The following is a 55,905-nucleotide window of genomic DNA, read 5'->3' on the forward strand; positions in this document are numbered from 1 at the left end:
ACTAACGCGGAGCAGCACTAGTCCGGGGTGCGAGACCTGGGGCTGCTCCCCGGTTGCCAAACCTGGGGCCGTGCCCGCGTGTGAAACCTGGGGCCGTGACCGGGTGTGAAACCTGGGGCCGTGCCCGGGTGTGAGACGTGGGGCCTCCCGGGGGAGTGAATCCTGGGGCCCGCGCCCGGGTGTGAAACCTGGGGCTGCAGCCCAGGGCGCGAGGGCTGGCTCCGCATTCTCGGGGTGCGGTACCTCGGGCAGCTACCCCGGGGTGCGATGCCTGCGCCGAATCTGAGCCCGGGGCCCCGGAGGGTCAGCGGCGGCGGGCCGTGACCGTCTTTTCCACCGCGAAGAGCTCTTCCTCCACATGGTCCAGCGCCAGCCGCAGCGCACCCGTGGCCACCGCGGCCTCGCCCAGCAGGGACAGCGCCACCCGCGGCGGGCGCAGGCAGTACCGCTCCAGCTCCCGGCGCAACGGGTCCAGGACGCCGTCGAGCCCGGCCGCCCAGCCGCCGACCACCACCAGCTCCGGATCCATGGCCAGGACCAGCGCCGCCACGTCGTGCACCAGCCGCTGAATGAATCGCTCCACCGCGGCCACCGCCTGCGCGTCGCCCCGCTTGGCCTTGGCGAAGACCTCGGCGACGGCCGGTTCGTCCAGCGGATGCAGCGGTTCTCCGGTCGTCGACAGCAGCCGCTCGGGCGTGACCTCCCGCCCCAGCAGATGCAGGGCTCCGATCTCGCCGGCCGCCCCGCCGAACCCCCGGTGCAGCCGCCCCCCGATCAGCGAGCCGGCCCCGGGGCTCAGCCCCGCCATCACGAACACCATGTCGTCGGTGTCCTGCGCGGCGCCCTTCCAGTGCTCGGCGACCGCCGCCGCGTTGGCGTCGTTCTCCACCTGCACCGGGCAGCGGAACGAGCGCCGCAGCCGCTCCCCGAGCGGGAGCCCGGTCCAGCCAGGCAGGGCCGTACCGAGGCGGACGGTGCCGTCCGCCTCCACGATCCCGGGGCTGCCGACCCCGACCGCCCGCAGGGAGTCCCGCGGGACTCCGGCCCGGCGCAGCAGATCAGCCACCGCCGCCCGGACCTTCTCCAGCCGCTCGTCGGCGGACGCCGTCTCGGCGACCTCTTTGGTGCCGGCGCCGATCACCCGCCCGTTGAGCCCGGACAGCAGCACCGCGATCCGGTGCGAGCCGATCTCGATGCCGAGCAGATGGCCCGCCTCGGTCCGGAACCGGAACCTCCTGGCCGGCCGCCCTTGACGCCGTGTGCCTTCCTCGACGCCGGCCTCGACGACGAGCCCGGTGGCGATCAGCCCCTCCACGACCCCCTCGACGGTGGGTCGGGAGAGCCCGGTCACCCGGGTCAGGTCGGTGAGTGTCGGCGATTCGGCCGCGCGCAGCGCACGCAGTACCACGGCGGAATTGATCCGCCGGAGCAGAGAGGGGTCCCCGCCGGTCAGCTGCCCCAACGTGTGTCCTCCCAGCTAGCGAGCATGTCAGCCGGATCGTACTGCCCAGTCGGTGCGGCGGCGAGAAGCGGCCCCCCATCGGCCAGAATCAGCCGATCCCCTCACGCGGGAGCGACGAATCCGGACTCGTACGCCGTGATGACGGCCTGGGTCCGGTCCCGCGCCCCCAGCTTCGCCAGGATCGCGCTCACGTGAGACTTCACCGTCTCCGTACCGACGATCAGCTCGCGGGCGATCTCCACATTGGTCAGCCCCTTCGCCATCAGCCGCAGCACCGACTCCTCACGGTCGGTCAGCGCGGCCCGTTCCAGTGCCGCCCGCGCCTTCCGGTTGCCGTACTCCGCGGCCAGGGCCCGCACCGCCGCGGGGAACAGAAGGGTTTCCCCCTCCGCCACCAGCCGCACCGCGTGCACGATCTCCGCGGGCCGGGCCCGCTTCAGCAGGAACCCGTCCGCCCCGGCCCGCAGCGCCTGGTAGACGTACTCGTCGTTCTCGAACGTGGTCACCACGAGGATCTTCGGCGGCGAGTCCACCGTCTTCAGGACCGCCCGGGTGGCCTCGATCCCGTCGAGCAGGGGCATCCGCACGTCCATCGCCACCACGTCCGGCCGCAACTGCCGGACGAGCGGGACCACGGAGGCCCCGTCGGCGGCCTCACCCACCACTTCGATGTCGGGCTGGGCATCCAGGACGGCACGCAGACCTGCGCGCACCAGGGGTTCGTCATCGACGAGCAGTACGGTAACCGGCATCCGGTCAGCGTATTCGGTCCAGCGGAAGCCGGGCGCGCACCCTCCAACTGCCCTCGTGCGGTCCGGTCTCGGCCTCCCCGCCGAGCAGTGCGGCCCGCTCCCGCATCCCGCGCAGCCCGCTACCGCTGCCCGACATGACGGTGGGCCGCTCCGGCAGGGGGTTGGCCACCTCCAGGTCCAGCCGGTCCGCGGTCATCTCGATCCGTACTCGTACGGGCACGGATCCGCAGTGCCGCAGCACATTGGTCAGCGCCTCCTGGAGGATCCGGTACCCCTCCCGGGTGACCGGCCCGGGCAACTTCTCCAGCGGCCCCGTCAGTTGTGCGTCGACGGCCGCGCCGGAGGCCCGGGCCGACTCCAGCAGCCGGTCCGCCTCGGCCAGCGTCGGCCGCTGCGACGGCGGCTGAGCCGACTCCCGCAGTACCAGCAGTACCCGTTCCAGATCCTCCAGCGCGGCCCGGCCGGTCTCCTCGATCGTGCTCAAAGCCCGGTCGGTGAACTCCGGATCCCCGGCGGCCCGCGCGGCTCCCGCCTGCACCACTGCCACGGTCAGCGCGTGTCCGATCGAATCGTGCAGCTCCCGCGCTATGCGGGTCCGTTCCAACAGCTGCTCGGTACGCGCCTCCAGCGCGGTGAGCCGCTCGGCGGCCGACGGCCCCAACAGCCGGCGGGCGAAAACGGTGATCACCTCACCGAGCAGGATCACGATGACGATGAGCAGGATCAACGGCACGGGCGCGAGCAGCGCGGCGGCCCAGCGCGGGGGAACGAAGGGCAGCAGCGGATCCGCGTTCAACGGCTGTCCGAGCGCGAGCGCCGTCAGTTCGACGGTCATGACCGGGAGCAACACCGTGGGCATCATCGCGGCGATGGAGACGACAAGCCGTATCTCCAGCCACAGCAGGGTCCGCCACCGGTCGCTCCACCGCGCCGACGCGGCGGTGCTGATGCTGCTGTCGGCGGCGTCCTGGTCGTTCGGGGTGAGCAGGAACCGTGCCTGCAGCCCCTCGGCCAACCGCACCCAGGGAACCAGTCCCAGCGGTATGACGATGAGCAACGGCACCCACGGAGTCCGGGGCTCTATGAACATCCAGACGGCCAGCATCAGGGTGGGCACGCACAGGTGCAGCCATCGTGAGTAGGTCACTGGCCGAAGTGGGGCACGGAGCAGTCGGTACATGCACACATCGTGACAGGGGGCAGCTCAGCGGCGTCTCCCCCACGTGGGGGAGACAGGACCCTCGCGTGGGGGAGGAGGAGGGATGGGGCGGGCGGCGAATCTTGAGCCATGAACAGCATCGAGATCCGAGAACTGACCAAGGAATACGGCCGCACCCGGGCCGTGGACCACCTCACCTTCGACGTTCTGCCCGGGCGGGTCACCGGCTTCCTGGGCCCCAACGGCGCCGGGAAGTCCACCACGATGCGCCTGCTGCTTGGGCTCGACCGGATCACCTCCGGGACGGCGACCATCGGCGGGCATCGGTTCACCGACTTCACCGAGCCGCTCCGCCGGGTTGGCGCACTCCTGGACGCTCAGTCCGCCCACGGCGGGCGCACCGCCCGGGACCATCTCCGCTTCCTTGCCGCCGGCAACGGCATCCCGATGCGGCGGGTGGACGAGGTCCTGGAGCAGGCGGGGATCGCGTCGGCGGCCAAGCGCCGGATCAAGTCCTTCTCGCTCGGGATGCGCCAGCGCCTCGGCATAGCGGCCGCGCTGCTGGGCGATCCAGGTGTCCTGCTGCTCGACGAGCCGACCAACGGCCTCGATCCCGAGGGCATCATCTGGATACGTGAGCTGCTGCGCGCCCTCGCCGCGGAGGGACGCACCGTCCTGGTCTCCAGCCACCTGATGTCCGAGACCGCCTCGTTCGCCGACCACCTCGTCGTACTCGGCCAGGGAAAGCTGCTCGCCAACACCTCGATGGAGGAGTTTATCGATGCCCGCAGCACCCCGCGGGTCCGGCTGCGCACCTCCGACCCCATACGCCTGCGGGCGGCCCTAGCCCGGGACGGCTTCGAGCTGGTGACCGCCGACGACGGGCGCTGGACCGTCGACGGCATTCAGGCCGGCGAGATCGGCAGCATGGCGGCTCGCGAGGGAATCCCCGTGCTGGAACTGGCCGACGAGCGCGCCTCGCTGGAGCAGGCCTATCTCGATCTGACGGCCGACCACGCCCAGTTCACCGCCAACCACTGACCCCTTTCACTTCCAAGGAGGCTTCGCCATGAGCGCCGCCCTGCCCACCATCCCCGTCCTGCACTCAGAATGGATCAAGATGCGGTCCCTTCGAGGCACCCTCGGGGCGCTGATAGCCATCTTCGCCGCCACCGCCGGGATCCAGGCGCTGACGGCCGCGGCGATAGGCCAGTCCGAGGCCGGCGCCATGGGGGACGACCCTCTCCTCGCGGCCTTCTACGGCATCAACTTCGGCCAGGTGGCCGCCTTCGCCTTCGGCGCGAGCGCCCTGTCCGCCGAGTTCCACAACGGAGCCCTGCGCACCTCGCTGTCCGCGGTGCCCAACCGCACCCGGTTCTACCTGTCGAAGATCGCCATGGTGGGCGGACTCGCCTTCGTGGTGGGCCAGATCACCGGATGGGTCACTTTCGTGGCCGGTCAGGCGTTCATGGGGCCCTACCGCCTCGATCTGGGTGCCCCGGGCACCGTCCGCGCGATCTTCGGTAGCGGTCTGTACCTCGCGCTCATGGCTCTGTTCGCGGCCGGGCTCACGGCGGTACTGCGCAACGCAACGGCCGTACTGAGCCTGCTCATACCCTTCGTCCTGATGGTGTCCTTCGTCATCGGCGCGACTGCCGGGGGCGTGGCCCAGTTCCTGCCGGACCGCGCCGGGCAGATCATGATGCGCGCGGAGCCTGTGGGCGACCTCGGTCCCTGGACCGGACTCGGCGTGGCGGCCGTGTGGGTGGTGGCAGCCCTGATCGGAGGCTGGCTGGCCGTGCGACGGCGTGACGCGTGACGCCGCACCAGTTGTCAGTGGGGCCCGGAATACTGACGGTATGACCACGGCAGAGCATCTCGACACGATCGACCGGCTCCGGGAACAGGGATTCCCCGAGGTCCGGGGCAGGTCCGAAGCGGGTATCAGCGGCCCTGGCTACCACCTCGCCGAGTTGGGCGCGAGCCGCTGGTACGGGGACGAGGACGCAGCCGACCGGATAGCGCAGGAGGACCAGATCTCCGCCGAGTTCGGGGCTCTGACCCTGCGGCTGGAGGAGCGCTGGGGGGCGGCCGACACATTCAGCCTCGACGGACTGAGGCTGAGAGCGGGCAGCGGGGAGGTGGCTTCGCCGTGGCGGGAGATCGGCGACACCTGCGACCACCTCAACCTCTGGCGGGCCGGTGACCGCTGGGTCGCGGTCTACGCGGCCCGGTGGGGAGCCGACCACTCCCCGCAGCTGATGGCGGCGGTCACCGTGATCGACCCGCCCTAGAAGGTGCCCGGGGAGGGTTCGGCGGCTGCGCGGAGGCGGGCGTACTCCTGGGCCATGGACTCCGCGGTCCAGTGGGCGTTGAGGCCGCTGGGGTTGGGGAGGGCCCAGATCCGGGTGGAGCCGATGGTCCGGTCCTGGGGGCCGATTTGGGCCAGTCGTTCGCCGAAGGCGGTGCGGTACGCGGTCACCCCGACCACCGCCAGCCACTGGGGGCGCAGCAGTTCCACCTTGGCCGTCAGGATGCGGCCGCCCTCGCGGAACTCCTCGGCGCTCAGCTCATCGGCCCGGGCCGTGGCGCGGGCCACGACGTTGGTGATGCCGAGGCGGTAGGCCAGCAGCTCCTCCTGCTCGGCGGGAGCCAGGCGGCGCGGGGTGAAGCCCGACAGGTGCAGGACAGGCCAGAAACGGTTGCCGGGGCGGGCGAAGTGGTGGCCCGTCGCGGCGGAGAGGAGACCTGGATTGATTCCGCAGAAGAGGACACGCAGACCGCCCGCGACCACGTCCGGGAGGACGCGGTCACGGGCGGCGTTGAGCTCGTCGGGGGTCAGAGGATCGACCCCGGCGTGTACCCGGCGGCCTCCGGGTGCTGCTTGGCGATCGCCTCGATACGGGAGACCACTGCCGCGACCTGGTCGCCCGCGGCGCCCGTGAAGGACAGCTTGTCGGCCATCAGCGCGTCGAGCTGGGCACGGTCCAGCGGCATCCGCTCGTCGGCGGCCAGCTTGTCCAGCAGCTCGTTGCGCTCGGCGCCCTGCTCGCGCATGGCGAGCGCGGAGGCGACCGCGTGCTCCTTGATGACCTCGTGGGCGGCCTCGCGACCGACACCCGCCCGCACCGCGCCCATCAGGACCTTGGTGGTCGCGAGGAACGGCAGGTAGCGGTCCAGCTCGCGGGCCACGACGGCCGGGAAGGCGCCGAACTCGTCGAGGACCGTCAGGAAGGTCTCCAGCAGGCCGTCGAAGGCGAAGAACGCGTCGGGCAGGGCCACCCGGCGGACCACGGAACAGGAGACGTCGCCCTCGTTCCACTGGTCGCCGGCCAGCTCGCCGGTCATCGAGGCGTAGCCGCGCAGGATGACCATCAGGCCGTTCACGCGCTCGCAGGAGCGGGTGTTCATCTTGTGCGGCATCGCTGAGGAGCCGACCTGGCCGGGCTTGAAGCCCTCGGTGACCAGCTCGTGGCCGGCCATCAGGCGGATCGTCTTGGAGATCGAGGACGGGGCGGCGGCCAGCTGCACCAGGGCGGTGACCACGTCGTAGTCGAGCGAGCGCGGGTAGACCTGGCCGACGGAGGTGAAGGCCTGGGCGAAGCCGAGGTGGGCGGCGATCCGCTGTTCCAGGTCGGCCAGCTTGGCGGCGTCGCCGCCCAGCAGGTCGAGCATGTCCTGGGCGGTGCCGACCGGGCCCTTGATGCCGCGCAGCGGGTAGCGGCCCAGCAGGTCCTCAAGGCGGTCGTAGGCGACCAGCAGTTCGTCGGCCGCGGTGGCGAAACGCTTGCCCAGAGTGGTCGCCTGCGCGGCGACGTTGTGGGAGCGGCCGGCCATGACCAGCTCGGCGTGCTCGCCGGCCAGCTTGCCGAGGCGGGTGAGGACGGCGACCGTGCGGTCCCGGGCCAGTTCCAGCGAGAGCCGGATCTGGAGCTGCTCGACGTTCTCGGTGAGGTCGCGGGAGGTCATTCCCTTGTGGACGTGCTCGTGGCCGGCGAGGGCGTTGAACTCCTCGATCCGGGCCTTCACATCGTGCCGGGTGACCTTCTCGCGCTCGGCGATGGAGGCGAGGTCGACCGTCTCCAGGACGCGCTCGTAGTCGGCGAGGGCGGCGTCCGGAACCTCGATACCGAGGTCCTTCTGGGCGCGCAGGACGGCGAGCCACAGCCGCCGCTCCAGCGTCACCTTGTACTCGGGGGACCACAGGACGGCGAGCTCCGCGGAGGCGTAGCGGCCGGCCAGGACATTGGGGATGCGGGGCTTGGCTGTCACGTGGAGGAATTCTACTTGGGCCGCGGCTGTGTATTTACGCAGGTAGGGACCCGGCCCCCGATTGTGCCTTGCTACGAGAGCGGGTCGGCCGCCGGAGTCTCGAACGGCAGCAGCTCCGGGCGCTTGGCCGGGCGGCCGTCACCGCTGGAGCGGCCCGTCAGGCGGCGGCCGACCCAGGGGATGAGGTGTTGCCGGGCGAAGCTCAGGTCCTGGGAACGGCGCACGGCCCAGCCCGGCGGCACCGCGGCCGGCAGTTCGGCGCGCCAGTCCTCCTCGGGCGGCAGACCCAGGGTCTGCCACACGGCCTCGGCGACCCTGCGGTGGCCCTCGGCCGTCAGGTGCAGCCGGTCGACGTCCCACATGCGCTGATCGGCGAGCGCGGGGGCCCCGTACAGGTCCACCACCAGCGCCCCGTGCTGCTCCGCGAGCTCCTCGATGATGGCGAAGAGCTCTTCCATGCGGGGCCGGAACCGCTCCATCACCGGCCCGTTGCGCCCGGGGGAGCGCATCAGGACGAGGTGCTTGCAGGAGGGGGCGAGGAGGGCCACGGCTTCTTCCAGCTGCCCGCGCACCCGGCCCATGTCGACCTTGGGGCGCAGCGCGTCGTTCAGCCCGCCCACCAGGGTCACCACGTCGGCGCCCATCGCCGCTGCCAGGGGGGCCTGCTCCTCGGTGATCTGTCCGATCAGCTTGCCGCGGACCGCGAGGTTCGCGTAGCGGAAGCCGGGCGCGCGGTTGGCGAGCCGGGCGGCGAGCAGATCGGCCCAGCCCCGGTAGGAGCCGTCCGGGAGCGCGTCGGACATGCCCTCGGTGAAGGAGTCGCCGACAGCGACAAAACTGGTGTAAGACGCATTCATCTCCATGGCGGGAGCGATGCTACCGCGCAGTACCCCTGTCCCGTAGGCGGGGCAGGGGTACGCGACGTCGTCACCGTCAGGCGGAGGCCGGCCTGCCGAACAGCTCGCGCAGCACGTCCTCCATGGTCACCAGGCCCGTCATGGCGCCGTCGGGCCCGAGTACCGCCGCCAGATGCGTACGGCTGCGCCGCATGGCGGTCAGCACGTCGTCCAGCGGGGTCTCGGCGCGCACCTGCGCGATTGGCCGCAGCGCGGACACCGGGAACGGCTGGTCGCGTTCCGTCGAGACCGCGTCCAGGGTGTCCTTGACGTGCAGGTAGCCGAGGATCCTGTGGTCCGCGTCGACCACGGGGAAGCGCGAGTACCCCGACTTCGCGGACAGCCGCTCCAGCCCGGCCGGCGTGATGCCCTCCCCGGCCGAGACCACCCGGTGCGCCGGCAGCACCACATCGGTGACCGGCCGGCGCCCCAGCTCAAGGGCGTCGTGCAGCCGCTCGCTGGCCCGCTCGTCGATGAGCCCGGCGGCACTGGAGTCCTTGACGATCAGGGCCAGCTCGTCGTCCGAGAAGGTCGCCAAGACCTCGCCCTTCACATCCACCCGCAGCAGCCGCAGCAGGGCGTTGGCGAAGGCGTTGATCGCGAAGATCACCGGCCTCAGCGCCCGGGTCAGCGTCACCAGCGGCGGCCCCAGCAGCAGCGCGGTGCGCACCGGCTCGGCCAGCGCCACGTTCTTCGGCACCATCTCGCCGAAGAGCATGTGCAGGTACGTCGCCAGCGACAGCGCCACCACGAAGGAGATCGCGTGCGACACGCCGCCCGGTACCCCGAAGAAGTCGAACACCGGGGTCAGCAGGTGCGCGATGGCCGGCTCGGCCACCACACCCAGCACCAGGGTGCACAGCGTGATGCCCAGCTGGGCCGCCGCCATCAGCGCCGACACGTGCTCCAGGCCCCACACCACGGCGCGGGCCCGCCGGTCGCCCTGTTCGGCGTACGGCTCGATCTGGCTGCGCCGGACCGAGATCAGAGCGAACTCCGCGCCGACGAAGAAGGCGTTGACGACCAGGGTCGCCAGGCCGATCAGCAGCTGGATCGCGGTCATCGGGTCCCCCTCCCACCCTCGTCAGCCGGCTCCACCGGCGCGTGCAGCAGCACCCGCGCGGCCCGCCGCCCGCTCGCGTCCACCACGTCGAGGCGCCAGCCGTCCAGCTCCAGGCTGTCGCCGACGGCCGGGATCCGGCCCAGCTCGGTCGCTATCAGTCCGGCGAGCGTCTCGTACGGGCCGTCCGGCACCCGCAGCCCTATCCGCCGCAGCTGGTCTGTGCGCGCGGCGCCGTCCGCGGAGTACAGGAGGCGCCCGGAGGCGTCCGTACCGGCCGGGGCCAGGTCCGGGGTCTCGTGCGGGTCGTGCTCGTCGCGGACCTCGCCGACGACCTCCTCGACGATGTCCTCCAGCGTGGCCACACCGGCCGTGCCGCCGTACTCGTCGATCACCACGGCCATCGTCTGCTTGCCGGACAGCCAGTCCAGCAGCCGGTCCACCGTCAGCGACTCCGGTACGAGGAGAGGCTCGCGCAGCAGCTGGGAGACCGGGTGGCGGTGCCGCTCCTCGGCCGGAAGCGCCAGGACGTCCTTGATGTGGACGGTGCCCACCACCGAGTCGAGGCTGCCCCGGTAGACGGGGAAGCGCGAGAGGCCGGTGGCCAGGGTCGCGTTCGCCACGTCCTCGGCGGTGGTCTGCACGTCGAGGGCGGTCACCTGGACGCGCGGGGTCATCACGTTCTCCGCGGTCAGGTCGGCCAGGTTCAGGGTCCGCACGAAAAGCTCGGCGGTGTCCTTCTCCAGCGCGCCCGCCCTGGCCGAGTGCCGCGCCAGTGCCACCAGCTCCTGGGGGGTGCGCGCGGAGGCCAGTTCCTCGGCCGGTTCGAGGCCGAACCGGCGCACCGTGTGGTTCGCGGTGCTGTTCAGATGGCCGATGAGCGGCTTGAAGACCCGGCTGAAGACCCGTTGCGCGGTGGCCACCCGTTTGGCGATGGCCAGCGGCGATGAGATCGCCCAGTTCTTGGGCACCAGCTCGCCGACGACCATCAGTACCACGGTCGACAGCACGGTGCTGAGGATGAGGGCGGTGGAGGAGGCGGTGCTCTCCGACAGTCCCATGGCCTTGAACGGGCCCTCCAGCAGGGCGGCGATCGAGGGCTTGGAGATCATGCCGATGACCAGGCCGGTCACGGTGATGCCGAGCTGGGCGCCGGAGAGCTGGAACGTCAGGCTGCGGACCGCTGCCAGGGCGCTGTCGGCGCCGCGCTCGCCGCGCTCGACGGCTCGTTCGAGCTCGCTGCGCTCGATGGTGGTCAGCGAGAACTCGGCCGCGACGAAGACTCCGCAGGCAAGGCAGAGCAGCAGCGCCACGACGAGCAGGAGCACTTCGGTCATCGGTCGTTCACCTCCGTCCCATGATCAGCCAGGAGGAGGGGTGCCGCGCGATGTCGGGTACTTGGAGGCTCGCCCATGGGCGGACGCTCACACCTTTCACTCAAGAGGAACTGTTGCCTACATGGTAAAGGACAGGCAAAGGCGATGGATCATTCTTTTGGCGGAGCGCACCCGGATGATGGGATCCTCATATGAGCGATCTCCGCGTCGGGCCCGCGTCCACGGCCGATCTCACCGCCGTGCTGGACTTCTGGAAAACGGCCGCCGAGGGAACGAGTATCAGCGACGACCTGGCCGGCGTCGAGCGGCTCCACGACCGCGACCCGCACGCGCTGCTGCTCGCATGGCGCGACGGCGAACTGGTCGGCACCGTGATCGCCGGGTTCGACGGCTGGCGCTGCCACATGTACCGGCTCGCCGTGCACCCGGAGCACCGCCGCCGGGGAATCGGCTCGGCACTGCTGGCCGCCGCCGAGGAGCGCTTCGCGGCGCTGGGCGGGCGGCGCGTGGACGCGATGGTGCTCGACCGCAACGAGCAGGCCCACCGGGCGTGGGAGGCGGGCGGCTACCACCCCGAGGAGCACTGGACGCGCTGGGTCAAGCCGATGAGGTAGACGAGGTAGGTGTTACTCGGGGGACCGGCGGGCCGTGCCGATGACGCAGTACGAGGTGGGCAGGGCCGGGCCGCGGTCGGGCAGCCGGAAGCTGCGCCGCGAGACGATCCGGAAGCCGGCGGCCTCGATGGCGGCGAGGGGGTCGCGGGCGGTGTGGCACCCGCCGAAGAGGTGGGGCCAGATGGTCCGGTCCAGCGTGCGCTGGAGGGTGGCCATGCCGGGGCGGTCGGGGGCCAGGCCGTGCTCGAAGAAGCGCAGCTCGGCGTCGGGGCGGAGCACGCGGTGGAGCTCCGCGAGGGAGCGGGCCAGGTCTCGTACGGTGCACAGCACGAGGGAGGCGACGGCGCCGTCGAAGGCCTCGCTCTTGACGGGGAGGGCCTCGGCGGCGCCGGGTACGACGTCCACGGGAACCTCGGAGCGGAGGGCGGCCTCGACCGCGAGGCGGCGGAGGGTGCGTTCGGGTTCGACGGCGACCACTTCGGACACGGCGCGGGGGTAGTGGGCGAAGTTGAGGCCGTTGCCGGCGCCGATCTCGATGACGCGGCCGGAGAGGCCGTGCAGGAGTTCGCGGCGGAGGGGGGCGATTCCGCCGCGGGTGTCGGCCTGGACGCTTATGCGGGCGTAGAAGCGGGCGAAGAGGGGGTGGTGGACGGCGTCATGGGGCGGGGGCGGGTTGTTGCGCGGTTGCATGACGGGCCTCCGGGGGTGGGAACGCCGGTGCGCTGGCCGCCTCTGCGCTGGCCGCTGTGTGGAGGGGCGCGTACCACCAGGTTGCCCGGTATTGGGCGGGTCATCCCTCCGGGGCCGTGCCTTGCCTGGCCGGGGCCTGGCCGGGCCTTGGCCGGGGTTTGCCGGGAGCGGTGTGGGGGCTGGTGACGGGGGCGGGGTGGGGTGTTGTCCGGGACTGCATGATTTTTGGCGCCCTGGCCGGGTGGACATGCGGGGCGGGACTGCGCGCCACAAATCACGTTTTACGTCCCGGACAACACCCCACCCCGCCCCCGGCACCGGGAGTGTCCCGCGCGGCCCTGGCCGGGAAGGGGTTCGGCGCCGCCCCGGCACCGGGAGAGTCAGTCCGGCCCTGGCCCGGGAAGGGTTCGGCGCCGCCGCCTGGTCCGGCAGGGTTCGGAGCGTTGGCGGTCGTGGACGGCGGGGGGTGGTTAAGACGGCCAGGTGGACAGGAAGGTGGGCTGGGACCAGGTGCCGTGGAGGGGTGGGGCCAGCCAGGTGGGGGCCGATGTGCGGAAGGTGGTGGGGGACAGGGTGCCCGCGCCCTGCGGGACGGCGCCCAGGAGGGGGGTGGCCGCGACCTTCGGGAGGTCGGCCAGGTTGCAGCGGGAGGCCAGGTCCGGGGAGGCGGGCCAGCTGCCGATCACCACGCCCAGTGCCTCCAACTGCCGGGCGCGCAGGGCTTCCGCCGTGAGCGCTGTGGAGTTGAGGGTGCCGAGCGCCGCCGGGGTGACGATCAGGACCGGGGCCGAGAGGAGCCGGGCGGCGTCGGCCAGGGTGTGGCCCGCCTCGTCGAAGCGGACCAGGAGGCCGCCCGCGCCTTCGACCAGGACCAGGTCATGGTCCAGGGCGAGTCGCTCCGCCGCCTCCGCGATGTCGCCGGGCGACAGCGTGGGCAGGCCCGAGCGGCTGGCTGCCCTGTCCGGGGCCAACGGCTCCGGGTAGCGGGCCAGTTCCACGCCCGTCACCCCCGCCCCCGCCAGGCGTATCACTTCGGCGGTGTCGCCCGGTTCGGTGGGGCCGACGCCCGTCTGGGCGGGCTTGAGGACCGCCACCGAGCGGCCAGCGGCCACCGCGGAGGCCGCGATCGCCGAGGTGACCACCGTCTTGCCGATTTCCGTGCCGGTGCCCGACACGACGATCACCGTCATGGCTCAGCCCTCCCGTGCCGCCGCGAGCACCGCGCGGCAGATGCGGGACACGTCGGCGTCGCCCGTGACGTACGGGGGCATCGTGTAGATCAGGTCCCGGAACGGGCGCAGCCAGACGCCCTCCCGGACCGCCGCCCGCGTGGCGAGGGACACGTCGGCCTCGTGGTCGAGTTGGACGACGCCGATCGCGCCCAGCACTCGGACATCCCGGACACCGGGGAGGTTCGCTGCCGGAGCCAGCCCTTCCAGGAGGCCCGCCTCGATGCGCTTGATCTCGCGCTGCCAGTCCTGGCTGAGGAGGAGGCCGATCGAGGCCAGCGCCACGGCCGTGGCCAGGGGGTTGCCCATGAACGTCGGCCCGTGGGCCAGGACCGGGACCTCGCCCTGGGAGATGCCGGCCGCCACCCGCTCCGTGCAGATGGTGGCCGCCAGGGTGAGGTAGCCGCCGGTCAGGGACTTGCCCACGCACATCACGTCCGGGGTGATCCCCGCGTGGTCCGCCGCGAACAGGGCCCCGGTGCGGCCGAAGCCGGTCGCGATCTCGTCCAGGATCAGGAGGACGTCGAACTCGTCGCACAGCTCGCGCAGTACGCGGAGGTAGCCCGGATTGTGGAAGCGCATGCCGCCCGCGCCCTGGACCACCGGCTCCACGATCATCGCCGCCAGCTCGTCGGCGTGTGCGGTGAACAGGGAGCGCAGGTGGGCCACGTAGGACGGGTCCACCTCGGTGTCGAAGCCGCTCGGCGGGGCGTCGGCAAAGAGCTGGCGCGGGAGGACGCCCGACCACAGCTCGTGCATCCCGCCCTCGGGGTCGCAGACGGCCATCGGCTGCCAGGTGTCCCCGTGGTAGCCGCCCCGCCAGGTGAGGAGGCGGGTCTTCCCCGTCCGGCCGAGTGAACGCCAGTACTGGAGGCACATCTTCACCGCGACTTCGACCGAGACCGAGCCCGAGTCGGCGAGGAAGACGTGTTCCAGCCCCGGCGGGGTGATCTCGACCAGCTTGGCGGCCAGCCGGACGGCGGGCTCGTGGGTGAGCCCGCCGAACATCACGTGTGACATGCGGCCGAGTTGGTCGGTCGCGGCCTCGTTCAGCGCCGGGTGGTTGTAGCCGTGGATCGCCGACCACCAGGAGGACATGCCGTCGACCAGTTCGTCCTGGCCCTCCGAGGCCTCGGCGAGCCGCAGCCGGACACCCGAGGCGGAGGAGACGACCAGCGGCGCCTGCCGCCCGGGCATCGGGCCGTACGGGTGCCAGACGTGCTGCCGGTCCAGGGCGAGTAGTTCCGAGGCCGGCAGCGGGTCGTGGCGGTGGTGCTCAGGCATTGGGGGCGAGATCCGTTCCCGCGCCGCGGCGGCGCACGGCCACCAGCTCCGGACGCACCTCGCCCGCATCCGCCTGAGCCGGAACGGGGACCTCGTGCTCGGAGTGCTCGGAGTGCTCGGAGCGACCAGAGCTACCGGAGCAGCCTCCGCACGCCGAACCGCAGCCCGCCTCATCGGCGGAGCCCGCCGAGCCCGCGGAACCGCCGCACACCGAGCCGCCGCCGCCGCCGTGCGAGCCGCAGCCCCCCGCCCCGGCCGCCGCGTCGGAGCGGTGCGCGGGAAGGGTCGACGTACCGGCGCCCTCCACCTCGAAACCGGCGTCGGCGATCATGTCGAGGTCGGCCTGACCGGCCTGGCCCTCGCTGGTGAGGTAGTCGCCGAGGAAGATCGAGTTGACCAGGTGCAGAGCGAGGGGCTGCATCGTGCGCAGGTGCACCTCGCGGCCGCCCGCCAGCCGGACCTCCGCGTCGGGGCAGACGAAGCGCACCATCGCCAGGATCCGCAGCGCGCGCTGCGGGGTGAGGTTCCACTCCTTGGCGAGCGGAGTGCCCTCGAAGGGGATCAGGAAGTTGACCGGCACCGAGTCCGGGTCGAGCTCGCGCAGCGAGTAGACGACGTCGACCAGGTCCTCGTCGCTCTCGCCCATGCCCGCGATCAGGCCCGAGCAGGCCGACAGCCCCGCCGCGTGTGCCTTCTGCACGGTGTCGACGCGGTCCGCGTACGTGTGGGTCTTGGTGATCTGACCGTACGTGGCCTCGGAGGTGTTGAGGTTGTGGTTGTACGCGTCGGCGCCGGCGTCCTTCAGCCGCTCCGCCTGGCCGTCCGAGAGCAGACCCAGGCAGGCGCAGACCTCGATGCCCTCGTTCTGCTCCTTGATCGCCTCGATGGTCTTGCCGACCCGGTCCACGTCCCGGTCCGTCGGACCGCGGCCGCTCGCCACCAGGCAGACCCGCTTCGCGCCACCCGCGACCCCGGCCGCGGCGGCCTGCGAGGCCTCCTCCGGTTTCAGCCACGTGTACTTGAGGATCTCCGCCTTCGAGCCCAGGCGCTGGGAACAGTAGGAGCAGTCCTCCGGGCAGAGCCCAGACTTCAGGTTGACCAGGTAGTTCAGCTTGACCCGACGCCCGAACCACTGGCGGCGCACCTTGCCGGCCGCGGCCACAACGTCGAGCAGTTCGTCGTCAGAGGTCGCCAGCACGGCGAGTGCCTCTTCGCGGGTCGGCAGCTCGCGCCGCAGCCCCTTGTCCACCAGGGTGTTCAGCAGGTCCATGGTCCCGATCCTGGACCACACGACCACTCCCGGCCAAGGAGAGATCGGACAACATGGCCGGAACGGAGTGTGTGTATCACCACACCTGACGCACGAGTCACGGCGATTAGGGTCGGTCGAAGCTCTGTGGACAGCCGACAAAACGCGAGGACCCGCCGATGCCCCAGCACACCCCCGACGCCGTGGATGTCTTCGCCTGGATCGACGACGCCGAGAAGGCCCGTGAGCAGGCAGGACTTGTCCGGACGCTGCGCCCCCGCCCGGCCGCCTCACCACTGCTGGACCTGGCGAGCAACGACTACCTCGGTTTGTCCCGGCACCCCGAGACCGTCCGGGGCGCGCGGGAGGCGGCCGAACGCTGGGGCGCCGGAGCCACTGGATCGCGTTTGGTCACCGGCACGACCGAGCTTCATGCGGAGCTCGAGCGGGAGCTCGCCGCTTACTGCGGCTTCGAGGCCGCGCTCGTGCTCTCCTCCGGGTACGCCGCCAACCTCGCCGCCGTCACCGCGCTCAGCGACCGGGGCACCCTGGTCGTCTCGGACGCCGGGAACCACGCCTCGATCGTCGACGGCTGCCGCCTCTCGCGCGCCGAGACCGCGGTGATCCCGCACTCCGACCCGGACACCGCGCGCAAGACGCTCGCCTCGCACGAGGGCAGGGCGCTGCTGGTCAGCGACTCGGTGTTCTCCGTGGACGGCGACGCCGCCCCGCTCGCCGCGTATGCCGCGGCCTGCCGTGACGAAGGCGCGGCGCTGCTCGTGGACGACGCGCACGGGCTGGGCGTGCTGGGCGAGGGCGGCCGGGGAGCGCTGTACGCAGCCGGTCTCGCGGGCGCGCCCGGGGTGGTCGCCACGCTGACCCTGTCGAAGTCGCTGGGCAGCCAGGGCGGCGCCGTGCTCGGGCCGGCCAAGGTGATCCGGCACCTGATCAACACGGCCCGGACCTTCATCTTCGACACCGGGCTGGCCCCGGCCGCCGCGGGCGCGGCGCTGGCGAGCCTGCGCCTGCTCCAGCGGGAACCGGAGCGCGCGGGCCTGGCCCGCGAGGTGGCCGACCGGTTGTACGGACGGCTCACCGCGTCCGGCCTGACCGCGGCCCGGCCGGACGCGGCCGTGGTGTCGGTGCGGGCCCCGTCGGCTTCGGCGGCACTGCGCTGGGCCGCCGACTGCCGCGAGGCAGGTCTGTCCGTGGGGTGCTTCCGTCCGCCGTCGGTGCCGGACGGTATCTCCCGGCTGCGGCTGACGGCTCGGGCCGATCTCACGGGGGACGAGATCAACCGGGCCGTTGAGACGATCCTGCGGACCGCTCCGGCCGGAGCCACGGACCGGTAGGCGGAGTTACGCGAGCCCGTCCGCCCGTACACAGGCGAGGAAGCCGTCCCAGGCCGGCCCGGTGAAGAGCACGGCCGGGCCGTCCGTCCGCTTGGAGTCGCGAACGGCGAGCAGGCCGCCGCTGAGGGCGGCCGCTTCCACGCAGTTGTTCATTCCGGTGCTGCGGCTGCTCCGCCGCCACCGCGCGCTGATCAGAAGTCCGCTGGTGGATAAGGGGGTTGCGGACACGGGGGTGCCTCCTTACGCGTCGTCAGCGAGTGAGCTGATGAGATCCGACGAGTCACGGGGCGGGAGGGCGTGCGCCTGGATGGTGCGGAACGCGGCGCTGTACGCCTCAAGGTCTTCCTTCCGCTCCAGATAGAGGCTACTCGTCAAATGGTCGAGTACCACCACATCCAGATCGGCGATGTTCGGAAATGAGAAAATGACAAACGGTCCAGTCAGGCCGAGATGTCCCCCCACGCTGAACGGCAGCACCTGCAAATCCACTTGAGGCAGCCGGGCCACCTCCACCAGATGCCGCAGCTGCTCCGCCATCACCCGGGGCCCGCCGATCTGGCGGCGCAGCACCGCCTCGTCCAGCACCGCACTCAGCTTCAGCGGCGGATCCGCCCGCAGTACGGACTGACGTGCCAGCCGTACGTCGACCAGCGCGTCCACCTTCGGCTCCGGGAGCCCGCCCAGCGCGGCCCGGGTCACGGCCCGCGCGTACCCGGGGGTCTGCAAGAGGCCGGGCACGACCGAGAGCTCCACGGTACGGGCCGACCGGGCCCCGGCCTCCAGGCTGATGAAATCCCGGTACTCCTGCGGCAGCAGCCCCCTGTAGTCGTGCCACCACTGGCGGCCGCGCCCGGTGTCGGAGTCGGGCGCGGGGCCGGCCGCCGAGGCCGACAGGGCCTCCAGCAGGGCCCGCTGCTGGGCGCTCACCACGTCTCCGTAGGCATCGAGGAGCAGCCGGATGTCCTCCGGTTTCACGCCACTGCGCCCCGTCTCGATCCGGCTGACTTTCGACTGGTGCCACCCCACGATCCGGGCCACCTCACCGCTGGTGAGCCCGGACCGGTCGCGCAGGGCGCGCAGTTCCTCGCCGAGCTTGCGTCGGCGTACCGCGGGACCGTGCTGCATACCCGCTCTCCTTCCACCGGCACAGCTCGCACCAGTCTGCCGTCCAAATACGCTCTTCCGTAGCAGAGTTCACCGCATTGAGCGACAGATATATGCATATCTTGGGAGAACGGCAGAAACGGCGGCACGATGGGTGGCACTCTGGCGCTCAGTACAGATCCGGGGCGGCTGCGCTCCGGTGGGAAAGGGACGTCGCCATGGCAGATCAGCAGGAAGTATCCGTCACTCTGCCGAGCGATCCCGCTTCGGTCGCTGCCGCCCGCCGCCTCGTCGCGGAGGTGCTGAGCGAATGGGGACTGCCCGAGGACGCCGAGACCGCCGACACCGTCCGGCTGATCGTCTCGGAGCTCGCGACCAACTCCGTCCAGCACACCTTCGGCCAGTCGCCCACCTTCACCGTCGATGTCCGGCTGGAGCGCGGGGAGTGGCTCCGCGTCGGAGTGACGGACAGTCACCCGCGCTGGCCCAGGCGCCTTCCCGCGGCCGTCCAGCAGGACAACGGCCGTGGGATGGTCATCATCCGGTGGCTCACGGCCGAGGCGGGCGGCCGGCTCTCCGTCAGCCCCACCGAGGACGGCGGCAAAACGGTGTGGATCGCGCTGCCCTGGCCGGTCGGCGCCCCGGTGAAGAGCCCAACGGGCTGCTGATCCGGCTTTCGGTCAGAGGAGGCCGCGCTCCGCGGCGCCGCGCTCTATGCACAGCTCATTGCCCTCCGGGTCCGCGAGGACCACCCAGCCCATGACGCCGTCCTCGGCGCGCCGGTCGTCGACGATCCTCGCACCGAGCCCGATCAGCCGCAGAACGGTCTCGTCCCGGGTGCCCGAGGGCGGCTGGATGTCCAGGTGGACCCGGTTCTTCACGGACTTGGCGTCCGGCACCCGGATGAACAGCAGTCCCGGCGCCCCGGGCTGCCCCGGCTCCAGCAGGATCTCGTCGTCGCCCTCCACATCGTCCGGGTGAATCGCATAGCCCGTCACGGCCGACCAGAACTCGGCCGTCTTGTACGGGTCGAGGGCGTCGAAGGTGATGTGGCGGACGGGATTGAGAAACATGCGTCTCCTTGATGGCGGGTCTGTATACGGGAACCCGGTCCGGGCGCCCGGGGGCTGAGCCGGGTACCTTCCCGAAACGTGGGTTAACTCAGCGGAAAAGTGCGGCCCCTAGCGTGGCGGCCACGGTTCTCCGCCAATGATCACCCATGTGCAGGCAAAGCGACGGTGGTCGGGACGGAAAGCCTCTCTCTGCGTTGGGCAAGACATGCTTGGCTCGGATATGCGCAGGTCAACAAAGCGTTGACGGCCGCTAGGGTCGGCTCGGCACGGAGTTGATCTTGTCCCGGAAGCTTGGTGATACGTGTGCAATTGACACCGCATGAGCAGGAGAGACTGCTCATCCACGTGGCCGCCGACGTGGCCGCGAAGCGAAGGGCGCGCGGGGTCCTGCTCAACCATCCTGAGGCGATCGCCCTGATCACATCGCACATCCTCGAAGGCGCCCGCGACGGGCGGACCGTGGCCGAGCTGATGGCCTCCGGCCGTACCGTGCTCAGCCGCGAGGAGGTCATGGAGGGGATCCCCGAGATGATCCACGACGTCCAGGTCGAGGCGACCTTCCCGGACGGCACCAAACTCGTCACCGTCCACGACCCGATCGTCTGAAGGGCGTACCCCCATGATCCCCGGCGAAATCGCCTACGGGGACGGTCCGGTGCGCCTGAACGAGGGCCGCCCCGTCACCCGCCTCACCGTCCTCAACGCGGCCGACCGGCCCGTCCAGGTCGGCTCCCACTACCACTTCGCCGAGGCCAACCCCGGCCTGGACTTCGACCGCGCGGCCGCCCGCGGGCTGCGCCTCAACATCGCCGCCGGCACCGCCGTCCGCTTCGAGCCGGGCATCCCGGTCGCGGTGGAACTCGTACCCCTCGGAGGGCTGCGCGCCGTACCGGGGCTGCGCGGGGAGACCGGAGGGCCGCTCGATGACTGACATCTCCCGCCAGGTGTACGCCGACCTCTTCGGGCCGACCGTCGGGGACCGGATCCGGCTCGCCGACACCGACCTGTTCGTCGAGATCGAACAGGACCTCGGCGGCGGCCCCGGCCGGGCCGGTGACGAGGCCGTCTTCGGCGGCGGCAAGGTGATCCGCGAGTCCATGGGCCAAGCCCGCACCACCCGTGCCGAGGGCGCCCCCGACACCGTGATCACCGGGGTGGTGATCCTCGACCACTGGGGCATCGTCAAGGCCGACCTCGGCATCCGGGACGGCCGGATCTGCGGCATCGGCAAGGCCGGCAACCCCGACACCATGGACGGGGTGGACCGCGCACTCGTCATCGGCCCCGAGACCGAGATCATCGCGGGCAACGGGAAGATCGTCACCGCCGGCGCCATCGACGCCCACGTGCACTTCATCTCCCCGACCATCATCGACGAGGCCCTCGCCTCCGGAATCACCACCCTCGTCGGCGGCGGCACCGGACCCGCCGACGGCACCAAGGCCACCACCGTCACCCCCGGACCGTGGCACGCGGCCCGGATGTTCGCGGCGCTGGAGGCCTACCCCGTGAACATCGGCCTGCTCGGCAAGGGCAACACCATGTCCCGCGAGGGCATGTACTCCCAGCTGCGCGGCGGCGCCCTCGGCTTCAAGCTCCACGAGGACTGGGGGTCCACCCCCGCCGTCATCGACGCCTGCCTGAGCGTCTGCGAGGAGACCGGTGCCCAGGCCGCCATTCACACGGACACCCTCAACGAGGCCGGATTCGTCGCCGACACCCTCGCCGCCATCGCGGGTCGGACCATCCACTCGTACCACACCGAGGGCGCCGGCGGGGGGCACGCCCCGGACATCATCACCGTGGTCTCCGAGCCGAACATCCTGCCCAGCTCCACCAACCCGACGCGGCCGCACACCGTCAACACGGTCGAGGAACACCTCGACATGCTGATGGTCTGCCACCACCTCAACCCGGCCGTCCCCGAGGACCTCGCCTTCGCCGAGTCGCGGATCCGGCCCTCGACGATCGCCGCCGAGGACATCCTGCACGACCTCGGCGCCATCTCCATCATCTCCTCCGACTCCCAGGCCATGGGCCGGGTCGGTGAGGTCGTGCTGCGCACCTGGCAGACCGCCCATGTGATGAAGAAGCGGCGCGGATTCCTGCCCGGTGACGGGCCCGCCGACAACCACCGGGCCCGGCGCTACGTCGCCAAGTACACGATCAACCCCGCCGTGGCCCAGGGCCTCGCGCGCGAGATCGGCTCGGTCGAGACCGGAAAGCTCGCCGACCTGGCGCTGTGGAACCCCGCCTTCTTCGGGGTCAAACCCGAGCTGGTCATCAAGGGCGGCCAGATCGCCTACGCGCAGATGGGCGACGCCAACGCCTCCATCCCCACCCCGCAGCCGGTCCTGCCCCGCCCGATGTTCGGCAGCCACGGCCGCGCGCCCGGCCTGAACTCGGTCAACTTCACCGCGCAGGCCGCGCTCGACGACGGGCTGCCCGAACGGCTGGGACTGGCGAAGGAGTTCGTCGCCATCGAGAGCACCCGCAAGGTGACCAAGGCGGACATGCGCAACAACGACGCCATGCCCAGGGTCGAGGTGGACGCCGACACCTTCACCGTCACCATCGACGGGGAGGCCGTGGAGCCGGCGCCCGCGGTGGAACTGCCCATGGCACAGAGATACTTCCTCTTCTGATGAGTCTCGCCGCGCTGCTCGTCCTCGCCGACGGCCGCTTCCCCGCCGGAGGGCACGCCCACTCCGGCGGGGCCGAGGCCGCCTGCAAGGCGGGCCGGATCCACGACGCCGCCACCCTCGCGGAGTTCTGCCGTGGCAGGCTCCACACGGCGGGGCTCACCGCTGCCGGGCTCGCCGCGGCCGCCGCCCTCGGGCTCGACCCGGCGGAGCTCGACGCCGCGGCGGACGCCCGCACCCCCTCGCCCGCCCTGCGCACCGCCGGGCGGCGGCTGGGCCGGCAGCTGCTGCGGGCCGCCCGGGCCACCTGGCCCGCCGCCGAACTCGACGCGCTGGCCGCCGCCTTCCCGCGCGGGGCACACCAGCCCGTGGTGCTCGGCCTGACCGCCCGGGCGGCCGGGCTCGGGCCGCGTGACGCCGCGCACGTGGCCGCGTACGAGAGCGTGGGCGGGCCGGCGACCGCGACCGTACGGCTGCTGGGCCTCGACCCGTTCGAGGCGAGCGGGGTACTGGCCCGCCTGGCCCCCGAACTCGACGCCGTCGCCGCCCAGGCGGAGGCGGCCGCCCTGCGCGCCCGCTCGGAAGGCCCGGACGCCCTGCCCGCGGCCTCCTCGCCCCTGCTGGAGATCGCGGCCGAGGTCCATGCCGACTGGCCGGTACGCCTCTTCGCCTCCTGAGCGCCCCGACCGGCCCGAACCCCCACCACCTCAAGGAGAACCCGTGCACCTCGACCACGGTGTGACCTACCCCCACCGCCACACCCACAGCGCCGCCCCGCTGCGGCCGGACGGTTCGCGCCGTGCCCTGCGCATCGGACTCGGCGGCCCCGTCGGATCCGGGAAGACCGCGACCGTCGCCGCCCTCTGCCACGCGCTGCGCACCGAACTGTCCATGGCCGTCGTCACCAACGACATCTACACCCGTGAAGACGCCGAGTTCCTGCTCCGCGAGGCCGTCCTGCCGCCCGAACGGATCACCGCCGTCGAGACCGGGGCCTGCCCGCACACCGCCATCCGCGACGACATCTCCGCCAATCTGGAGGCGGTCGAGGAACTGGAGGAGAACGTCGGCCCGCTCGACCTGATCCTCGTCGAGTCCGGCGGTGACAACCTCACCGCCACCTTCTCCCGCGGGCTGGTGGACGCCCAGATCTTCGTCATCGACGTGGCCGGCGGGGACGACATCCCGCGCAAGGGCGGCCCCGGCGTCACCACCGCCGACCTGCTCATCGTCAACAAGACCGACCTCGCCCCCCACGTCGGCTCCGACCTGGACCGGATGGCCCGCGACGCCGCCGAGCAGCGCGGTGAACTGCCCGTCGCCTTCCAGTCGCTGCGCGGCCCCGACGGCATCGCCCCGGTGGCCGACTGGGTGCGCGAGCGGATCGCCGCCTGGGTCCGCCGGTGACCGCGCCGGTAATCAGCACGCCGGCCCTCGCCACCGCGGGCCTGCGGGCCACCGCCCGGATCGGCGCCGTCGCCGACGGGCGGGGCGGCACCGCCCTGCCCCTGCTAGCCGGGGAGGGGCCGCTCGCGCTGCGCCGCACCCGGGGCGCGGTCGGCGAGGCCGGGGTCATGCTGGTCGGCGCGATGAGCGCCCCGCTGGGCGGTGACCACCTCACCGTCGAGGCCACCACCGGCCCGGGGGCGCGGCTGTCCCTCGCCTCGGCGGCGGCCACCCTGGCGCTGCCCGGCCGGGGCGGTGAGCCCGCGCGGTACGACGTACGGCTGACCCTGGCGGAGGACTCGGCCGTGCGGTGGCTGCCGGAGCCGCTGGTCTCCGTACGCGGCAGCGACCTGCGCGTCCGCACCCGCGCCGAACTCGCCCCCACCGCCCGGCTGCTGCTGCGCGAGGAGCAGGTGCTGGGACGCACCGGCGAGGCCGGGGGGCTGCTGAGCAGCCGGCTCACCGTCGCCCGCGACGGCCGCCCGCTGCTGGACCAGGAGCTGGCCTGCGGCCCCGGCGCGCCCGCCGGCTGGGACGGCCCGGCGGGGCTGGCGGGCCACCGCGCACTCGGTCAACTCCTCGTCGTGGACCCGGCCTTCGCGCAGTCACCGCCGACCGCCGCAGTGCTGGGGGAGTTCGCGGCGGTCACCCCGCTGGCCGGTCCTGCCGTCCTCGTCACCGCACTGGCCCAGGACGCCCTCCGGTTGCGCGAGCTGCTCGACGCGGCCTGTCGTACATACGGCTGGTGAGAGCCCCGGGACCGGGGACGAACCAGACACCGCTCAGCGGTACACACGTTTCCGGTTATCGGGTTGGCAAAGAACGCGCCCAGGCCCTGTCGCACGGCATCGGTCAGGAGCGAGGATCCCCCTGCACGTCGACGACCGAAACCGACGGCACTCGACCAACGCAGCCGCCCACGGCGGCACATGAGCAGGGGGAACAACCACGTGATACGCAACGCGGCGCTGGGCAGCGCCGCCACTTTGATCACCGGCGCGCTGGCGGCCGGCCTGCTGCTGGCCCCGTCCGCCTCGGCGGCCTCGGCCGGCCGCGACAACGGGAACGCGGAGGCGGTCGGCGCTCAGATCGCCGCCGCCCGCGCCGCCCGCGCGGGGATCGACTGGAAGGACTGCCCCGAGGACTGGGGCTTCGCGAAGCCCATCCAGTGCGGCTGGGTGAAGGTCCCGCTGGACTACCGCAAGCCGTTCGGCAAGACCATCGAGCTCGCGGTCGACCGGGCCGTCAGCACCGGTACCAAGGAGGAGCGCCAGGGCGCGCTCGTCTACAACCCGGGCGGCCCCGGCGGTTCCGGCATGCGCTTCCCGCGCCGGATCACCACCAAGAGCCCGCTGTGGGTCAACACCTCCAAGGCGTACGACTTCGTGGGCTTCGACCCCCGCGGCGTCGGCCACTCGGCTCCCATCTCCTGCATCGACCCGCAGGAGTTCGTGAAGGCCCCCAAGGCCGACCCGGTCCCGTCCAACGAGGCCGACAAGCTCGCCCAGCGCAAGCTCGCCGCGGAGTACGCGGACGGCTGCAAGGAGCGCAGCGGCGAGATGCTGCCGCACATGACGACGCCGAACACCGCGCGTGACCTCGACGTCATCCGCGCCGCCCTCGGCGAGAAGAAGCTGAACTACCTCGGCGTCTCGTACGGCACCTACCTCGGCGGGGTCTACGCGACCCTGTTCCCGACGCACGTGCGCCGCATGATCGTCGACAGCGTGGTCAACCCGGACCAGGACAACATCTGGTACGAGGCCAACCTCGGCCAGGACGTCGCCTTCCAGATGCGCTGGAACGACTGGCAGGACTGGGTCGCCAAGAACGACGCGTCCTTCCACATCGGCGACACCCGCGCCAAGGTCGAGGCCAAGTACCAGGAGCTGCGCGCCAAGGCCAAGGCGAACCCGATCGGCGGGGTCGTCGGCCCGGCCGAGCTCATCGGCTTCTTCCAGGGCGCCCCGTACTACGACTCCTCCTGGGTGCCCGTCGCCCAGACCTGGAGCAAGTACCTCGCCGGTGACGAGCAGGCCCTGGTCGACGCCATCGCCCCGGACATGACCGACATCCAGGGCAACGTCGCCTCGGAGAACGGCAACGCGGTCTACACCGCGGTCGAGTGCGCCGACGCCAAGTGGCCCACCAGCTGGACCAAGTGGGACCGGGACAACACCAAGCTGCACGAGAAGTACCCGTTCCTGACCTGGTCCAACGCGTGGATGAACCTGCCCTGCGCGACCTGGAAGTCCAAGCAGAGCACCCCGATCGAGGTCGGTGCCAAGCGCGGTCTGCCGCCGGTGCTGATCGTCCAGTCCGAGCGGGACGCGGCCACGCCGTACGACGGTGCGGTCTCCCTGCACCGCCGCCTCGCCGGCTCGCGTCTGATCACCGAGCAGAACGCCGGCTCGCACGGTGTCACCAGCCTGCTGAACCCCTGCATCAACACCCGGGTGGACACCTACCTGCTGACCGGCAAGGTCGACGCCAAGGACGTGACGTGCGCCCCGCACGCCACCCCGGTGGCGCCGGCCCCGGCCGCCGCGAAGTCGCTCGCCCGTGCCGCGGGCGCCGACGTCGCGGCGCGTGAGGAACTCCCGGCCGTTCGCTAAGGCCGGGCGGTACCCCGCGGGAGACCGCACAGCACGGGAGAGGGCTCAGCGCGTTCTGCGCCGGGCCTTCTTCCGTGCTTCCTCCTCCTCGGCCTTGACCTCGGCGGCGTACCGGTCGACGTACTCCTGGCCGGACAGTTCGAGGATCGCGTACATGATCTCGTCGGTGACGGCACGCAGGACGGCCCGCTCGCCCTCCAGTCCGGCGTACCGGGAGAAGTCCATCGGCCTGCCGAACCGGATCGTCACCCGCCTGATCTTCGGGATCTTCTGCCCGGGCGGCTGGATCTCGAAGGTGCCGAGCATCGCGCAGGGGATGACCGGCACCCCGGCGCCCAGCGCCATCGCGGCCACGCCCACCTTCCCCTTGTAGAGCCGGCCGTCGTGCGAGCGGGTGCCCTCCGGGTAGATGCCCAGCAGCTCGTCCTTGGCCAGCACGCCCAGCCCCTCCCGGAGCGCGGCCTGCCCGGCGTTCTTCCCCGAACGGTCCACGGGAATCTGTCCGGCGCTGCGGAAGAAGGCGGCGGTCAGCCGGCCCTTCACCCCGGGGCCGGTGAAGTACTCGGCCTTGGCGAGGAACGTGATGCGGCGCTTGAGGATCGCGGGCATCAGGAAGTGGTCGGAGAACGACAGATGATTGCCCGCGACGATCGCGGCCCCCTCGGCCGGGATGTTCTCCAGACCCTCGATCCGCGGCCGGAACAGCAGTCGCAGCAGCGGACCGAGCAGCACGTGCTTGAGCAAGTGGTAGAACACCGGGCCATTCCCCTTCACCTGGCGGTCGGATCAGTGTGACGCACCCGGTGCCGGATGGGCATGGCGAATCAGAATCCGACCGGACGGCGCCCACGGAGCAGCGGCCGACCCGGTTCGGTGCGGCTCGGTTCAGGCGCCGCGCGAGGCGGCCATCCCGGCGGTCAGCAGCCCCAGCACCACCCAGCCGAACCACAGCCAGCCGTTGCTGCCGAGGGCCACGGAATACGTGGCGACGGCCACCAGAGCGGCGAAGGTCGTGATAGCCATCGCCTTAACGGATCCGGTCATGCCCCATGGTGGCGCGCGAAGGCGGTCCTCCGCTACTGGCCACGCGCTTGGAGCGAGGCCAGATAAGAGTTGTACGCCTCGAGCTCCTGGTCGCCGTCGCGGTCCGCGGCCCGGTCGGAGCGCTTCGCCGCCCGCTGCTCGGAGTGGTACCACTGGTAGACCAGGGCGATCAGCACCAGCACCGAGGGGATCTCGCTGAAGGCCCAGGCGATGCCGCCGCCCCACTGCTGGTCCAGGAGGGCGTCGATGTCGAGGGAGGGCGACGGGTTCGCGTACGTCTTGATCATCGGCTCGCTCGCCATCATCAGCGCGATGCCGAAGAAGGCGTGGAACGGCATCCCGGCGAACAGCTCCAGCATTCGCATGACATAGCCGGGGCGCTGCGGGCCCGGGTCCACGCCCATGATCGGCCAGAAGAAGATGACGCCGACCGCGAGGAAGTGCACCATCATCGCGATGTGCCCGGTCCGGCTCTCCATCAGGAAGTCGAAGATCGGGGTGAAGTACAGCGCGTAGAGGCTAGCGATGAACATCGGGATCGTGAAGGCCGGGTGGGTGATCACCTTCATGTACCGGCTGTGCAGCACCATCAGGAGCAGCTCGCGCGGCCCCTTCCGGCCGCGGGCGGCCGGCGGCAGGGCGCGCAGCGCCAGCGTCATCGGGGCGCCGAGCAGCAGCAGGATCGGGGTGATCATGCTGATGACCATGTGCTGGACCATGTGCACGCTGAACATGACCATGCCGTAGTCGTTCAGCTTCGTACACATCACCAGGACCACGGTCAGCACGCCGACGGCGAAGGCGATGGTCCGGCCCAGCGGCCAGGAGTCCCCGCGCCGGCGCAGCCGCAGCACGCCCCACCCGTACAGGCCGAGCCCCACCAGGGAGCCGATCAGGAAGAAGGCGTCGAAGGAGAACTCCAGCCCGCGCCCGAGAGTGAACGGCGGCAGGTCCATGTCCATGTTCATGTCCATGCCGTGACCGCTGTGATCCATCTCTTCACTCCCTTGACCCGTGGTGCCCCACCACAGTAGTGCCGCCCCCGGGCGCTATCGCGTCCGGGGGCGGTGACAGAAGGGGGGAAAGATCACAGAACGGTCTGCGCCTCGGCGTACCGCTCGGCCGGGACCGTCTTGAGGGTCTCTACGGCCTGGGCGAGCGGCACCATCTCGATGTCGGTGCCGCGCAGGGCGGTCAGCATGCCGAACTCGCCGCGGTGCGCGGCCTCCACCGCGTGCCAGCCGAAGCGGGTGGCGAGGACCCGGTCGTACGCGGTGGGCGTGCCGCCGCGCTGGACGTGGCCGAGGATGACCGGCCGTGCCTCCTTGCCGAGGCGGTGCTCCAGCTCGACCGCGAGCCGGTTGCCGATGCCGGCGAACCGCTCGTGTCCGTACATGTCCGTGCCGCCGTCCTCGAAGGCCATCGAGCCCTCCGCGGGCTTGGCGCCCTCGGCGACCACGACGATCGCGAACCGCTTGCCCGCCGAGAAGCGCTCGCCGACGATCGCCGTCAGCTCCTCGATGTCGAAGGGCCGTTCCGGAACGACGATCGCGTGCGCGCCGGCCGCCATGCCCGAGTGCAGGGCGATCCAGCCCGTGTGGCGGCCCATGACCTCGACGACCATCACGCGCTGGTGCGACTCGGCGGTCGTCTTCAGCCGGTCCAGGGCCTCGGTGGCGACCCCGACGGCCGTGTCGAAGCCGAAGGTGACATCGGTCGAGGCGATGTCGTTGTCGATGGTCTTCGGGACGCCCACGATCGGCAGGCCGGCCTGCGAGAGCAGGTTCGCGGCCTTCAGGGTGCCCTCGCCGCCGATCGGGATGATGGCGTCCAGGCCGAGGTCGGCCACATGGCCGCGGGCCCGTTCCACGCCGTCGCGCAGATGCGCGGGCTGGACCCGGGAGGAGCCGAGGATGGTGCCGCCGCGGGCCAGGATTCCGCTTACGGCGTCCAGGTCGAGCTTGCGGTAGTCGCACTCCAGCAGGCCCCGCCAGCCGTCGTGGAAGCCGATGACCTCGTCACCGTGATCGACGACGGCGCGGTGCACGACGGAACGGATGACGGCATTGAGGCCGGGGCAGTCGCCGCCGGAAGTGAGCACACCAATGCGCATGGCAGGAAAAACCTTTGCAACGTGGGCCGACGACCGGACCACGTCGTCCGGTTGGAACTACCTGTCACCCTACAAGCGGATCCGCACCGGACTGAACCATCCTCCACATGCTGGTCAGGCCGGTCGTACGAACGCACGTCGGCCCGGATTCCCCCAGGGGAATCCGGGCCGAATGCCAGGGAAAGCGCGGGTTACGCGGGCTGCGTGGCCGCCGCGATGCGCTCGGCGCGCAGCGCCTCGTACCACCGGTCGTCGATGGGCGGCAGCGCGTTCACATCGAGGGCCAGCTTCAGCAGCAGGTCCGCGATCTGCGGGTTGCGCGCCATGACCGGGCCGTGCATGTACGTGCCGAACACCGTGTCGTTGTACGCGCCCTCGGTGCCGTCGCCGGTGCCGTTGCCGCGGCCCAGGCGGGTCTGGGCGAACGGCTTGGCCGTCGGGCCGAGGTGCGTGACGCCCTGGTGGTTCTCGAAGCCCGTCAGCGGCGGCAGGCCCAGGCGCGGGTCGATGTCCGCGAGGACGTCGCCGACGCACCGCTCTCCCTCACCGCGCACGGTGACCACGTCCAGCAGGCCGAGGCCCTGCTGGCGCTCGCCCATGTCGTTGACGAACTCGTTGCCGAGGATCTGGTAGCCGGCGCAGACGGAGAAGACGATCGCCCCGTTCGAGACGGCCCGCTCCAGACCGCCGTCCCGCAGCAGCCGCTCGGCGGCCAGCCGCTGGGGCCGGTCCTCGCCGCCGCCGATCAGGTAGATGTCGCCCGAGGTGGGGATCGGCTGGTCGCTGCGCACGTCCACGCGGTGCACGTCCAGGCCGCGCTGGCGCGCGCGGCGCTCCACCACGAGGGCGTTGCCCTGGTCTCCGTACGTGCTCAGCAGGTCCGGGTAGACCCACACCAGACGCAGGCTGTTGTCGCTCATGCTCTTTTCCTCTGCGGTTCAGGTGAGAGTTCTAGTTGCCGACGCGGCGGCGCACGTCCTGGAAGGCGGTGTAGTTGGCGATCAGCTCGATCTGCCCGGGCGGCGCCAGCTGCACGGCCTCGTCGAGGGTCTCGCACACCCGGAAGTCCAGGCCCGCGACCTCGAGGCGGACCGCGAGGTCCAGCTTGCGGTCGCCGATCACGAAGATCGGGTGGCCGGCCAGGCGCGGGTAGTCCACGTCCCACAGCCAGGAGGTGTCGGTGCCGTCGGCGCCGCGCGCGTTCACCGAGAGGATCACCGGGGTGGGCGGCGGGTCGATCAGCGAAAACGTTTCGAGCCAGCCCGCCGGGTTCTTGGCGAGCAGCAGCCGCAGCTCACGGCCCTGGAAGTTGACCACGTCGTAGCGGCCGGCGACGGCCTGCACCTGGTACATCCGCTCCAGCGCGACCTGCGGCGGCACACCGAAGACGGCGGCCACGGCGGCCGACGTCGCGGCGTTCGCCTTGTTGGCGCGTCCGGGCAGCTGGAGGTGGATCGGCCACGCAGACCCGTGCGGGTCCAGGACGTGGTCGCCGGACAGCACCCAGCTGGGGACGGGGCGGCGGAAGCCGCACTCGCCGCAGAACCAGTCGTCGCCCGGGCGCTGCATGACGCCACCGCAGGAGGGGCACGACCAGGCGTCGTCCTTCCACTCCTGGCCGGCCGCGACCCACACCACGTTCTGTGACGAGGAGGCCGACCACACGATCAGCGGGTCGTCGCAGTTCGCGACGATGACCGCCTTGGAGCCCGAGAGCCCCTCGCGCCACTTCTCCGCGAGCATGCGGGTCTCGGCGGCGCGGTCCAGCTGGTCGCGGGAGAGGTTCAGCAGGGCGATCACCTTGGGGGTGACGTCCCGGGCCACTCCGGCCAGGTACTTCTCGTCCACCTCGATGACGCCGTACTTGGAGTCCGAGCCGCCCGCCAGCGCCGAGGTGATGCCGGCCGGCATGTTCGCGCCGAGCGCGTTGGACACGACCGGACCGCTGGCCCGCAGGGCCTCCGCGATCAGCCGGGTCGTCGTGGTCTTGCCGTTCGTCGCGGAGACGAGGACGACATCGAGATGCTGCGCCAGCGCTCCGAGAAGATCGGGGTCGAGTTTGAGTGCGACCTTGCCACCGATCACCGATCCGCTTCCGCGTCCCGCGGCCCGCGACACCGCCGCCGCGGCCTTGCCCGCCGTCACGGCCAGCTTGGCCCGCGGCGAAAGCGGCTCTGTGTTGCCTGCCATCGTCCCTTGTCCTCCTTGCGTCGGTCGGCCCCAGCCTATCCAGTACCGGCCGGGGCCCTGACCGCGGCGCCCCAGTGCCGCCTCGGATCTCCTCATATATTCGCCCGTCGTACGCTTACGGCCATGCGACAGCGCCCCATCCCCGGTACCACCGGCATCGTCCGCACCATGAGCCTGCTGGGCGATCCGGTGCTCCGCTCGGCCTGCGCGGAGGTTACCGAATTCGGCCCTGCCCTCGACCGCCTCATCGAGGACATGTACGCGACGATGTACGCCGCCCAGGGCGTCGGCCTCGCCGCGAACCAGATCGGCGTCGGGCAGCGGGTGTTCGTCTACGACTGCCCCGACGACGAGGATGTGCGCCACGTCGGGCACATCGTCAACCCGCGCCTGGTGACAGCCGACGGGGACGAGTTCCGCGGCCCCGAGGGGTGCCTGTCGCTGCCCGGCCTGGAGGCGGGCACGGACCGCTTCGACCACGCCGTCGTCGAAGGGGTCACCTCCGACGGGGCGCCGGTACGGATCGACGGCACCGGTTTCTTCGCCCGCTGCCTCCAGCACGAGTGCGACCACCTCGACGGCACCGTGTACGCGGACCGCGTGACCGGGCTGCGCGCGCGCAGGCTCCAGCGGGCGATCCGCAAGACGCCGTGGGGTGCGCGGGCCCTCGCGCAGGCCTGACGGGGTGTTAGGCCTGGACTGTCTTAGGCCCTAACTGTCTTAGAACCCGACTGCCTTGGGCCCCTCACTGCCTTGGGCCCTGACTGCCCTAGAAGCCCGGCCCGTCGGCGCGGTTGCCGGCGGTGGCCAGTCGGCCCCACAGCAGGTCGGTGAGGCCGGCGACGAGTTCCGCGCGCTCGCACGGGCGCTCGCCGAGCCACCAGTCGCCGGCGGCGTGCATCATGCCCACGATCCCGTGGCCCCAGACCCGGGCCAGGCGTTCACCGCCCGGGCCGAGATCGACCCGCTCGCCGATCACCTGGGCCAGCTCCTCGCCCAGCCGGCGCAGCAGCGGGGCCGAGTGCAGGCCCACGTCGAAGCCGCGCTCGGTGGTGTGCGAGTCCTCGGCCGGGTGCATCAGGAACCGGTAGACCTGCGGGCGGGCCTCGATGGCGGCGAGATAGGTGTCGAGGGTCGACTCCACCCGGCGCCGGCGCTCGGCCGGGGCGTCCAGTGCCGCCCGCAGCGAGTCGAGCAGTGCGTCCGTGTGCCGGATGGCGAGTGCCTGGTAGAGGCCCGCCTTGTCGCCGAAGTGGCGGTAGAGGATCGGCTTCGTGATGCCGGCCTCCGCCGCGATGGCGTTCATGGAGGCCTTGGGGCCGTCCCTGAGGACGACCCGGTCGGCCGCTTCGAGCAGTTCCCGGCGCCGGCGCTCGGCCGCTCCCGGCTCACCGGCCTGTTGCGTGGTCTCCATGACGTGTTCTCTCCCCGCCCTTGCGATGTGCGTGACGCCCACGCAACGTAACACCCGGCACACCCTGCCGATCGAATCGGCGGTCGTCCTTCGCGGCGGCCGACGCCGCTTGACAGTGCTTACTCGTCGGTAACAGACTGTGGCCATCGTTCTGGTTACCCGTGGTAACTACCTTGTGAAGCAGCTGGAGGGGACATGGCGGAGTTCACCATGGAGCTCAACGACGACCAGAAGCAGGTACGGGACTGGGTCCACGGCTTCGCCGCCGATGTGATCCGGCCCGCGGCCGCGGAATGGGACGAGCGCGAAGAGACTCCGTGGCCCGTCATCCAGGAAGCCGCCAAGGTCGGCATCTACTCGCTCGACTTCTACGCGCAGCAGTTCTTCGACCCGACCGGCCTCGGCATCCCGATGGCGATGGAGGAGCTCTTCTGGGGCGACGCCGGCATCGCCCTGTCGATCGTGGGCACAGGTCTCGCCGCCATCGGCGTCGTCGCCAACGGCACCGAGGAGCAGATCGGCACCTGGATCCCGCAGATGTACGGCGACCAGAACGATGTGAAGGTCGCCGCCTTCTGCTCCTCCGAGCCCGACGCGGGATCCGACGTGGGCGCCATGCGCACCCGCGCCGTCTACGACGAGGCGAAGGACGAGTGGGTTCTCAACGGCACCAAGACCTGGGCGACCAACGGCGGCATCGCCAACGTCCACATCGTCGTCGCCGTGGTGGACCCGGAGCTGGGCACCAAGGGGCACGCCTCCTTCATCGTGCCGCCGAACACCCCGGGCCTGTCCCAGGGCCAGAAGTTCAAGAAGCACGGCATCCGGGCCTCGCACACCGCCGAGGTGGTGCTGGAGGACTGCCGGATCCCCGGCTCCTGCCTGCTGGGCGGCAAGGACAAGCTGGACGAGCGCCTCGCCCGGGCCCGCGAGCGGGCCAAGGCGGGGGGTGGCGAGCGAGTGAAGAACGCCGCCATGGCCACCTTCGAGGCCTCCCGTCCGGCGGTCGGCGCCATGGCCGTCGGCACGGCACGCGCCGCGTACGAGGTCGCCCTCGACTACGCGAAGACCCGTACGCAGTTCGGCCGTCCGATCATCGACAACCAGGGCGTCGCCTTCCAGCTCGCCGACATGCGGACCCAGATCGACGCGGCCCGTCTGCTGGTGTGGCGGGCGTCGTGGATGGCGGTCGCCGGCAAGCCCTTCACCTCGGCGGAGGGATCGATGTCGAAGCTGTTCGCGAGCGAGGTGGCCAAGAAGGTCACCGCGCAGGCGGTGCAGATCCTCGGCGGGAACGGCTTCACCCGGGAGTACCCGGTGGAGCGGATGCACCGCGACAGCGCGATCTACACGATCTTCGAGGGGACCAGCGAGATCCAGCGGCTGGTGATCGCCCGCACGATCTCGCAGATGCCGATCCGGTAGACCTGTGCGCATGGCGCCCCCGGATGCCTCACGGAGTCCGGGGGCGCTTGCCGTCTAGTGCAGCGGCGTCAGGCAGGAAGGGGTAGACCCGTCGTAGCTGTACGCGGGGTCGGCGACGAAGTCGAGAGGGGCGCAGGACGCTTCGGACGAATGAAGGCGCTTGGTGACCTTGTACTGGGCGCTCGACGAGTAGCAGTCCACGACCTCCAGCCGCTGGTCGCTCCAGGTCCCCTTGTTGCGTACGCACTCACCGACCGACAGCGCCGGCTTGTCCTCGCCGACGAGCAGGCCGATCACGATCAGCGTCGGGATCGCGAGGAAGAACAGCAGCAGCGGCACGAGGAACAGCAGCACCGGGGCGCGCCGCAACATCGGCTTGCCCGGGTCGAGGGCGGGCCGGTAGCCGCCCGCCGGGGGCGCCAGTTTCCGGAAGGCCGACCGGGGGCCCAGGTTCATCAGCAGGGTGACGGGCGTGATGAACAGCGACAGCGGACCCCACCAGCCTTGCCACAGGGTGTCCGCGGACATCCGGCGGTAGGTGGAGAGCCCGCAGTCCCGGCAGAACGGCCCGGGCAGGCTCAGGAACCGCATCACAACGATCATGCCCTGGTGGCCGCGTACGGTCGCGTGCGCGGCGGGCTGGGCCCCGCAGACGCGGCAGCCGTACGCGCCCTGCGGCGGCGGGTAGAGGCCGTACGGGACGGCCTGCTGCTGCGGTGGCACGGCGTACGGGCCGTGCGGCCAGTGGGGGCCGCCCTGCTGGGGCGGGGTGGGCTGCGGGCCGTAGGGGCCGCCCTGTTGGGCGGCGTACGGGGGATAGGGGCCGGCGCCGTGCTGCGGTGGCGGAGTGGCCACGGAACATCTCCTCGGTCTCGCGGTGATCACCGGGCGCGGTGATCACGGCACCCTAGCCGCGGCCCTCGGGGGCGCGGCAGGCGGGCCGGACCGCGACTCCCACCGGGTCGCCGGACGTGATTCTCCCCACGCCCGTGCGGGCCGTGAAGCCGCCACATCTCCTGCGGCGCCCGGAGCGTACGGTGAACGATCCGGACAGCGGGCATGAGCGGATGGTAATCGGGCATACACACCCTGAACTGGACCTCGAATATGGGTTCCGTCCGGGGGCGGAGATCAGTAATACTCACCGCCACCGTGGATCGCGGATTCGACCGGGTGACCACCGGCCCTCCCGCCCCACACTGCGAGGAGGTGCACCATGTGCTCCCACCAGCCCCCCTGCCCGAACGCCGACGACGCCGATCACGACGCCGCCCGCACCGTGGCCTTCCACCCCGAACAGGGCTGGAGCCTGCTCTGCAACGGCGCCGTGGTCTTCGACGACACGGGCGAACTGCTCCCCGACGGCCGCACGGTGGAGCCCCACCGCCTGGCCCTGGTCTGAGCGAGGAGGCAGCATGCGCCAACAGCTGATCCGCAAGCCCGTCCCCAAGCCCGCCCCACGAGACCTGGACCTGCGCACACCGTCGGGAAGACCCCTCCCGTACTGACGGGAGCCCACGCCGGCATCGCCCAGGCACGCCGCAGCCGTCCACCGGCCGGAGATCAGCCGGTGGACGCAGCCGCGCCGCCCCGGAAGGCGCTCTCGTACGCCGCGTCGCCGATGGCCGCGCGGGCCTGCCGCTCGCCCCGGTCCCGCAGGGCCGTCAGCGAGGGGGAGCCGCCCATCTGGGGCCGGCCCACCGTGCGCCACCAGGCGTGCCCGGTGCCCAGCAGGCGCGCCGCCAGTTCCCCGTCGCCCAGGGCCGCCACCGCCGCCGCGAGCAGGTCCAGGCCCAGCGCGATACCGAAGCGGTCCCCGAGCAGCCGCTTGCCGGACAGCATGGCCCGTACGTGCCGGGCGGCCTCACCGTGCTCGCCGAGCCCCAGCGCGGCCACGGCCAGGATGTAGTCCGCGTACGCCCGCAGCCAGCGCTCGCCCAGCTCGGTGCACGCCTCGCGCAGGCCCAGCGCCTCCTCCGCGGCCTCCTCGAAGCGCCCGAGGTCGCACAGGGCGTAGCCGGTGGCCAGCCGGCACAGGAGCCATCCCGGGCCGTTGGTCCGGCCGCCGTGGCCCGCCCGAGCCCGCGGGCCCGCCAGTGTGAGGGCCCGCGCCGCGTCGCCGGGCATCATCACCGACACCGCGTGCAGATAGGCCGCGCGCAGCTCCCGTTCCGGGTCCGCCAGCCGGGCCGCCTCGCGGGTGCACTCCTCGCCGAGCTCCCGGGCCGTGTCCAAGTCACCCTGGAGCATTGCCGTCAGCCCGAGGGCCCACAGCGCCTGGGTGTACGCGGCGCCCGTGCGCGGGGCCGCCCGCATCGCCCGCTCCAGGAAGGCCCGGCCCTCGTGGAGGTGCCCGCACGAGAACCAGAAGAACCAGAGGGCCCCGGCCATCTCCAGGGCCGCCGTCGGATCCGAGCCGAGCAGGTGCTCCAGGGCGGTGCGCAGCTGCGCGTGCTCGGAGGTCATCCTGCGGTACCAGTCCACCTGGCCCGGACCCAGCCAGCCCCGGTCGGCGGCCTGGGAGAGCGCCGCGTACCAGTGGGCGTGCCGGTCGGCGACGGTCCGTACCTCGCCGAGCTCGGTCAGCCAGTCGTGCCCGTACTCGCGGATCGTGTCCAGCATCGTGTAGCGGGCCCCCGCACCCCGCTCCTCGCTGCGCCGGACGACCGACTTCGCGACGAGGCCGGCCAGCACCCGCTCCACCCGGGACGGGGGCAGCGGGCCGCCCGCGCACACCGCCCGGGCCGCGGCCACGTCGAAGTCCCCGGTGAATACCGAGAGACGGGCCCACAGCAGCCGCTCCAGCGGCTCGCACAGCTCGTGGCTCCAGCCGATCGCGGTCCGCATCGTCTGGTGCCGGGGCAGCAGCGCCGTCCGGGCGTCGGTGAGTACGTCGAAGCGGGCGCCGAGGCGCTGGGCCGTCTGCTCCAGGGTCCACAGCCGCAGCCGCGCGCCGGCCAGCTCCAGGGCGAGCGGGATCCCGTCCAGCCGGCGGCACACGTCGGCGGCGACGGCCGCCCGCCCGGGGTCGTCGAAGGCGGCCGCCGCCTGCGGGGTGGCGGCGAGGGCGCGCTGGCGGAAGAGGGCGAGGGCGTCGCTGTCGGGGCCCTCGCAGGGCAGCGGCCTGACCTCGACCACCTGCTCGATGGGGCAGCCGAGCGGCTCCCGTGAGGTGACCAGCACCGTCAATCCGGGGGCGGACTGCAGGAGTTCACCCACCAGGTGCCTGCATTCGGCCACCAGGTGCTCGCAGGTGTCGAGGACGAGGAGGAGTTCCTTGTCGGCCATCCACGCGCACAGCTCCTCGTCGAGGGAGCGAGCGGAGTGGTCGGCGACACCCACGGCGTGGGCCACGGTCGTGGTGAGCAGGCCGGGATCGCGCAGCGGCGAGAGCTCCACCCACCAGCTCCCGTCGGGCCGGGCCTGCCGGACGGAGGCGGTCGCGGCGGCGCGGAGGGCGAGCCGGGACTTGCCCACGCCGCCCACGCCGGTGAGAGTGATCAGTCTCTCCTCGCGCAACAGGTCCTCGAGATGGCCGAGTTCGTACTCCCGGCCGACGAAGCTCGCCGTTTCCGGCGGCAGATTCCCCAGCACGGCGCCCGAGTCTGGCTCAGGGTCGCCACCCGTGGAGTCTGCCTGATTGTTGTTGAACGAGTACGCACCGAACACGGATGTAATTGTGCGTGATCTTCTTTCACGACAGTGCCGTTCAGGCCAATACCTCGTCAGGTCCGCCCCGGATGTCTCAGCCCGCGGACTGACCCGCGAGCACGATCCGGCGCTCCGCGGAGAAGGCTCCCCAGTTGCCGTCGGGCAGTCTGGCCCGCAGTTTTACGGCCCATTCGGTGCCGGCCGGCTCCGTCACCGTCAGCCGGTGTTCGGCCCGGCGGGTCGTGGAGGGGGCCGGTGCCCCGGCGCCGAACTGGATGACGGTGGTGGGCCGCCCGTTGACGTAGAGCTGGTACTCGCGGGTTTCGCGGCCGGTGTCCGGGGCGGTCCAGGACAGGGTGACCGTGCCCGGGGACGCGACCGCCGTGAACTCGGCTGGAGCGGTGCCCGGTCCGTCGCCGCCGGCGGGCGGGGTCGTCACGTCCGCCGCCGGGCCGTCGGGGGAGGAGTTGTCCGCGCCGTCCCGGGCCCGGACGGTGAAGGTGTAGACGGTGTCCGGCCGGAGGCCGGTGAGGGTGGTGGCGGTCTCGGCGGGGCCGGCCGTGTGGATCCGGACGCCACCCTGGTAGACGTCGTACGCCGTCACGCCCGTGTCGTCGGTCGCCGCGGTCCAGGTCAGCCGGGCCGCGCGGGGTCCGTCCGGGCGTCCCGTCGTGGCGCCGGGGGCGGTGGGGGCCCGGCGGTCGTCGGCCTTGGCGGCCGGGGTGGTGACCACGGCTGCGGCGCTGGGCCGGGAGAGGTTCCCGGCGGCATCCTTGGCCCGGACCGTGAAGGTGTAGCCGGTTCGCGGGGTGAGGCCGGTGATGTCCACCATCGTCTTGTCGGCCGGGAGTTCGCGGGCCAGGCGGTCGCCCTGGAAGACCTGGTAGCCGGCCACCCCGTCGGCCTCCGCGGCCGCCTGCCACATCACGTGCGCGGAGCCTGCGCTGCCGGCCTGGGCGATGAGTCCGGCCGGGGGCGGCGGGGGTTCGGTGTCGGCCGCGGTGCAGGCGGCCAGGGCGCCCGCGGTCAAGGTCGCGAGGGCGGTCAGGGTCAGGCGGAGGGCGGGGGTGGGGGCGGTGCGTCGCACGGGTGCCTTCCTCGCCTTCCTCGGCTCTTCGGCTTCCTCGCAAAGGTCTAGACATTTATGACATGCGGCGCCGCGGCCGGGCAAGACCCGTGAGGCCGGCCGACTCCGTCACGGACGGTCAACACCCGTTCGGCGGACACGACTTTCGCTCGAAGGCGGCCCCTCCTGCGCAACCATGGCGCCGCGTAAGGAGGTTTCGATGGTGATTTCCCTCTCCGTTGTCGTCCTGCTCCTCGTCCTCGCGTGGATCTTCCTGCGCGGCGGCGGCCTCAAGTTCTCGCACGCCCTCGTCTGCGTCCTGCTCGGCTTCTACCTCGCGAGCAGCAGCATGGCCGCGACCATCCACGACGGCCTGTCGGCCACGGCCCAGGTGGTCTCCAGCCTCAACCCCTGAGCGCCCCAGCGTGATCAACTGTTGCGCGTTCGTGAATCATCCGGCTCTTCCATGGACTCCTCGGGCTCCGCGATTTAGCGTCTGGCGGCGGCGCGATGTCAGACACCACGTCAATAAAAACTGAAGAGAATGGGAGGAAGCCCGGATGTTCCGAAGAGCGCTGAACTGCGCGGTGGTCCCGGTCATCGCCGTCTTCACGGCGATGTACGGGATCTCACCGGCCCAGGCCGAGGAGATACCCAAGGCCCCCGGCCACCGCCTGGTCAGCCACTACGACGGCAGCCCCGCGTCCGCCGTGCCGCTGACCGGCGAGAACCCGCCGCAGCACCCCTTCCTCGCACCCAACGGCCGCAGCGGCATGCACTCCGACGCGGCCGGCAGCGCCACGTCCCCCTGGTCCGGGCCGCTCGGCAAGAACCCCCGAGTGACCAGTGAGAAGATCGCCGCGCTGGGCGGCGAATCCGCACCGGTGAGCGCCGCTGGAGGCAGCTGACCGGCACCGGACCGCTCTACGACAACAACTGGGCCCCGATCACCCTGGGCCCCGACGGCACGGCGTACGTCGGCGTCTTCAACGGCATCGTCGCGGTCCGCGACGGCGGCTGACGGAAACCCGGACCGCCGCGGGGGCCCCTCGGCCCCCGCGGCGCGTGTCATCCGCCGTGCCGCCAGAGCGGGTGCTCGCGCTCGGCCCACTCCCGCTCGACGGAGCCCGTGCGCATACCGCGCCGAGCCTCCGGATCGGCCAGGGCCTGGGCGATGTGCCCGGCGAGCACGACACCGAGAGTCAGGGCCAGCCAGTCGTGGACGAAGGTGGCGCCGGACCGCCAGACGAGCGGAGCGAGGCCGGTGAACCACATCAGCAGCCCGGTCCCGAGCATCACGAGGACCGCACCGCCCAGCCAGCCCGCGTACACCTTCTGCCCGGCGTTGAACTTTCCGGCCGGCCGCCGCGGCGAGCGGTCGCGGCGCAGGGCGGCCCGCAGCCAGGCCCGGTCGTGCGGCCCGAAGCGGTTCAGCCGCTCCAGGTCGGCGCGGAACGCCCGCGAGGCCAGCCCCAGCAGGAACGGCACGACCGTCAGCAGCCCCGACCACTCGTGCACGGTGACCACGAGGTGCCGGCGCCCGACGAGCTCCGCGAGCGGCGGCAGGTACAGGCAGGCCGCGGACGCGACGCACAACCCCATCAGCGCGGCCGTACCCCGGTGCACCAGACGCTCCGCGCGGCTGAACCGGCCTACCCGGGCGGGCTGTTCAGACAGTAGGGGCATCGTCGCGTCCGTTCGACTTGCCGACCCAGGCATCGATGTCATAGCCGAGACGCTCCCAGTAGCCGGGTTCGACGTCGCGGGTCACGGTGATACCGGAGAGCCACTTGGCCGACTTGTAGAAGTACATCGGGGCCACGTACAGCCGGACCGGGCCGCCGTGGGAATGGTTCAGCGGCTTGTCCTGCATCCGCAGCGCCACCATGACGTCGTCGCGCCTGGCCTGCGGGAGCGTGAGGGTCTCGGTGTACGTGCCGTCGAAGCAGCTGAAGCGGATGGCCCGAGCCTCCGGCCGCACCCCCGCGGCGTCGAGCAGCTGGAAGAGCGGAACCCCCTCGAACGGCGTGCCGGGGACCCGCCAGCCGGTGACGCACTGGACATCGCGGACCACACGGGCCTGCGGGAGCCGGCGGAGCGCTTCCAGGGTGTACGTCGTCGGCCGCTCGACCAGCCCGTCGACGGTCAGCCGGTAGTCGTCCGGGCCGCGTTCGGGGACGGACGAGGCGACCGAGTAATAACGGAACCCGCCACCATTGGGCAGCAGCCCGGTCAGGCCCGTGGGGTCCTTGTCGGCGGTGGCGCCGAGGACGGCTTCGAAGCCCCGCTGGAGAGAGGGCGCGCCCGCCAGACCGGCTGCCCCGAGCCCGACCATCCCCAGGACCAGACGACGTCCGACCGGGGCGCCCCGCCCGTCGGGGTCCGCATGCTGTTCTGTGCTCACCCGGCGATTCGACCACCGCGGCCGCCCCGAAACCAGGCCTGGCGGGTGTCCGTCAGACTTCCGTCACACCTTGACGTCACAGCTCCAGGCGTACGGATCACCCGGTTTCCGGCTACGAGGTGCCGCCTCGGGCGTACGGGGCTTTCAATGCAGGTGTCCGAGGCGGCCCTCCGCGGGGCCGCCCCCAGACCTCGGCGGCCCCGCGCGCGCCGGCCCCACCTCTGGAGACCGCCTGCCGCTGCCGCAGCCCCCCTCCCGGGCTGGCTCGACCGGCTGCTGCCGCACGTGGACACCGAGGGCGAGGGCGAGACGGCCGGCCCGGTGGCCTGACGCCGTCGGGGTCGGGGTCGGCGCTGGCGCCGGTGAACCGTCAGGACTGTCCGCCGACCCGTTCGATGGCCACCATCGCCGCGTCGTCCCCCAGCCGGCCGCCCGGTGAGTGGCTGAGCAGGTCCGCGCACAGGTGGCGCAGCAGCGCCTCCGGTCCGTCGCCCGGCCAGTCGGCGACCCGGTCCGGCAGCGGGTAGAACGCGCCGGACGCGTCGCGGGCCTCGACGACGCCGTCCGTGTACAGGAGGACGATGTCGCCCGTCTCGAAGCCGAAGTACTGCGGGGCGAAGCCGGTGTCCACGAACTGGGTGAGGCCCAGCGGCGGCGCCGGGTGGTCCACCTCCAGCGGAATGACCCGTCCGCCGCGCAGCAGTAGGGGCGGCGGGTGCCCGCAGCTGATCAGCTGCAAGGTCATCTCCTGGTCGCGGATGTCGAGCACGGCCGCCGTGGTGAAGCCCTCGCCCGGCGGGGCCGGGTCGTCTCCGCTGCCGTCGGGATCCGCGGTGACGGCGGCCTCGAGGTAGGAGACCAGTCCCGGCAGGTCTGCCTCCTGATGGGCGGAGGCCCGGAAGGCGCCGAGGACGATGGCGGCCTCCCCGACCGCCTCCAGCCCCTTGCCGCGGACGTCCCCGATGATCAGCCGCGTACTGTGCGCGGTCCGCGCGGCGGCATAGAGATCGCCGCCGATCTGCGCCTCGGCCTCTGCCGCCAGATATACGGAGGCCACCCGCAGCGGGCCCATCCGGTCGCGCAGCGGCCGGAGCACCACCTGCTGTGCGGCCTCGGCCACCGACCGGAGTTGGGTGAGCTGCTCCTCGTGGACCTCGCGCAAATGCGCGAAGAAGGTCACGAACGCCGAGATCAGGACCAGGGCGATGATCTGGAAGGTGTGGTTCAGATCCGTGAGGGTGGTCCGCGCGACGGCCACCATCGACTGCGCCAGGACCGCCACCGCGCCGACGAACCCCGTCATCCGCGGCCCGGCGAACGAGGCGGTGACGGCCGGTGCGGCGACGAGGAACGGACCCAGGTGCACATCGGGTGGCGCCAGGACGTCGACCACCGTGACGATGGCGATCAGCGCGAAGGGAACCGACAGCATCGCCATGCGCGGTTCCGGGTACCGGCGAAGACGTGGGTGCGGCAGCCGGTCATCCATGACTCCTGGATACACCGCGCTGATCGTTCTCGCGTACCGGCCATGCCGTGACAGGTGACGGAGCGTCGGCCGGTCGAGCGAGCGCGTGCACACATCACCCGTGGCCGGCGCGGGGTCGCGGTTCTCACCCGCCTGACGCAGTATGAAGCCATTTGCCCTGCCGGATGTATCCATCCGCTTACCATGTGTGGCGAACGGTGCTAATCGCCCATAACTTCTGCATCATGACGAATCGGCAGCTGAAGTGCCTGGCATACATCTCGGTCGTCATGGCCGCCGGTGTGGGCGCAGCCGCGCCCTCTTCCATGGCGGCCAGACACCTGGTGCATCCAGGCCAATCGATCCAGGCGGCGGTGGACGCCGCACGGCCGGGGGACAGCATTCTCGTGCTGCCCGGCACCTACCACGAGAGCGTCCTCATCACGAAGAGGCTGACCCTGACGGGGGTGGGGTATCCGGAGCGGACCGTGATCACGCCTCCGACGGCGGGCGTCCGCGCGGGCAACGCCTGTGCGCAGGCGGGCAATGGAATCTGCGTCATGGGGGACGCGGCGAAGACCGTCGACTGGGTGAACATCCGTTCCCTGACCGTGTCCGGCTTCAAGAAGAGCGGAATCTGGGCCACCTACACCGACCGGCTGCGCGTCGAGCGCGTGACCGCCGAGAAGAACGGGACCTGGGGCATCGCCCAGCAGAGGTCCACCCGGGGGGTGTTCCGCAACAACCTCGCCCGGGACAACGGGGAGTCCGGCATCTTCATCGCCAACACCATCGACCACGAGGGCGGCGCCACCGACACCAAGGGCGCCGTGATCCGCCACAACACGCTGACCGGCAATCGGATCGGAATCACCGTCAGGCGGGTCAGGAACCTGTCTGTCAGCGACAACACCCTCACCGCCAACTGCGGCGGCGTCTTCGTCGTCGGTGACGAGGGCAAGCCGGCGGCCGGAGACATGACCGTCCGGGACAACCGGGTCATCGCGAACAACAAGTTCTGCGCCGGCACCACCCGCCTCCCCGCCATCCAGGGCAGCGGCATCGTGCTCACCGGCGCCGAGGACACGCTCGTGCGCTCGAACACCGTCCGCGACAACGTCGGCGCCTCGCCGCTCTCGGGCGGGATCGTGCTGTTCCAGAGCTTCGTGGGCGCGGCGAACACGAACAACGTCATCAGGGACAACGTGGTGACGGGCAACAAGTCGGCGGACCTGGCCAACCGGGGCAAGGGAACGGGCAACACGTTCCAGGGCAACAGGTGCCTGGTCTCCGAACCCGCGGGGATGTGCTGACCGGTGATCCCCGCCATCATCAGGAGAAACGAGGCCGTATGACCACGGTAAGTTCCACCCCCACCTCCCCCTCCAAGCCCGCGGCCTCCGCCGCGCCCACCCCGCAGCCGGCGATGCGACTGCGCGAGCTCGTCTTCGGGGCGGCCTGCGCCGCGGCCGTACGGGCGGCCGCCCGCCTCGGCGTCGCCGACGCGCTCGGGGAGTCACCCGCCTCGGCGGCGGAGCTGGCCAAGGCCGTGAACTCCGAGGAGCAGCCGCTGCGCCGACTGCTCCGGGCGCTGTCCTGCTACGGGATCTTCGCGGAGACCGAGGACGGGAAGTTCGTCCACACCGAGATGTCGCGGCTGCTGCGCGACGACGATCCGAACAGCCTGCGCTACATCTCCCTGTGGTGCACGGAGCCCTGGACCTGGCAGGCGTGGCCGCGGCTCGACGACGCGGTGCGCTCCGGCGGGAGCGTGTTCCACGAGCTGTTCGGCAAGGGCTTCTTCGACTACCTGCACCAGGACGCGCACGAGTCGGCCCACGTGTTCAACCGGGCCATGACCACGTCCAGCGAGCAGTCGGCGCGGGACGTCGCGGAACTCCTCGACCTCACCGGCGTGTCCGTGGTGGCGGACATCGGGGGCGGCCAGGGGCACGTGCTCGCGAGCCTGCTGGAGAAGCACCCGAAGGTGAAGGGGACCCTGCTCGACCTGCCCGGCGTGGTGGAGCGGGCGGATCCCCGGCTGCGCGAGGGCGGCTCGCTCGGCGGGCGCGCCTCCATCGTCCCCGGGGACTGCCGGGAGGCCATCCCCGTCGACGCCGATATGTACATCATCAAGAACATCCTGGAGTGGGACGACGACAGCACCCGCAGAACCCTGCGCAACGTCGTCGCGGCGGCCCGCCCCGGAGCGAGGGTAGTCATCATCGAGAACCTCGTCGACGACACTCCGTCGATGAAGTTCACCACGGCCATGGACCTCCTCCTGCTGCTCAACGTCGGAGGCGCGAAGCACACCAAGGAGAGCCTCGTCAGCCGGATGGCCGACGCCGGTCTGGTGCTCGGTGAGATCCGTCAGGTCAACCCGTATCTCCACGCCTTCGAATGCACCGTGCCCGCCTGACATCGGCCGGTCCCCGCGACACCGCCCCGAACCCGGCACTGCGCCGGGCTCGGGGCGGTCGTACGCGGGGAGGTCGTACGCAGGGGCGTCGTGCGCGGCCGGAACGGGTGGCCGGACACCCGGGTCAGGGTTCCTCCGGCGCCCGCCGGTCGGTGATCATCCGCATGCTGGAGCGTGCCAGGCAGCGCGAGATGTCCTCGTCGGTGGCGAGGACCCCGTCCTTGGCCTCGTCGAGCAGCCGGGCGAGCACGGCCGCCTTGTGGCCTCCCTCGATGCCCAGCGCGAGAGCGGGCCGGGCGTCGAGGGGGCCGCTCATGTCGAGCATCCGGACGACGATGTCGTCGCGCTGGAAGACGGTGCTGCCGGCTATGGGGTTCGTCGGGTCGTCGGCGGCCGCCTCGTCCTGGCCCGCGAGTAGCCGGGCGAGCGCCGTACCGCACCCCTTTTTGGCGGGATAGAAGAGGGCGTGCCGCCGGATGCCCGCGGGCTCGTGCCCGCCGGCCCCCACATGGTGCACCACGGGAAGGGCCGCCCGGGTGAAGAACACCCGCGCTGAATCGGGGTCGGTGAGGTCCCGGTCCTGTTCCAGATACGGGTTGATGGCTTCCTCGAGGGCCTGGACCTCGGGTTGCTGCGCCACGTGCCGCAGTGCCGCCAGGAGGTCGCCCTCGACCTCGACGGCCCGTACGACGCGGTTGCCGTGCATGAAGAGGGAGGTGCGCCGTAGCCGGGTGTTCTCGTCGACCCGTGCCTGCGGGGAGGTGTACCCGGCCAGCAGTTTCGCGACGATGTCCTCGCTGCCGGGTCTGACGGTGAAGGTGAGGGCGTGGCGGACCACGCCGTCGCCCAGCCGGGGAGCGGCCTGGAGCCTGCCGCCGGCCGATTCCGGAAGGCTGCGGAAGGCCTTGCCCATCTCCTGCAGAACGCTGAAGCGGAGCGAGCGGGTGTCCCGTACACAGCCGTGCAGCGGCTGGACCGTTTTCACGTGTTCCTCGCTGTTCACCCAGGCCAGGAAGGGTGACGCGCTCTCCCATTCGCTGGTGATGAGCCACTGGGAGGGGTTCTCTATCGACTGGCACAGCTCCTCGCTGATGTGTCCGGGGACGGACGACACCTGGCTCCGCAGATGTTCGTACACCTCCAGGAACTGCTTCTGGGCGCCGTCGTACAGGTCCAGCAGCAGCACGACTCGAAGCCTGGAGCCGTCGAAGGCGGACTGCGATATCCGTTCCGACACGGTTGTCATCTTTCACACTCCTTCGAGACCCGGTCGCCACACCCCGTGGCACGTCGCCGGTCGCTCGTGGAATCCGCGTGGGTGACCACCTGCGGATGCGGTCTGTCAGCACCCGGTCACGGGTGGCACTACCGAAATCGATCGTTGTCCGGTACGGCCAGCGGCGCGAGACGGGAGAACCAAGCGAGTGAACAGGCGGGGGAAATGCCCCCGAAAAGGGCATGAAAAGAGCATTCCCACTCAGGCGGCAGAGCTGGAGCAACTGATGGAAGAAGACGTCGACCACCGCGTGCCGGTCCTCATCGTGGGCGGCTCGCTGGTGGGCTTGTGCACCTCGCTGTTCCTGGGCCGTCACGGCATCAGGCACATGCTGGTCGAGAAGCACGCGGGCACCTCGGTCCACCCGCGCGGACGCGGCATCAACGTACGGACCATGGAGGTGTTCCGGGTCGCCGGCGTCGAGTCGCGGATCCGCGAGGCCGCCGCGGTCCTCGCCGGCAATCACGGCATCCTCCAGGGCGGCTCGCTGACCGGCGACGATCAGGAGTGGCTGTTCAAGGAGATCGACGCGGGGGGCGCGCTCGCGCGCTTCAGCCCGTCGACGTGGTGCCTGTGCAGCCAGAACGACATCGAGCCGGTCCTGATGTCCCTGACCCCCACGATGGGGGCAGACCTGCGGTTCTCCACGGAACTCATGTCCTTCGACCAGGACGACACGGGTGTGACCGCGCTGGTGAAGAACCGGGAGACGGGGGAGCACAGCACCGTGCGCGCGGACTACCTCGTCGCCGCGGACGGGCCGCGCAGCCCTGTCCGGGAACAGCTCGGGATCGGCCAGAGCGGCCACGGGGACCTGTTCCACAACGTCAGCATCACTTTCCGGTCCCGCGGGCTCGCGGCCGTCGTCGGGGACCGGCGTTTCATCGTGTGCTATCTGACCAAGCCCGACGCGGACGGGGCGCTGCTGCCGGTGGACAACCGGGAGCAGTGGGTGTTCCACGCACCGTGGCACCCCGACCAGGGGGAGACCCTGGAGGACTTCACCGACGAGCGCTGCGCCGCGCACATCCGCCGGGCGATCGGGGCGCCCGACCTGGATGTCGAGATCACCGGAAAGGCCCCGTGGCACGCCGCCGAACGGGTCGCGCGGCACTATGGGGCCGGCCGGGTGTTCCTCGTCGGGGACGCGGCGCATGAAATGTCCCCCACCGGGGCGTTCGGCTCCAACACCGGCATCCAGGACGCGCACAACCTCGCCTGGAAGCTCGCCGCGGTGCTGGAGGGCGCCGCGGACCCGCGCCTGCTCCAGACGTACGAGGCCGAGCGCCTGCCGGTGGCCCGGGCGACGAGCGAGCGCGCCTCGGCCCGCTCGGCGGAGCACAGCCACCCGGGGTACGAGCCCGCCCCCGGCGCCGTCGGCGGGCGGCCGGGCGGGGTGCTCTCCGTGGCCATGGGATACCGCTACAACCAGGGCGCCGTGCTGGGCACCGACCCGCGCCAGCCCGTCGTGCCCGAACGGATGCGGCTGTCGGGCGATCCGGGCACGCGGGCGCCGCACATGTGGATGGGGAGATCGGGCGAGCGCGCGTCGACCCTGGATCTCTACGAGCGGGCCTTCGTCCTGCTCAGCTCCGAGGGCACGGCGTGGCGTACGGCGGCGCGGCGGGCCGGCGAGCGGCTGGGAATGCGCCTGGACGCGTACGCGATCGGCACCGGACCCGATGCCGACCTGATCCCCGAGGACGAGGGCGACTGGGCCGAGCTCCACGGCACGACGGCGCAGGGCGCGGTCCTCGTCCGCCCGGACGGGTTCGTGGCCTGGCGTTCGACGCAGGCCGTGGCAGATCCCGAGGCGGTTCTGTACGAGGTCCTGAGCACCCTGCTGGGCCGGTCCTGAGCTTCCTCCCGGATCCCCCGCACCGCCCGATGCGGCGCGGGGGATCCGGCGTGCGTCAGCTCACCTGGAGGAGAGCGTCGTCCACGACGAAGGAGGTCTGGAGGGACTGGTCCTCCACGCCCTTGAACTGGAGGGTGACGGTCTGGCCGGCGAACCGGGAGACGTCGTAGCTCTTGAGCACGTAGCCGGGGGCCGCGTCCACATTGGACAGGGTCTCCAACGTCTGGCCGCCCACCGAGACCGTGAAGGTGTCGTAGACGACGTCCTCGGTCTCGTCGGTGTCGATGTGCAGGTAGAAGGCGAGTTGGTACGCCGAGCACCCGGACGGGACGGCCAGCGACTGCGAGGCGCTGTCCGTGTGCGAGGAGCCGTAGCCGTTCAGCCACGCCATGTACGAGCCGCTGTGCGGGGCCTCACCGGACTGGTTGGTGATGACGCCCGAGGTGGCCGTCCACGGGCTGCTGCCGTTCTCGAAGCCGCCGTTGACGACGAGCTGGCGCGGGGTGCAGGTGCCACCGCCGCCGACCGTCAAGGTGTACGTGGTGCTGTGGCTGACGGTGCCGGAGCCCGTGACGGTCAGGGTGTACGTGCCCTGCGCGGCGCCCGAGCCGACCTGTACGGAGAGAGTCGAGGAGCCGCCGGACTGCACGGAGGCCGGGCTGAGCGACGCGGTGACGCCGGCGGGCGCGCCGGAGACCGACAGGGCGACGGTCTGGGCGGCGCCGCTCACGGTGGTGGTGTTCACCGTGGAGGTGACGCTGCCGCCCGGGTTCGCGGAGCCGGCCGAGGGCGAGGTGCTGATGGAGAAGTCCTGGGCCGGGGTGTTCCCGCCGACCGCCTGCTTCCAGATCGCGTAGGCGACCCCGTCGGCGCTGCGGTCCAGGACGGTGGCGCTGATGTTGTTCGAGGTGTCGCAGGAGCTGTGGTAGCAGGAGTCGTACGCCGCGTTCGCGGTGCCGCCCCACTTGGTGGCCTGCGCCGAGGTCTTGCGGGCGCTGGCGCCGGCCGCGTAGCCGGAGGTGGGGATGCCGCCCTGCTGGAAGGAGTAGTCGTCACTGCGGCCCTGGCCCTCGGTGTTCTCCTCGGGGGCGAGGTTCAGCGAGGTCCAGTACGCCTTGAGGGGGGCGGCGGTGGTGGAGTTCAGGTTGTTGATGAAGTAGCCGCCGTTGGGGGAGCCGACCATGTCGAAGTTGTAGTAGCCCTTGATGGCCGCCTTCTGGGCGCTGCTGAGCCGGCCCACGTAGAACTCCGAGCCGTTCAGGCCCTGTTCCTCGTCGGTCCACCAGGCGAAGCGCACGTGCTTGGTCATGGTGGGGTTCTTCTGCGCGAGGACGAGCGCGTTCTCCAGCAGGGTCGCGGAGCCCGAGCCGTTGTCGTTGATGCCGGGGCCCGCCGAGACGCTGTCGAGATGGGCGCCGAACATGACGGTCTGGTCGTCGGGGCCGCCGGGCCAGTCCGCGATCAGGTTGTTCGACGGGTAGGTGCAGGAGGAGCAGTTCTGCTCGGTGACGGTGTATCCGGCGGCCTGGAGCTTGCCCTTGATGTACGCCACCGACTGGGTGTATCCGGCGCTGCCGGCCCGGCGGTTGCCGCCGTTCTGCGAGGCGATGGTGTTCAGCTGGGTCAGATGCGCCTGGACGTTGGCGACGTTGATGTCCGGCGGGTCGGTGCCGGGCTGGGTGCCGCCGACGTTGAGCGTGTAGTCGACGGTGTGCGCCAGGCTCGGGCCCTGGCCCTTGACGGTGACCGTGGAGGCGCCGGGCGCCGCGCTGGAGCTCGCGGAGAGGGTCAGCACCGAGGACTGGCCGGACTGCACGGTGGCCGGGTTGAAGGAGGCGGTCACCCCGGACGGCAGGCCGGCGGCGGTGAGCGTCACCTGCTGGGCCGAGCCGGTGGTGGTGTTGGTGGCCACGGTGGTGGTGACCGAGCCGCCCTGCTGGACGGTGCCCGAGGACGGGTTCAGCGCCAGCGAGAAGTCGTCGTTCTGGCCGCTCGGGGTGCAGGTCGGGTCGCCGGACTGGGCGGGCACGCTGATCGCGTCCCAGGCGGCCTTGGTCTTGGTGAAGAGGTTGCAGGTGGTGGGATCGAGCGACTTGGCGGAGCTGAGGGTCGCCGTCCGGTACTTCTTGTAGGACATGCTGCTGGTCTTGAGCAGCATGCCGCCGTAGAAGATCTTGCCGGCGTTCTGTACGCCCACACCGGTCAGCGTGGACTGGTTGCAGGTACTGCTGCTCGGCTTGCCGCCGCCGGGGTTGGTCCCCTCGGCCAGCAGGTAGAACCAGTGGTTCAGGGGCCCGGCGGCCGCGTGCACCTCGGTGCCGGGTATCGCGGAGCTGTAGCAGGCCGGGTCGTTGTTGACGGCCGGCGGATTGTACATGTTCCGGATCGGCCCGCGGCCCTGGAGGTTGATCATCTCGCCGACGGTGTAGTCGGGAGTGTCGTACGGGGCGGGCTCGTTGGCGTACGCCTCGGTCAGGGCGCCGAAGATGTCGCCGGTGCCCTCGCCGAGCCCGGCCTCCTGGCCGCTGGTGCCGCCGGGGGTGTTGGAGTCGATGGCGTGCCCGTACTCGTGGGCCACCACGTCCAGACCGGCGATCCACTCATTGGCGCTGTTGTGCCCGATGGTGACCGAGCTGCCGTCCCAGTATGCGTTGAGGTCGCCCAGGCCGACCTTGCCGGGGAAGCTGCGGCCGTTGCCGCTGACGCCGTTGCGGCCGAGCCACTGGCTCAGCATGTCCCACTGCTTCTGCGCCGCGAACATCAGGTCCGTACAGCCGGTTTCCTTGGAGGTGGCGTTGCCGGTGCCCCAGGAGTCCGACGACTTGGAGAAGACGCTGCCGGTGCTGTAGTCGGCGCAGCTCAGACCGGCGCGGTTCGGGTCGCGCAGGGAGTACGTGCCGCCCGAGGCGGTGGTGTCGACGGTCAGCGGGTTCGGGCCGTTCCACTTGCTGGTGCCGCTGCCGGCCACGACCTCGTCGTGGCGGTCGACGACCTTGCCCGTGCGCGCGTCGACGAAGACGTGCAGCTTGCTGGGCGCCGTCCTGGTACGGCCGGAGAGAACGGTCTCCCAGGCCAGGACCTGCTTGCCGTCCTTGAGCTTGACGACGAGCCGGCTGTCGAGCACCTTGTCGACCTTCACCAGCTCGGCCCGCGAAGCGGCTTCCGCCGCCTTCGCGTCGACCGAGGGGGTGGTCGACACGTCGATCACCGTCGAGGAGGCCGACTGAAGGGCGCGGACCCGGCCCTGCCCGTCGGCGATGACGACCGCGTCGCCGCCGACGACCGGCAGGCCGCGGTAGCTGCGCTCGTACGCGACGGAGTACAGGTCCTGCACCCAGGGGGTGACCAGGCGCCGGTCGTACTGCTGCTGAGGCGAGTTGACCAGGGCGTCGAGACCGCTCTTGACGGCCGCGTCGGCGGCGGCGACGGCGCGTTGCGCGGACGTGGCCTGCGGGGGCGGTGAGGGCTGGGCGGGTGGCGCGGCGTACGCGGTGCCGGCCAGCGAGCCGGCGAGGCTCGCGGTCAGCGCCATGGCCGCCACGGAAGCCATCCATCTGGTGGGCTGCAAGAGTCCACTCCGATCGTGTGTGGGGGGTGCGGCTGGCTGTTCGCCGCCGAGTATGAGCGTGGACATGGCGAGATTGGGACATATCTGCGCGCATAAGACCCGCGTTATGGTGCGGTGGCGTCACGCTGCGTAAGCTGCCTGGATGCAGCTGGAGTTGAGGCATCTGCAAGCCGTGTGCCAGATAGCGGAGTCCGGCAGTCTGGGTGGCGCGGCGCGCAGGCTCGGGGTTTCCCAGCCGGCGCTCTCCGCCCAGCTGCGCAGGATCGAGCGGGTCGCGGGTGGCGAACTCTTCGTCCGCGGCCGGCACGGCGTGGATCCCACCCCGCTGGGCCAGTTCGTCCTCGCCAAAGCCCGCCGCGTGCTGAGCGAGATGGACGCGCTCGGCGCGGAGGCGCGCGCCATGGCGACCGACACGCCGCTGCGGCTCGGATGCATCCTGCTCGTGCTGATCGACGGACTGCTCGCGCGGACGGACCTGACCCTGTCCGGGCGGGAGATCACCGTGGACGTGGAGCACTCGGTGACGGCGCTCGTGCGGATGCTCGGCGCGGGTCGGTACGACGTCATCGTGTACGGCGAGGTGAACGAGCATGAAGTCGCGCTGCCCCAGGGGGCCCGGGCTCGGACCCTGGTCCCGAAGGAACCGTTCTGCATCCGGATGTCCACGCGGCATCCTCTGGCGGGGCGGGAGGTGCTGGACCTGGCCGACCTGGCCCACGAGCAGTGGATGACCCTGGTGGAGGACGACGACGGCGGCCCCGAGGCCCTCGTCGAGGCCTGCGCGAAGGCCGGCTTCGTGCCCTCACTGCGCTACCGGATCACCGACCGCAAGATGCGCCACGACCTGGTCGCGGCGGGCCGGGCGATCTCCCTCACCCAGCCCACCGCCCCGGCGGTGGAGGGCACGGTGATGCGTCCGCTGCTCGGCACCCCGGTCACCGGACGCATCCGCCTCGCCTGGAACCGCGCGGCCGTCTCCGCGCACCAGGCGGAACTCCTCTACCGCGCGGCGGTCGGCGCGTACCTGGCCAACATCGACAACAACGCGTTCCACCGGGCGTGGTGGAACGCCCACCCCGAGGCGCACCCGGCCCTCGGAGGCTGAGGCGGGCGGGTGGCCGGGCGAACCGTCGGCTTCCGCAATACGGTCGTCATCATGACCCCCAACCTCGGCTCCCCGTATCCGCTCCACGAACCGCCGGAGTCGTCATGAGCACCCCGCCGCCCGATCCGCACCTCTCCATGATCCGCAGTGTCGTGCCCCGCACCCCGGAGGGATGCGAGGAGTGCATGCGCCTCGGAACGGACTGGGTGCACCTGCGCCTGTGCCTCACCTGCGGCCACGTGGGATGCTGCGACTCCTCCCCGCTGCAGCACGCCCGCGCGCACGCGGCGGACGCCGGGCACCCCGTCGTGCGGTCCTTCGAGCGGGGCGAGGACTGGCGCTGGTGCTTCGTACACGAATCCTTGGTCTGAGGCCGGAGCGTCTGAGGCCGGAGCCGGTCGCACCTACCCCGGTGCGGTATGGGCGGGGTCTGGGCGGCGTAGGGAACACCGCCGGACGGGCCGTTCCCGAGGCCGCGGCCCGCCGTACGGCTGCATCCGGGGGCGGCTGCGGTGCCGGTCCCGCGGAGTGGAGAGACGATGGGAGACACCCCGGGGTGAGTGTGCGTGACCTGGAACCGAGCGGGCCGACCCACTGCCCTCTCAGCCGGGGATGGGAAGGAGTGGCCGGCATGAGTACGGCGGATGCCTCCAGGGCCGGTCCCGGCCCGGCGCGCGCCGCCCCTTCCGAGGGCCCGGGCCTGCTGGACGTGGTGGGCGTCGCGGCGGTGGTACTCGACGATGAAGGGCGGATCGCGCTGTGGAGCCCGCAGGCCGAGGAGCTCTTCGGCTACACCGCGCAGGAGGCCCTGGGCCAGTTCGCGGCGCGCCTGCTCGTCGACGAGCAGCACCTGGACCTGGTGATCTCCCTCTTCAGCGAGGTTATGGCCGGCGCGGGCCCCTGGGCCGGTGTCTTCCCCGTGCTGCACAAGGACGGCAGCACCCGGCTGGCGGAATTCCGCAATATGCGGCTGGAGGACCGCCACGGCCGGCTGTACGCCCTGGGCATCGCGTCGGACCAGGCCACACTGCGCCGCCTGGAGCGCGACCTGGCCCTGTCGGTGCGGCTGGTCGCCCAGTCCCCGATCGGCCTGGCCGTCATGGACACCGATCTCCGCTATGCCCTGGTCAACCCGGCGCTGGAGCGCATCAACGGCCTGCCGGCCGAGCAGCACATGGGCCGGCACGTCCACGAGGTGCTGCCCCATCTGGACGCCAAGGCCATCGAGTCCGCCATGCGCGAGGTCCTGGTCACCGGCTCGCCGCAGCTGAACCACTTCACCACCGGCCGTACCCCCGCCGATCCCGGGCAGGAGCATGCCTGGTCGGTCTCGATCTACCGGCTGGATGACCCGGGCGGGCGGGCGATCGGGGTCGCCTCCTCCGTCGTGGACGTCACCGAACAGCACAAGGCGTCGACGGCCGTCGCCCTGGCGCGGCAACGGCTTGCCCTGATCGCCGATGCCTCCGTGCGCATCGGGACCACCCTCGACCTCGGTGTCACAGCCCGCGAACTGGGCGAGATCGCCGTTCCGGCCCTCGCCGACCTGGCCACGGTCGACATCCTGGACGCCGCCCTCTCGGGCGACCGGCCGCCCGAGACCCCGAAGGACGAGGCCGTGCAGTTCCGCGCCCTCGCCATCAAGGCGGCCTACCCCACCCCCGCCACGCTCGCCGCCGACCCGGTCGGTGAGCTCGCCCGGTACGACGCCACCCGGCTGGTCACGCGGTGCGTGCGTACCGGCCGCAGCATCCTCGTGGCACAGGTCTCGCCGCAGGACCTGGCCGGCATCGCCCGGAACGCCGAGGCCGCGGCCCTGCTCGCCGAGGCGGGAATCCACTCCTACCTCGCCGTGCCGCTGATCGCCCGCGGCGAGGTCATCGGTGTCCTGGGCCTCCAGCGCACCCGCAATCCGCTGGCGTTCGACCACGACGACGTGCTGCTCGCGGGTGAACTGGCGGCGCGCGCCGCCGTCTGCATCGACAACGCCCGCTGGTACCAGAGGCAGCGCCACGCCGCCCTCACCCTCCAGCGCCACCTGCTGCCCCACCAGCCCACGCCCACCCCCGGCCTGGAGATCGCCTACCGCTATGAGCCCGCCGCGGCCGCCGGCGAGGTCGGCGGCGACTGGTTCGACGTCATCCCCCTGCCCGACGACAAGACCGCCCTCGTGGTCGGGGACGTCATGGGCAGCGGCATCAACGCCGCCGCGACCATGGGCCAACTGCGCACCGCCGCCCGCACCCTGGCCGAACTCGACCTCGACCCGGCCGCGGTACTGACCCGCCTGGACCACACCACCACCGGCCTGGGGCACACCATGGCCACCTGCGTCATCGTCGTCTACGACCCCCACCGCGGCAGCTGCCGCATCGCCACGGCCGGCCACCTGCCCCCGGTACGGACCCGTCCCGGCCGGGCCCCCGAACTGCTCGACCTGCCGACCGGAGCACCGCTGGGAGTCGGTGGGGTCGCCTTCGAGGCCACCGCCCTCGATCTGGACATCGGCGACGAACTGGTCCTGTACACCGACGGTCTCGTCGAAACCCGGGATCAGGACATCGACATCCGCCTGCACGCCCTCACCGCACTGCTCAGCCGCCCCGGCCTCACCATCGAGGAGACCTGCGACCTGCTCCTGGGCGAACTGCGCCACTCGGACGAC

At 71.5% G+C, this 55,905-nt stretch carries 53 protein-coding genes and 1 pseudogene (1 of these 54 only partly in view); 24 read left to right on the forward strand and 30 right to left on the reverse strand.

The genetic code is table 11. The annotated features are described in order from the left end of the window. Positions 1 to 304: 304 nt before the first annotated feature. The 3 genes from J7I97_RS15970 to J7I97_RS15980 form a co-directional block, all read right to left on the reverse strand. Entirely contained in the window at positions 305 to 1,462 is a 1,158-nt protein-coding gene (locus J7I97_RS15970; RefSeq protein ID WP_214935380.1) for an ROK family transcriptional regulator, read from the reverse strand. Positions 1,463 to 1,563: 101 nt separating this feature from the next. Beyond that, positions 1,564 to 2,214 (reverse strand): response regulator transcription factor, encoded by a 651-nt coding sequence (locus tag J7I97_RS15975; protein WP_214935382.1) that lies wholly within the window; start codon positions 2,212 to 2,214, stop codon positions 1,564 to 1,566. 4 nt (positions 2,215 to 2,218) lie between these two features. Next, positions 2,219 to 3,394 (reverse strand): sensor histidine kinase, encoded by a 1,176-nt coding sequence (locus J7I97_RS15980; RefSeq protein WP_214935384.1) that lies wholly within the window; start codon positions 3,392 to 3,394, stop codon positions 2,219 to 2,221. A gap of 108 nt (positions 3,395 to 3,502) precedes the next feature. On the opposite strand from J7I97_RS15980, the gene J7I97_RS15985 reads away from it, so the two are divergent. From J7I97_RS15985 to J7I97_RS15995, 3 genes are read left to right on the forward strand one after another with little or no spacing between them, the layout of a single operon-like run. Continuing rightward, a complete protein-coding gene (locus J7I97_RS15985; RefSeq protein ID WP_214935386.1) occupies positions 3,503 to 4,414 on the forward strand; it encodes an ABC transporter ATP-binding protein in 912 nt (303 codons plus the stop codon). Between the two features lie 28 nt (positions 4,415 to 4,442). Then, positions 4,443 to 5,192, forward strand: coding sequence for an ABC transporter permease (locus J7I97_RS15990; protein WP_214935388.1), 750 nt, complete (start codon positions 4,443 to 4,445; stop codon positions 5,190 to 5,192). A 40-nt stretch (positions 5,193 to 5,232) separates the two neighbouring features. After that, entirely contained in the window at positions 5,233 to 5,667 is a 435-nt protein-coding gene (locus tag J7I97_RS15995; protein WP_214935390.1) for a hypothetical protein, read from the forward strand. On the opposite strand, the gene mug is transcribed toward J7I97_RS15995, so the two are convergent. The 5 genes from mug to J7I97_RS16020 all read right to left on the reverse strand — a co-directional run bounded on the left by mug (position 5,664) and on the right by J7I97_RS16020 (position 10,938). Further along, positions 5,664 to 6,215 (reverse strand): G/U mismatch-specific DNA glycosylase, encoded by a 552-nt coding sequence (mug, locus tag J7I97_RS16000; protein ID WP_214935502.1) that lies wholly within the window; start codon positions 6,213 to 6,215, stop codon positions 5,664 to 5,666. The genes J7I97_RS15995 and mug overlap by 4 nt on opposite strands. Continuing rightward, complete coding sequence (purB, locus tag J7I97_RS16005; protein ID WP_214935392.1) at positions 6,212 to 7,645, reverse strand: adenylosuccinate lyase; 1,434 nt, start codon at positions 7,643 to 7,645, stop codon at positions 6,212 to 6,214. The genes mug and purB overlap by 4 nt, the downstream gene beginning before the upstream one ends. Before the next feature lie 71 nt (positions 7,646 to 7,716). Beyond that, positions 7,717 to 8,508: an SGNH/GDSL hydrolase family protein gene (locus tag J7I97_RS16010; protein ID WP_214935393.1), complete on the reverse strand. Its 792-nt coding sequence runs from the start codon at positions 8,506 to 8,508 to the stop codon at positions 7,717 to 7,719. A gap of 70 nt (positions 8,509 to 8,578) precedes the next feature. Continuing rightward, the gene (locus J7I97_RS16015; protein ID WP_214935395.1) at positions 8,579 to 9,604 is read right to left on the reverse strand and encodes a hemolysin family protein; all 1,026 of its coding nucleotides are present in this window, start codon (positions 9,602 to 9,604) and stop codon (positions 8,579 to 8,581) included. Beyond that, entirely contained in the window at positions 9,601 to 10,938 is a 1,338-nt protein-coding gene (locus J7I97_RS16020; protein WP_214935397.1) for a hemolysin family protein, read from the reverse strand. Before J7I97_RS16020 ends, J7I97_RS16015 begins: the two co-directional genes overlap by 4 nt. A gap of 191 nt (positions 10,939 to 11,129) precedes the next feature. Between J7I97_RS16020 and J7I97_RS16025 the strand changes: the two genes are divergently transcribed. Further along, positions 11,130 to 11,552, forward strand: a complete 423-nt coding sequence (locus J7I97_RS16025) for a GNAT family N-acetyltransferase (RefSeq protein WP_214935399.1) — start codon at positions 11,130 to 11,132, stop codon at positions 11,550 to 11,552. Between the two features lie 12 nt (positions 11,553 to 11,564). On the opposite strand, the gene J7I97_RS16030 is transcribed toward J7I97_RS16025, so the two are convergent. The 4 genes from J7I97_RS16030 to bioB form a co-directional block, all read right to left on the reverse strand. Then, positions 11,565 to 12,242: a class I SAM-dependent methyltransferase gene (locus tag J7I97_RS16030; protein WP_214935401.1), complete on the reverse strand. Its 678-nt coding sequence runs from the start codon at positions 12,240 to 12,242 to the stop codon at positions 11,565 to 11,567. Positions 12,243 to 12,712: 470 nt separating this feature from the next. Beyond that, a complete protein-coding gene (bioD, locus tag J7I97_RS16035) occupies positions 12,713 to 13,432 on the reverse strand; it encodes a dethiobiotin synthase (RefSeq protein ID WP_214935403.1) in 720 nt (239 codons plus the stop codon). 3 nt (positions 13,433 to 13,435) lie between these two features. Then, entirely contained in the window at positions 13,436 to 14,755 is a 1,320-nt protein-coding gene (locus tag J7I97_RS16040; protein ID WP_214935405.1) for an adenosylmethionine--8-amino-7-oxononanoate transaminase, read from the reverse strand. After that, positions 14,748 to 16,025, reverse strand: a complete 1,278-nt coding sequence (bioB, locus tag J7I97_RS16045) for a biotin synthase BioB (RefSeq protein WP_214935407.1) — start codon at positions 16,023 to 16,025, stop codon at positions 14,748 to 14,750. The genes J7I97_RS16040 and bioB overlap by 8 nt, the downstream gene beginning before the upstream one ends. A 158-nt stretch (positions 16,026 to 16,183) precedes the next feature. Between bioB and J7I97_RS16050 the strand changes: the two genes are divergently transcribed. Then, a complete protein-coding gene (locus tag J7I97_RS16050; protein ID WP_214935409.1) occupies positions 16,184 to 17,356 on the forward strand; it encodes an 8-amino-7-oxononanoate synthase in 1,173 nt (390 codons plus the stop codon). A 6-nt stretch (positions 17,357 to 17,362) separates the two neighbouring features. On the opposite strand, the gene J7I97_RS16055 is transcribed toward J7I97_RS16050, so the two are convergent. Together J7I97_RS16055 and J7I97_RS16060 are read right to left on the reverse strand one after the other, a co-directional pair. After that, a complete protein-coding gene (locus J7I97_RS16055) occupies positions 17,363 to 17,584 on the reverse strand; it encodes a DUF397 domain-containing protein (protein WP_214935411.1) in 222 nt (73 codons plus the stop codon). Between the two features lie 12 nt (positions 17,585 to 17,596). Beyond that, on the reverse strand, positions 17,597 to 18,481 hold the full coding sequence (locus J7I97_RS16060) for a helix-turn-helix transcriptional regulator (RefSeq protein ID WP_214935413.1): 885 nt from the start codon (positions 18,479 to 18,481) through the stop codon (positions 17,597 to 17,599). A 197-nt stretch (positions 18,482 to 18,678) separates the two neighbouring features. On the opposite strand from J7I97_RS16060, the gene J7I97_RS16065 reads away from it, so the two are divergent. Beyond that, complete coding sequence (locus J7I97_RS16065) at positions 18,679 to 19,128, forward strand: ATP-binding protein (RefSeq protein ID WP_214935414.1); 450 nt, start codon at positions 18,679 to 18,681, stop codon at positions 19,126 to 19,128. A gap of 12 nt (positions 19,129 to 19,140) precedes the next feature. Here J7I97_RS16065 and J7I97_RS16070 read toward each other — a convergent pair whose 3' ends face one another. Next, positions 19,141 to 19,533, reverse strand: coding sequence for a VOC family protein (locus tag J7I97_RS16070; protein ID WP_214935416.1), 393 nt, complete (start codon positions 19,531 to 19,533; stop codon positions 19,141 to 19,143). A gap of 303 nt (positions 19,534 to 19,836) precedes the next feature. On the opposite strand from J7I97_RS16070, the gene J7I97_RS16075 reads away from it, so the two are divergent. The 7 genes from J7I97_RS16075 (at position 19,837) to J7I97_RS16105 (ending at position 26,236) form a co-directional block, all read left to right on the forward strand. Then, positions 19,837 to 20,139: an urease subunit gamma gene (locus tag J7I97_RS16075; RefSeq protein WP_214935418.1), complete on the forward strand. Its 303-nt coding sequence runs from the start codon at positions 19,837 to 19,839 to the stop codon at positions 20,137 to 20,139. A 13-nt stretch (positions 20,140 to 20,152) separates the two neighbouring features. Next, a complete protein-coding gene (locus J7I97_RS16080) occupies positions 20,153 to 20,464 on the forward strand; it encodes an urease subunit beta (RefSeq protein ID WP_214935420.1) in 312 nt (103 codons plus the stop codon). Continuing rightward, on the forward strand, positions 20,457 to 22,178 hold the full coding sequence (locus J7I97_RS16085; protein ID WP_214935422.1) for an urease subunit alpha: 1,722 nt from the start codon (positions 20,457 to 20,459) through the stop codon (positions 22,176 to 22,178). Before J7I97_RS16080 ends, J7I97_RS16085 begins: the two co-directional genes overlap by 8 nt. Then, on the forward strand, positions 22,178 to 22,852 hold the full coding sequence (locus J7I97_RS16090) for an urease accessory protein UreF (RefSeq protein ID WP_214935424.1): 675 nt from the start codon (positions 22,178 to 22,180) through the stop codon (positions 22,850 to 22,852). The genes J7I97_RS16085 and J7I97_RS16090 overlap by 1 nt, the downstream gene beginning before the upstream one ends. A gap of 43 nt (positions 22,853 to 22,895) precedes the next feature. Then, entirely contained in the window at positions 22,896 to 23,582 is a 687-nt protein-coding gene (gene ureG / locus J7I97_RS16095) for an urease accessory protein UreG (RefSeq protein WP_214935426.1), read from the forward strand. After that, positions 23,579 to 24,370, forward strand: coding sequence for an urease accessory protein UreD (locus J7I97_RS16100; RefSeq protein WP_308369183.1), 792 nt, complete (start codon positions 23,579 to 23,581; stop codon positions 24,368 to 24,370). The genes ureG and J7I97_RS16100 overlap by 4 nt, the downstream gene beginning before the upstream one ends. Before the next feature lie 201 nt (positions 24,371 to 24,571). Further along, on the forward strand, positions 24,572 to 26,236 hold the full coding sequence (locus tag J7I97_RS16105; protein WP_308364790.1) for an alpha/beta hydrolase: 1,665 nt from the start codon (positions 24,572 to 24,574) through the stop codon (positions 26,234 to 26,236). 45 nt (positions 26,237 to 26,281) lie between these two features. On the opposite strand, the gene J7I97_RS16110 is transcribed toward J7I97_RS16105, so the two are convergent. The 6 genes from J7I97_RS16110 to J7I97_RS16135 all read right to left on the reverse strand — a co-directional run bounded on the left by J7I97_RS16110 (position 26,282) and on the right by J7I97_RS16135 (position 31,583). After that, a complete protein-coding gene (locus tag J7I97_RS16110; RefSeq protein ID WP_214935430.1) occupies positions 26,282 to 26,992 on the reverse strand; it encodes a 1-acyl-sn-glycerol-3-phosphate acyltransferase in 711 nt (236 codons plus the stop codon). A gap of 129 nt (positions 26,993 to 27,121) precedes the next feature. Continuing rightward, positions 27,122 to 27,259 carry a hypothetical protein gene (locus J7I97_RS16115; RefSeq protein WP_214935514.1) on the reverse strand — a complete coding sequence of 46 codons (138 nt, stop codon included), beginning with the start codon at positions 27,257 to 27,259 and terminating at the stop codon, positions 27,122 to 27,124. Between the two features lie 53 nt (positions 27,260 to 27,312). Continuing rightward, positions 27,313 to 28,275, reverse strand: coding sequence for a cytochrome c oxidase assembly protein (locus J7I97_RS16120; protein WP_214935432.1), 963 nt, complete (start codon positions 28,273 to 28,275; stop codon positions 27,313 to 27,315). Between the two features lie 92 nt (positions 28,276 to 28,367). Continuing rightward, a complete protein-coding gene (locus tag J7I97_RS16125; RefSeq protein ID WP_214935434.1) occupies positions 28,368 to 29,393 on the reverse strand; it encodes a 6-phosphofructokinase in 1,026 nt (341 codons plus the stop codon). A gap of 191 nt (positions 29,394 to 29,584) precedes the next feature. Further along, the gene (locus J7I97_RS16130; protein ID WP_214935436.1) at positions 29,585 to 30,313 is read right to left on the reverse strand and encodes a type 1 glutamine amidotransferase; all 729 of its coding nucleotides are present in this window, start codon (positions 30,311 to 30,313) and stop codon (positions 29,585 to 29,587) included. Positions 30,314 to 30,344: 31 nt separating this feature from the next. Continuing rightward, positions 30,345 to 31,583, reverse strand: a complete 1,239-nt coding sequence (locus J7I97_RS16135; protein WP_214935438.1) for a MurT ligase domain-containing protein — start codon at positions 31,581 to 31,583, stop codon at positions 30,345 to 30,347. Between the two features lie 123 nt (positions 31,584 to 31,706). Here J7I97_RS16135 and def point away from each other — a divergent pair, with 123 nt between their 5' ends. Next, positions 31,707 to 32,264, forward strand: a complete 558-nt coding sequence (gene def / locus J7I97_RS16140) for a peptide deformylase (RefSeq protein WP_214935440.1) — start codon at positions 31,707 to 31,709, stop codon at positions 32,262 to 32,264. A gap of 88 nt (positions 32,265 to 32,352) precedes the next feature. Here def and J7I97_RS16145 read toward each other — a convergent pair whose 3' ends face one another. Next, entirely contained in the window at positions 32,353 to 32,997 is a 645-nt protein-coding gene (locus J7I97_RS16145; protein ID WP_214935442.1) for a TetR family transcriptional regulator, read from the reverse strand. Positions 32,998 to 33,192: 195 nt separating this feature from the next. Here J7I97_RS16145 and J7I97_RS16150 point away from each other — a divergent pair, with 195 nt between their 5' ends. Continuing rightward, positions 33,193 to 34,422, forward strand: coding sequence for an acyl-CoA dehydrogenase family protein (locus J7I97_RS16150; RefSeq protein ID WP_214935444.1), 1,230 nt, complete (start codon positions 33,193 to 33,195; stop codon positions 34,420 to 34,422). Between the two features lie 54 nt (positions 34,423 to 34,476). Here J7I97_RS16150 and J7I97_RS16155 read toward each other — a convergent pair whose 3' ends face one another. Beyond that, positions 34,477 to 35,277: a hypothetical protein gene (locus tag J7I97_RS16155; protein WP_214935446.1), complete on the reverse strand. Its 801-nt coding sequence runs from the start codon at positions 35,275 to 35,277 to the stop codon at positions 34,477 to 34,479. Positions 35,278 to 35,638: 361 nt separating this feature from the next. On the opposite strand from J7I97_RS16155, the gene J7I97_RS16160 reads away from it, so the two are divergent. Next, on the forward strand, positions 35,639 to 35,824 hold the full coding sequence (locus J7I97_RS16160; RefSeq protein ID WP_214935448.1) for a DUF5999 family protein: 186 nt from the start codon (positions 35,639 to 35,641) through the stop codon (positions 35,822 to 35,824). Positions 35,825 to 35,985: 161 nt separating this feature from the next. Here J7I97_RS16160 and J7I97_RS16165 read toward each other — a convergent pair whose 3' ends face one another. Next, positions 35,986 to 38,016 carry an NB-ARC domain-containing protein gene (locus tag J7I97_RS16165; protein ID WP_214935450.1) on the reverse strand — a complete coding sequence of 677 codons (2,031 nt, stop codon included), beginning with the start codon at positions 38,014 to 38,016 and terminating at the stop codon, positions 35,986 to 35,988. 151 nt (positions 38,017 to 38,167) lie between these two features. Next, entirely contained in the window at positions 38,168 to 39,160 is a 993-nt protein-coding gene (locus J7I97_RS16170; protein ID WP_308369182.1) for a fibronectin type III domain-containing protein, read from the reverse strand. A 199-nt stretch (positions 39,161 to 39,359) separates the two neighbouring features. Between J7I97_RS16170 and J7I97_RS16175 the strand changes: the two genes are divergently transcribed. Together J7I97_RS16175 and J7I97_RS16180 are read left to right on the forward strand one after the other, a co-directional pair. Then, complete coding sequence (locus tag J7I97_RS16175) at positions 39,360 to 39,554, forward strand: hypothetical protein (protein ID WP_214935452.1); 195 nt, start codon at positions 39,360 to 39,362, stop codon at positions 39,552 to 39,554. A gap of 145 nt (positions 39,555 to 39,699) precedes the next feature. Beyond that, positions 39,700 to 40,038, forward strand: a pseudogene (locus J7I97_RS16180) (hypothetical protein); the annotation flags it as partial. Positions 40,039 to 40,207: 169 nt separating this feature from the next. Here the strand turns inward: J7I97_RS16180 and J7I97_RS16185 are convergent. From J7I97_RS16185 to J7I97_RS16195, 3 genes are all read right to left on the reverse strand, one after another. After that, the gene (locus J7I97_RS16185; RefSeq protein WP_251058851.1) at positions 40,208 to 40,825 is read right to left on the reverse strand and encodes a cytochrome b/b6 domain-containing protein; all 618 of its coding nucleotides are present in this window, start codon (positions 40,823 to 40,825) and stop codon (positions 40,208 to 40,210) included. After that, entirely contained in the window at positions 40,809 to 41,474 is a 666-nt protein-coding gene (locus J7I97_RS16190) for a molybdopterin-dependent oxidoreductase (RefSeq protein ID WP_214935508.1), read from the reverse strand. Before J7I97_RS16190 ends, J7I97_RS16185 begins: the two co-directional genes overlap by 17 nt. Before the next feature lie 439 nt (positions 41,475 to 41,913). Continuing rightward, complete coding sequence (locus J7I97_RS16195; protein WP_251058852.1) at positions 41,914 to 42,981, reverse strand: PP2C family protein-serine/threonine phosphatase; 1,068 nt, start codon at positions 42,979 to 42,981, stop codon at positions 41,914 to 41,916. A gap of 275 nt (positions 42,982 to 43,256) precedes the next feature. On the opposite strand from J7I97_RS16195, the gene J7I97_RS16200 reads away from it, so the two are divergent. Together J7I97_RS16200 and J7I97_RS16205 are read left to right on the forward strand one after the other, a co-directional pair. After that, on the forward strand, positions 43,257 to 44,324 hold the full coding sequence (locus J7I97_RS16200; RefSeq protein WP_214935458.1) for a nitrous oxide reductase family maturation protein NosD: 1,068 nt from the start codon (positions 43,257 to 43,259) through the stop codon (positions 44,322 to 44,324). 38 nt (positions 44,325 to 44,362) lie between these two features. Continuing rightward, on the forward strand, positions 44,363 to 45,433 hold the full coding sequence (locus tag J7I97_RS16205) for a methyltransferase (protein WP_214935459.1): 1,071 nt from the start codon (positions 44,363 to 44,365) through the stop codon (positions 45,431 to 45,433). Between the two features lie 124 nt (positions 45,434 to 45,557). Here J7I97_RS16205 and J7I97_RS16210 read toward each other — a convergent pair whose 3' ends face one another. Continuing rightward, entirely contained in the window at positions 45,558 to 46,679 is a 1,122-nt protein-coding gene (locus J7I97_RS16210) for a SchA/CurD-like domain-containing protein (RefSeq protein WP_214935460.1), read from the reverse strand. Between the two features lie 256 nt (positions 46,680 to 46,935). Here J7I97_RS16210 and J7I97_RS16215 point away from each other — a divergent pair, with 256 nt between their 5' ends. Further along, on the forward strand, positions 46,936 to 48,567 hold the full coding sequence (locus tag J7I97_RS16215; RefSeq protein ID WP_214935461.1) for an FAD-dependent monooxygenase: 1,632 nt from the start codon (positions 46,936 to 46,938) through the stop codon (positions 48,565 to 48,567). Positions 48,568 to 48,622: 55 nt separating this feature from the next. Here the strand turns inward: J7I97_RS16215 and J7I97_RS16220 are convergent, their stop codons facing one another. Next, positions 48,623 to 52,117: a M28 family peptidase gene (locus tag J7I97_RS16220; RefSeq protein ID WP_374195478.1), complete on the reverse strand. Its 3,495-nt coding sequence runs from the start codon at positions 52,115 to 52,117 to the stop codon at positions 48,623 to 48,625. Positions 52,118 to 52,277: 160 nt separating this feature from the next. Here J7I97_RS16220 and J7I97_RS16225 point away from each other — a divergent pair, with 160 nt between their 5' ends. The 3 genes from J7I97_RS16225 to J7I97_RS16235 form a co-directional block, all read left to right on the forward strand. Continuing rightward, positions 52,278 to 53,240 carry a LysR family transcriptional regulator gene (locus J7I97_RS16225; protein WP_214935462.1) on the forward strand — a complete coding sequence of 321 codons (963 nt, stop codon included), beginning with the start codon at positions 52,278 to 52,280 and terminating at the stop codon, positions 53,238 to 53,240. A gap of 104 nt (positions 53,241 to 53,344) precedes the next feature. Further along, positions 53,345 to 53,611: a UBP-type zinc finger domain-containing protein gene (locus J7I97_RS16230; protein ID WP_214935463.1), complete on the forward strand. Its 267-nt coding sequence runs from the start codon at positions 53,345 to 53,347 to the stop codon at positions 53,609 to 53,611. 260 nt (positions 53,612 to 53,871) lie between these two features. Next, positions 53,872 to 55,905 carry the 5' portion of a SpoIIE family protein phosphatase gene (locus J7I97_RS16235; protein ID WP_214935464.1) on the forward strand. 66 nt of this gene lie beyond the right edge of the window, so 2,034 of the gene's 2,100 nt are visible here — the first part of the coding sequence; it begins with the start codon at positions 53,872 to 53,874; its stop codon lies beyond the right edge, outside the window.

This window comes from Streptomyces sp. ISL-87, from assembly GCF_018614095.1.
GTDB lineage: Bacteria > Actinomycetota > Actinomycetes > Streptomycetales > Streptomycetaceae > Streptomyces.

Coding starts and splice junctions, on each gene's coding strand:
- J7I97_RS16020 (WP_214935397.1), bottom strand. CDS start 10,938: ATGACCGAAGTGCTCCTGCTCGTCGTGGCGCTGCTGCTCTGCCTTGCC.
- J7I97_RS16050 (WP_214935409.1), top strand. CDS start 16,184: ATGCCCCAGCACACCCCCGACGCCGTGGATGTCTTCGCCTGGATCGAC.
- J7I97_RS16150 (WP_214935444.1), top strand. CDS start 33,193: ATGGCGGAGTTCACCATGGAGCTCAACGACGACCAGAAGCAGGTACGG.
- J7I97_RS16210 (WP_214935460.1), bottom strand. CDS start 46,679: ATGACAACCGTGTCGGAACGGATATCGCAGTCCGCCTTCGACGGCTCC.
- J7I97_RS16145 (WP_214935442.1), bottom strand. CDS start 32,997: ATGGAGACCACGCAACAGGCCGGTGAGCCGGGAGCGGCCGAGCGCCGG.
- J7I97_RS16220 (WP_374195478.1), bottom strand. CDS start 52,117: ATGGCTTCCGTGGCGGCCATGGCGCTGACCGCGAGCCTCGCCGGCTCG.
- J7I97_RS16010 (WP_214935393.1), bottom strand. CDS start 8,508: ATGGAGATGAATGCGTCTTACACCAGTTTTGTCGCTGTCGGCGACTCC.
- J7I97_RS16130 (WP_214935436.1), bottom strand. CDS start 30,313: ATGAGCGACAACAGCCTGCGTCTGGTGTGGGTCTACCCGGACCTGCTG.
- J7I97_RS16060 (WP_214935413.1), bottom strand. CDS start 18,481: ATGCAGCACGGTCCCGCGGTACGCCGACGCAAGCTCGGCGAGGAACTG.
- J7I97_RS16205 (WP_214935459.1), top strand. CDS start 44,363: ATGACCACGGTAAGTTCCACCCCCACCTCCCCCTCCAAGCCCGCGGCC.
- J7I97_RS16200 (WP_214935458.1), top strand. CDS start 43,257: ATGACGAATCGGCAGCTGAAGTGCCTGGCATACATCTCGGTCGTCATG.
- bioB (WP_214935407.1), bottom strand. CDS start 16,025: ATGGACCTGCTGAACACCCTGGTGGACAAGGGGCTGCGGCGCGAGCTG.
- J7I97_RS16215 (WP_214935461.1), top strand. CDS start 46,936: ATGGAAGAAGACGTCGACCACCGCGTGCCGGTCCTCATCGTGGGCGGC.
- J7I97_RS16190 (WP_214935508.1), bottom strand. CDS start 41,474: ATGGTCGGGCTCGGGGCAGCCGGTCTGGCGGGCGCGCCCTCTCTCCAG.
- J7I97_RS15975 (WP_214935382.1), bottom strand. CDS start 2,214: ATGCCGGTTACCGTACTGCTCGTCGATGACGAACCCCTGGTGCGCGCA.
- J7I97_RS16070 (WP_214935416.1), bottom strand. CDS start 19,533: ATGTTTCTCAATCCCGTCCGCCACATCACCTTCGACGCCCTCGACCCG.
- J7I97_RS16125 (WP_214935434.1), bottom strand. CDS start 29,393: ATGCGCATTGGTGTGCTCACTTCCGGCGGCGACTGCCCCGGCCTCAAT.
- J7I97_RS16040 (WP_214935405.1), bottom strand. CDS start 14,755: ATGCCTGAGCACCACCGCCACGACCCGCTGCCGGCCTCGGAACTACTC.
- J7I97_RS16015 (WP_214935395.1), bottom strand. CDS start 9,604: ATGACCGCGATCCAGCTGCTGATCGGCCTGGCGACCCTGGTCGTCAAC.
- J7I97_RS16115 (WP_214935514.1), bottom strand. CDS start 27,259: ATGGCTATCACGACCTTCGCCGCTCTGGTGGCCGTCGCCACGTATTCC.
- J7I97_RS15980 (WP_214935384.1), bottom strand. CDS start 3,394: ATGTACCGACTGCTCCGTGCCCCACTTCGGCCAGTGACCTACTCACGA.
- J7I97_RS16230 (WP_214935463.1), top strand. CDS start 53,345: ATGAGCACCCCGCCGCCCGATCCGCACCTCTCCATGATCCGCAGTGTC.
- J7I97_RS16185 (WP_251058851.1), bottom strand. CDS start 40,825: ATGCCCCTACTGTCTGAACAGCCCGCCCGGGTAGGCCGGTTCAGCCGC.
- J7I97_RS15990 (WP_214935388.1), top strand. CDS start 4,443: ATGAGCGCCGCCCTGCCCACCATCCCCGTCCTGCACTCAGAATGGATC.
- J7I97_RS16030 (WP_214935401.1), bottom strand. CDS start 12,242: ATGCAACCGCGCAACAACCCGCCCCCGCCCCATGACGCCGTCCACCAC.
- bioD (WP_214935403.1), bottom strand. CDS start 13,432: ATGACGGTGATCGTCGTGTCGGGCACCGGCACGGAAATCGGCAAGACG.
- J7I97_RS16175 (WP_214935452.1), top strand. CDS start 39,360: ATGGTGATTTCCCTCTCCGTTGTCGTCCTGCTCCTCGTCCTCGCGTGG.
- J7I97_RS16080 (WP_214935420.1), top strand. CDS start 20,153: ATGATCCCCGGCGAAATCGCCTACGGGGACGGTCCGGTGCGCCTGAAC.
- J7I97_RS16135 (WP_214935438.1), bottom strand. CDS start 31,583: ATGGCAGGCAACACAGAGCCGCTTTCGCCGCGGGCCAAGCTGGCCGTG.
- J7I97_RS16065 (WP_214935414.1), top strand. CDS start 18,679: ATGGCAGATCAGCAGGAAGTATCCGTCACTCTGCCGAGCGATCCCGCT.
- J7I97_RS16085 (WP_214935422.1), top strand. CDS start 20,457: ATGACTGACATCTCCCGCCAGGTGTACGCCGACCTCTTCGGGCCGACC.
- J7I97_RS15995 (WP_214935390.1), top strand. CDS start 5,233: ATGACCACGGCAGAGCATCTCGACACGATCGACCGGCTCCGGGAACAG.
- J7I97_RS16025 (WP_214935399.1), top strand. CDS start 11,130: ATGAGCGATCTCCGCGTCGGGCCCGCGTCCACGGCCGATCTCACCGCC.
- J7I97_RS16160 (WP_214935448.1), top strand. CDS start 35,639: ATGTGCTCCCACCAGCCCCCCTGCCCGAACGCCGACGACGCCGATCAC.
- J7I97_RS16090 (WP_214935424.1), top strand. CDS start 22,178: ATGAGTCTCGCCGCGCTGCTCGTCCTCGCCGACGGCCGCTTCCCCGCC.
- def (WP_214935440.1), top strand. CDS start 31,707: ATGCGACAGCGCCCCATCCCCGGTACCACCGGCATCGTCCGCACCATG.
- J7I97_RS16120 (WP_214935432.1), bottom strand. CDS start 28,275: ATGGATCACAGCGGTCACGGCATGGACATGAACATGGACATGGACCTG.
- J7I97_RS16195 (WP_251058852.1), bottom strand. CDS start 42,981: ATGGCGATGCTGTCGGTTCCCTTCGCGCTGATCGCCATCGTCACGGTG.
- J7I97_RS16225 (WP_214935462.1), top strand. CDS start 52,278: ATGCAGCTGGAGTTGAGGCATCTGCAAGCCGTGTGCCAGATAGCGGAG.
- J7I97_RS15985 (WP_214935386.1), top strand. CDS start 3,503: ATGAACAGCATCGAGATCCGAGAACTGACCAAGGAATACGGCCGCACC.